The organism is Corynebacterium sp. CCUG 61414 (assembly GCF_024453945.1).
In the GTDB taxonomy this organism is placed as follows: domain Bacteria; phylum Actinomycetota; class Actinomycetes; order Mycobacteriales; family Mycobacteriaceae; genus Corynebacterium; species Corynebacterium pseudogenitalium.
On the sequence record NZ_JAGPYU010000017.1, the window covers coordinates 1 to 45,438 of the forward strand.

The window sequence follows — 45,438 nt, forward strand, 5'->3', positions numbered from 1 at the left end:
CGAGCACTGTCCCGCCGTAGGCCCAGGCAGGACCTGGAATCCATATCCAAAAAAGCACACATTTTGTCGCTTAACCCTCAGAGGCCCGCTGATGACCAGATGTAGCGGTATTCCCCGTGTGCGGAGCCAGGTGTTCCCGTCGACCGGAAGAGGTCGACGGGAACGAACGCCTCAAAATCTGCCCGGAAACCTTTACTCCAAACCATATATTGCACTAAGGTAAGGCAAGCCTAATATTTACACGAGGAGGGTGAACCTTATGAAGAAGTCCCAACGCAGGATCTACGCCACGCTACCAGCGCTGCCAGTGTTGCCCGCGGTTGTGCTCGCGGCAAGTCTCGCCGTCGCGCCGCTGGCCGTCCCTGCCCAAGCACAGGAGGCTGACACTACGGCCGCCGCGTCCGTCGCCGCAGCTCAGCCCGCTGGGTCAACACCGCTTGCTGACGCCCAACCCCAAACCCTGGAGTGGGAACTGAGCAAACGCGCCCTGCTGTGGGACGCCGCAGTGGAAGGGGAGGGAGTCTCCGTCGTCCCGGTGGACGAGTCCGAGCCGAACAATGGGAGCCTGAAGCTGACGAAGGCGACCGGCTGGGTCGACGAGGACACCAAAGCGCTGTCGGTGCAGTGGACCGGCCAGGTGACCTACACGATTAACGGGGCGCAAACGATCTCCTTCAAGGACTTCGCGCTCGAGGTCGATGCGGAGGGCGCCGGTAAGATTACGGCGGTCGTGAGTTCGGCGGACCCGAACCAGGCAGCAAATAATAAGGAAGCGAAGCGGGTCACCGTCGCGACGTTCAAGGGTGCCAACGTTGCCGTCGATGGCAAGACAGTGATGGTGGGGGCGACGCCGGAGTACGAAGGGGTCGTCTATAAGCGGGATGAGGACATTTCCTACCCGGATGCATGGCCGACTGAGCTGGTGAACAACGTGACGGACTCGGTGCGGTCGTGGTTCTACAACTCCGGGAGCAGGTGGGAGGACCAGAAGAAGCCGGCGCCGTTTGCTGTGACGCTGGAGCTCGGCGAGAAGCCCGAGAAGCCTGCCGAGCCGGAACCGGCACCAGCGCCAGGGCAGCAGCCAGAAGGCGGCATCCGCGATGCCTCGATTAACCGTGACGGCCACCTGATCCTGACCTTCACCAACGGCACGACCAAGGACCTCGGCAAAGTGGTGGGGAAGGACGGCAAGGACGGCCGCAACGGTGTTGATGGTAAGGACGGTCACGATGGTCGTGACGGCCGCGACGCGCCTGCCGGTCGAGACGGTAAGGATGGACGCGACGGTACCGCAGGAAAAGACGGCGCCCCAGGCAAGGAAGGCGCCGCAGGCGCGGACGGCAACAACGGCAAGGACGGCCGCGGTATCGCGTCGGTGAAGGTGGATAAGGACGGCAAGCTCGTCGTGACGCTGACGGATGGGACGGTGCTGCCGCCGGTCGAGATGCCGTCGGTGCAGCAGCAGGGTATGGCCCCGGAGTCGATTGTGGCGATTGTGCTGGGGGTTATCGCCACGCTGTTGGGTGGGTTTGCCGCGTTGCATACGCTCGCGGCGAGCATCCTGCCGAAGATCTAACGCTGCAGGCGCTTCAGTAGCGCCGCGATCACGGGGGACTGGGTAGCCAGGCCAGCAACGACGGCGAGTAGGGCTGCCCCGCCCGCGATCAGCACCGCGCCCCAGGCCGGGAACTTGGTAGGGGCAGCAGGGGTAGTGGGCTCAGCAGGCACGGTAGGCGCTGCAGGCGCAGTGGTCGTCGAAGTCGGGGTGGTCGGGGTGGTCGTCGGCGCCTCCTTGGCCTCTGCAACTTCGACCTGCACGGGGTTGGTCGGCATGGTGAAGCGCAGCGCCTGCGTCGCGGGGTCGACTGTGTAGTCCTTCACCCCGGTCACTGACCATTTCGCTTTCGCGGTCAGGGGATTCGCTAGGGTGATCTCGGTGCCGGGTGCCACGTACTCGCCGTACTCGTGCGCGATGCCGGCCGCGTACAGTCGCTGGCTGATTGGTTTATCGACGTCCCCTACGACAAAGCGCGTCGACGTCCCGAAGTCCGTGGTGACGAACTTGCCGTTGACCCATCGGCTGGCGTTGACGGAGGCTTGGTAGACGCCGGGGTCGGCATCGTCGAACTTGGCGGTGCGGGCGTTGGGGTCGGAAAGGTCGAGGCTGCGGAGGGTTTTTGTGCTGGTGCAGTGTTCGACGCATTCGATTTGGGCGCGCCACGCGGTGCCGGGGACGGACTCGGGGTAGTCCCACGCGACGGTGACGTTGCGCTGCTGGTCGATCTCGCCGCGGACGTTGGATGGCGTCGCTACGTGGTCCGTTGTTACCGACGGCACCTTGAAGGTGACGCCGCGGTCGAAGTAGCGCTCGCTGAGCGCCAGGGCGTGCGCCGCCATGATCCCGACCGTGTATGTTTGCCCCGGTTGCAGCGTGTTTGCCTCCACGAGTAGATCGAGGTCCAGCTTTCCGCCGTTGTCTTCCAGTACGGCGGCGGGGATCCAGCGTGCGACGAGCGCGTCGCCGTCGCCGGTCATGGTGGAGCAGTGGTTGAGGCGCCACACCCGCGTCGGCGTGAGCACCACGTAGACGCCGTTGGACGCCCCGGGCGTCGACGCCGGGTTGATTCCCGAACCCTTCAATTTGAACGTGATGTCCTTGGTTGGGTCGATGGTGTCGGGGCCGGTGACGTCGAATTGCACGCCGAGGTTCGGGTGCCGCGTGTCGAGTTCGCCGGTGCAGCCGGGGGCGGTGGCGGCGTCGATAGTTGGGAAAGCGTGCGCGGCCGCAATGTTAGTGCTGAACAGCGCGAATAGAGCAGTGCCCGTTGCGACGCGACGCCGTGTGGATACGTTCAAGATGAGACTCCCCTCATTAGATAACTTAGGTTAGCCTTATCTTAAATGTCTATCGCTATTGTGTGCAACGGCTGGCACGCTTTTTGATACTGCGAGACTGTGTCTGGCCAAGTCGTCCCGGGGGACACAACCCGAATTACGGAGGACATGATAACGAAAGCTCCGAAACTGTGTTCACGTTGTCCTTCTGGAAGCGAGGAGAACTTGCGATTTGTTGCGAAACGGTTGTAGCTGGTTTGATCTTGCAGCTTGGCGAAGTATATCCCCCGATTGCAATAAGAAATCCAGCCCACACTCTGAGCTTGGCTCGGAGGCGGGCTGAACGATTGACATGAATCCTAGCGTTCGTGAGGTTAGTTCCACAAGCCTGAAAACTCGTTTGTATCAATTTGCTAGCTGTAGCTACCCAGAGATGTTTGTCGGGCTCCTCCGCTAAGGTAAAAACTACGTAACTAGCGGGAGGTGAGTGATGGCTGTTCGAGTCGACATTGCAGAGCCGACGCTGCGCTGGGCGCTGCAGCGTACCGGCAGCACGGTGGAAGAACTTGCCCAAAGAAGTGATTTTCGGTTGGTCCGGCAATGGCTGGAAGGCAAGGTGTCGCCGACGCTGCGTCAGGCTGAGCACTTGGCATCGCTCGCATGTATCCCGTTTGGTTACTTGCTTCTCGACGGCCCCACGGACGATCAGCCGGATTTCCCAGATTTTCGCACCGTGGATAGTAAGAAAGTAACTGAGTTCAGCCCAGCGTTGAAGGAGACGATTTATACCTGTGAGCGCCGCTTGAGCTGGTATGCAGAATTTGCGCGCGCGGAAGGAATTGATCCTCCAAATTTCGGCGGTGCCTGGACACTGCGTGATAGCCCGGACGATGCGGTGTGTGCATTGTTACCCCAGCTTGCCGATGCCGGATGGAGGCCAGGTAAAGCGCCCACTGGTCGGGAGAATGTGCTGGAATTAGCGGATGCAATTGAGCACTGCGGTGTCTTAGTGATGCGGAACTCCGTACTTGGAAATAACAACCACCGCAAACTCGACATCGACGAGTTTCGTGCTTTCACACTGTTCGATGGCCCCTACCCCTTGATCTTTGTTAACGGCAGTGATTACAAAGTTGGGCAGTACTTCAGCCTTGCTCACGAGCTGGGCCACGTACTGCTCGCTGCAGAAGGTCTCACAGGTGCCATGAATGATCATCACGATGTGGAGCGATGGTGTAACAGGTTTGCAGCTGCCCTGCTTCTGCCACAGCATGCGTTGTTGCAGGAATGGGACAGAAATCCCGATCTGAAACGCACCACTGAATGGGCATACGATGCGTACCGGGTAAGCGCGGATACGGCACTGTGGTCCCTTGTGGGGCAGCGCCGCCTTGGCAAACCACAAGTGCAGGAATTCCTTCGGCAACGTCCCTCGAACCCTACGCCTCCGATTGTTAGTGGAGGCGGTGACTTCTTCGTCACGTTGAAGTCGCGGCTGGGTGGCCGATTTTTGGACACCGTCACCGGGGCATATGTAGACGGTGCAATTTCTGAAGAGGAGGCTTCGCGTCAACTGGGGATTGCCAAGACCGAGACGTTGAAGAATACGGTTACTCGTGCGCAGGGGGTCGCATAGATGTACCTCATCGATACGAATATCGTGATTGGTGCGTTCAACCATCGGCCACGGGACATTTTTGAAACGTACTGGCGGCAGTTCGATTCGTTTTTCTCCAATGGTCAGTTTTATTTTCACCAGACTGTAGAAGATGAGTTGCTGAAACGAGATGACGAAAAGTCACAGTGGCTGAGAAGCTTCGTCCCTACGTCGCAGGTTCTCACTGTGACGCAAGAAGAGGTTGACTCCTATCGTGCGGTAACACGATGGGTGCGTGATCGTAAGGATGCTCCCTATGAAGAAAGTGCAATTCGAGAATTTTTGCGCGTTGCAGATTCTTGGATAGTGGCGAGTGCGCATGCCCGAGACTTCATCGTGATCACCAATGAGACCCCGAGTCCGCGAAAACGAACGCGGGTCAAGCTGCCTGACGTTGCCAATGGCTTGGGAGTGCAGTGCATGACAGAGTTTGATTTCTTAAGGCAACAAAGCATTATTTTTTAAAACGGCCAATCCGACCCCACGCCACGCTCTATAACCCTTCGACCGTCCCGAGGAACCCCGCGATGATGTCCCGGTACGTGCCGTGCACACACTAGGAGCGGCCATATCTGGAACTGGGGTTAAAGAGGACGGCGAGATCAAGTGGTTTGAGGGCCAGTCATCAGATGGACTAATCAATGTTGACGAACGGTTGAAGAAGTTGAAGGCGGGTTCGCTGACGATGATGCGCACGGACGATTTGACACCTACGGATGAAGTTTTGGCGGTGATTAGCGTTGATTGACGTTGCAGCACGGGCGGTGGAGCGCGCTAGGGAGGCGCTGCCCGAGCGCCTGTGGTCTAACCGGGTGGTTGTTTACGGTGACGAGGCGATGGTAATGCCGGAGGAAACAGTGCCCATGGTGGTTGGTGACGCTCCCGCCTGGGTAACCCCTACAGAGGTTGTGGCTTTGTCCTCCAACGCTGATACGTGGCCGGAGTGGTACTGGCAGGTGTGTGAGGACGATTCCGCCTGGGTGATTATCACGCAACACTGACCGCCACCCTGACTCCGCGATACTCCTCCCCGTTACCACCAAGGCGTGGAACACCACCCAAGCCCCCAAGGAGGAGACAAACCACATGTCGGATGAAAACACCACCCCCGCAGAACTCGCACAGCAGGCCGCTGACAAGGCGCAGCAAGCCCAGCACGACACCGAGCAGGGCAACTACACCCAAGCCGGTGAACACCTAGGCGAGGCGCAGGCCAACGAGGCGGACGAAGCCGTAGACCTTGACGCGCTACGTAAGCAGCTCGCCCGATACGAAGCGGAAAACCGCAAGTTGAAGAACGAGAACGGCGACCGCCGAGTGAAGGCGAAGCAGGCGGAAGAACAGGCAGCGACGTTGAAGAAACTCGCGCAGGTACTCGGTTTTGAACCGTCCGACGAAGACCCGGAGGAACAAATCAAGCAGGCCAAGGCCGCCGCGCAGGAACGAGAAGCCGAGCGTGACAAGCTCCAGGCCGAACTCGACCGAATGCGCGAGGACAACACCCTACGCAAGCTGGCGAAGGAAAACGGGGCAGACCGCGACATGCTTGTGCCGTATCTCCGTGGTGTAGGTGATCTCCCGCAGTGGGGCAGCGACGAGTGGGACAGTAAGGCTGGCGAACTCGTCACCAACACGCTCAACTCATTTCCACAGTTCAAGGCGGGTGGGGTAGCACCCCGCACCAGCGGAACCCCCGCCCCACGAACAACAACGATGGCCGAATCCTCACCGCCGATGACCTCGACCGCCTGTACGCACAGGGCAAGTTTGAGGAAATCAACAATGCAGTGGAGGAAGGCCGTATCAGCCGCTAAAAGTTTCCACTAGGAGGAACACACTATGGCAACTCCACAGTCCCACAAGAACTGGGATCCGGTAATCGGCCCGATTGTCGCGTCTGAGCTCATGCAGCCGCTCCGTCAGACCTGGGCATTCGCGCAGGAAGGCGTGACGAACCGCGACTTTGAGGGCGAAATCCGCGGTAAGGGTGACGAGGTTGTTGTCACCAACCTTAGCCGTCCCACCATCCGTAAGTACGACGAGTCCGAAGACACGGTTGTTGAAGACCTTGAGTTCGGCGACCGCAAGTTCAAGATCGACTAGGGCGATTACTTTAACTTCAAGATTCCGCTGGTATCTTCCGTCCAGTCTGCTCTGGACGTGAAGCCGGAGGCAGTCAGCGAGGCAGAGGAAGGCATGTCCGAGCAGGTCGATACCTACATCGGCAAACTCATGAAGGACGGCGTTCGTAAGCAGAACCAGGTGGGCAAGCTTCCGTTGGATATTGATTCCAAGGATTCTTTCTCCGTGCTAGTGAAGTTGCGTAAGAAGTTGAACGCTACCCACGTTCCGAAGACTGACCGTTTCGTGATGGTTGGCCCCGAGATGGAAGCGGCGCTGCTGCACGACGAGCGCCTGGACAAGGCAGTGAACAACAGCAATCTCTTGAACGGTGAGATTGGTCGCCTGCTCGGGTTTCGCATCATTTCCGCGCCGACGGTGCCGACGGTGGCGGGCCGTGAGGTGGTCATTGCGGGCCACCCGATGGCTACCCCGTTCGGCTACCAGATCACGGAGGTGGAGGAATCGTCCATGCTGCCGTTCCGTTTCACCCGTGCGATTACGGGCCTCCAGGTGTACGGCGGTTCCGTGATCCGCCCGGAGGCGCTGGCGACGGCTGAACAGGATGTGGTGGAGCCGACCACGGCGGGTGCTACCGAGTAGACGCTAGCCCGTAGCAGACAGCGAAGGGGGTCAGGGTGTGTGCCTTGGCCCCCTTTACCCATACCTGGATGAAGGGCACACCATGAATAATCCGTATCAGGAAGAACTACTTAACCGTCTCCGTGACCATGAGAACGCGGGGGTGAACGTGAACTGACCCGGCTTATCAACTGGGGTACATCCGCTGTGTTGAAGTACACAGCTGTGCGGGCGCTCACTAAGACGATGATTGAGAAGTGGGTCAGAGTTAAGGCAGCAGGGTGTGTTCGATGCCGTCTAGGATCACATCGATGACGAGGTCGTAGTATTCCTCGGACATCGCTTCTTCTTCATCAGGGTGTGAGAGAGGCTCCAGGTAAGAGTTGACAATACTGGTCAGTCCAACAGATTGAGCCATCATAGGCTCAAGCCTGACAAGCATTTCGTGCAGGTTGTGGCGAGGCTGGATTTGATTGGATGCGCGCAGGTTTCTCGCTCCGATCGTGTGGATGATCGAGTTCGCGATAATTGTGTAGGCCACAGGCGAATTGTCACCAAACCCAGCTTCTTGTAGTTTGGCCCAGGCTCCATCGATCATCGGCAAAAACTGTTCGGTGAACTTGCCCCGCGCGAACCTGTCGGTAATCCCCGGATATGCTAACAATGCGGGGCGTAGATTGTGAGCCATAGCTCGAAACCAGGCTTTCCATTCAAGGTCCGGGTCGGGAACTTCAATCCCGACACATACCCGGTCTACAACAGCATCACAAATGGCTTCCTTGTTTGGAAAATAATGATAAATCACTGAGGGAACCACGCCCAGTTCACGGGCAATGTCCCGTACTGACCATCCCTCAACGCCACTGATCGCGCTTAACTGTACAGCTTGTTTGACAATCAGCTCGCGTGATAGCCCAGCCCTTCGCCCCGTTGGCACAGTGTTCATAAGGTGACCCTAACTTATTCCTTGACCCTTACTAGAACACCATTCTACAATATCCCTAAGTGAAACAGTGTTCTAGTAATGGAGTGTAGTGATGCCCGACCCTCGTAGTAATAAGCCGACACAGAGCTCTATTGATCCAGGAGCGCAAGCGAACCTGGTAGTGGGAATCGTTTTTCTCGCCTTTATGGGGCAAATGATTCTCAATCCGATCATCGCGCCACTGTCACGACAGATGGGATTGCGGGAATGGCATATTGGCGCCACTATCTCTTTGGCAGCGATTGTACTAGCGAGCTTGAGTGCTTATTGGGGGCGAGCTTCCCAACGTGTCGGCGCTAAACGTGTACTCGCTGCCGGGCTTGTGATCGCGATCATCGCTTTGAGCGCCTTCGGTATTGTCTCCTACCTGGGGATGAACCAGGTAGTTGGCGGTGTCGGACTAGTTTTTGGTGTTGTGATCACTCGTGGTTTGCTCTATGGTGGAGGGATTTCAGCGATCGCCCCGACCGCGCAAGCCCACCTGGTCACGCATGCTGCCAGCGAGAACGGGAGGGTAAAAGCACTGGGCATGATTGGAGCGGCTCAAGGGATGGCCTCCATTGTTGGAGGTGTTACTGGAGGTGTGTTAGCCGCTGCTGGTGGCCTGCTCTTGCCCTTGGTGGTCATGCCCGTTGTGATGGTGATTGGTCTGGTTGTTCTCTTGGTGAGTTTCGCACCTCAAAGCCGAGGGCAACTTTTTGCAAAGCCTCAACGGATTCGCTTCACTGATCCGCGTGTAGCTCCCTGGCTAGCAACTGGTCTGGTGATGTTTCTTGTGTTTTCTTCTGTTGCTACGATTTTTGGATTCACTGTCCAAGACCGCTTCGCCCTGTCGGCAACTGCGACCGCAGGTATTTCCGCGATTTACCTGACCATCATGGGCGTGACCATGATCATTGCCCAAGCGGTGATTGCTCCAAAGACAGGGTGGGGAGCAGCGAAGCTTTTACGTACTGGTCTGGCCATTACACTAGTTGCAACTGTGCTCATTTGGCCTACCTCCTCGCACGCTTTACTGGTTGTCGGGTGTATCGTGCTGGGGGTAGGTATGGGACTGGCGATGCCCGGGTACAACACTGGCCCAACCTTGAAGATGAGTGCAGATGAGCAAGGCGCAGTGGCTGGCATCATCAACGCTAATAATGGGTTGGCGTACGCGATTGCCCCGCTGGCTTCGACCGCCCTTTACGGGTGGAACCCGCTGGCACCCTTCGCCGTCTGTATCGCCTTGATTGCAGTGGTCGTCATCTACGCCCACACCGCACCCGCACTACGCCAATAACTATGAGCGTGCCTGAAGTAGCCGTTCCATCACGTTATCCGCAGGAGTCGGCCCCGAGTAGTCCACCAGCGAGTTGGCTTTGACGACGCTCTATGTCAAGTGGTTGTGAGCCAGATTCATGGTTAACAATGCATCATCAATGCACACGGCATCGGTGCCGTTTTACTTGTCGTGCGGATAATCGTGACTTTTGCAGGCAACCCAGTCGGTGTTTTTGGTCGCGCGGTAATGAACCGCAAGGATTAGACGCGCCAGAGAGGCAACTCACGCCAGTTGTCAGGTGCGCCTGTGCGAGAAATCGGCACGATGGGATTGTGCGGGTAAGTGTCGAACAGCTTCGGCATCCGGTCGGCTGGGGACAAGCCGAGTTGGCGGTGCAAGTATTGGATAAGGGAGAGCTGCCCGAACACGCGATTCATTCCTTCAGCTACCGGAGCCAGCCTGACGTCATTGTTCAGTTTCGGTTTGATGTCGTAAACGCGGTTGAGCATCCTCGCATGATGAGCTGCGTAGTTGCGCAGAATATTCAAGGATTTCAGCCACGATTCAAGCTGAGGACCGGTTAGGCCGCAGGGTTGGGCAATCCGTTTGCGCACGATATTGGGCGACATGCCGTACAGGTATGACAGCATTCCCCAATCCATGATTTCGACGGCCGCCCAGATGGGTAGAGTCCCGCCATATTTGGATTTGTGGTGGGTGACGAAGTCCTCCTTCGACGCTTTCAATGCCGACTGGTACTTTCTCACCCATACCTCATGCACGCTACGCCCGTCTTTGTTTCGCTGCCGTGCCCGGGCGTTCAAACGTTGAGGATCCAAATAGATCAGCGGGTCAAGGCGGCCCAGTTCGTGACCGAGCTTGGTTCGAATAGCCAACTCCACGCGATCAAGCTCGATGAACACGCTGTGGCGCAATTGTTCGTCAAACCCATAGAGGGCTACCACCAGGTCAAACGATGCTCCGTCAACGAATTCATCTCGGGCGGTGCCGTCGCCTTGGGAGAAACGGCGCATCAGTAGTTCAATCGCGCCAGCAGCATCTCGGCATGCTCGGGATAAAAAACGAAGACCGGCCCTGGACTCCCACCGAGGCGGGCAGCGGAACCGGTCATGTTGCTTGCAAAGCTACCTAGTTGACGACGGCGAAGCAAGAACACGGGGCACGGAGCCATCGGTACGTTCACACACCAGTGGGCTCTCTGATCCGTCCGGATTCGTCGGTCCTCGGGGGCGTATGTGCGAGAGCCTTCCTCACGCTGTGTCCGGTTTCCCCAATCACCCAGGTGACAGAGTCTGAGGCGTATGCGGGGTCGAAGCGCTGCCTGGCGGCCAGGTTCGAGTCCTTTGACCAACAGGCGTTCGATGCTGGCAGGTTCATCTACGGCACCACCAACCTCGAGACCACCATCCACGACGGCACGAAGCTGCTGGACGCCTGGCTGGACGAGGCCGACGGGATTGATATGGTCGCTGCGTTGCCATCCTCTCCGGGTTCGCCGGGCGTGTCCTGAAGAATCGTGTGTCGATTTGGAAAAGCCCAGGTCGTGTAGGTCGTGTGAGGGAATGTGGTGTCTTGTGTGAACGGCGAGTGACAATGGGCGCAATCCTGCCGGTCGACCTTGGTAAAAGCCCAGTTCGCGAAAAGGGGGTTGCGTCTTTTGTCACTAGCGCGGCGAACGAGGACACTAAATTCCTAGATTTTCGCACGCCGGTTTGGAAAAGCCCGGGTCACGCAAACTGCGTGAGGAAATTTGGTGCGTAGACCCCGCAAAACCACAAAGAACCAGCCCTACGCGTACGGGACGACCATCCCGCCGAACGCCAGCGCAACGGCCGTGAGCACGGCCCAGGCCAGCATCGCCTTGCCGTTGAGCCCGAGGACCGGGATGAGCGCGGTGCCGGTCGCGCCGCTGCGGACCTTCATGATGGCGGCGATCGCCAGGGGGAGCGCTACCAGCCCGACCAGGGCCGGCGCGTACACCAGGGCTAGCAGCACGCTGACTACGAACGGGACGCAGGTCAGGACGGTGAACAGGGTGCGGGCGCGACTGTCGCCGAGGCGGACCGCGATGGTCTGCTTGCCGGAGGCGGAGTCGGTGGGGATGTCGCGGATGTTGTTGACTAGGTTCACGGATGCGGAGATCGCGCCGATCGCCACTGCGACGAGCAGGCCCTCCCAGGACAGGAAGCCGGTCTGGACGAACTCGGTGCCCATCACGGCGACGAGGCCGAAGAAGATGAAGACGCTGACCTCGCCAAGTCCGATGTATCCGTAGGGGTTGTTGCCGCCGGTGTAGAACCAGGCGGCGGCGATGCAGGCGGCGCCGACCAGGATCAGCCACCACGCCCCGGCCAGCACGGACAGGATGATGCCGAACAGCCCTGCAACACCGAACGCGATGAAGGCGGCGAGTTTTACGTCTTTGGGTTCGGCGAGTCCGCTGGCGGTGATGCGTGTGGGGCCGGAGCGGTCGTCGTCGGTGCCGCGGATGCCGTCGGAGTAGTCGTTGGCAAAGTTGACGCCGATGATGAGGGCCCACGCCACGAGCAGCGCCAACAGCGCCCGGCCGAGGTTGGCGTGCGCGGTAAAGGCCGCGACGCCGGTGCCGGCGATGACGGGCGCGAAGGCGTTTGGCCAGGTGTGGGGGCGGGAGGCTTCCCACCACGCGTGCAGGTTGGGTTGTGCGTTCATGCTTTCCATCATGCCCCGTGTCGGGCCTGTCGGCTAAAGTGGTGCGCCATGTGGGTTGATTACGCGGCGCGGCAGGCGGTGGCGCAGATAGGCGCGGCGCTGCGTCTGCCGTCGTTGCGGATGGCGGTACGCTCCGGGCGCCTGGAGTTCCCGGCCGCGGGCCACACCGTGATCAGCCTGACCTCGCACGGCACCCGCTTATCGACGGTCCACCACACCCTCGCATCGCTGTTGGTGGGGACTCGCCGCGTGCCCACCATCCTGTGGCTGGACGCGGAGGACTTCGATGCGCCCTGGCCCGAGCCGCTGCGGGAGCTCGTGGAGCGCGGCCTGCAGGTGCGGCGTTCCGACGGCCACTACGGCCCGCACACCAAGTACTACGGCACGTTCCGGCAGCTCGCGGGCACGGGGACGAGCGTGATCACGGTGGATGATGACGTGTTGTACCCGAGGTGGTTCGTCGAGAAGCTGGTGGTGGATCCGCTGGCAGTCACGGCGTATCGCGCCCACGAGATCGCCCTGCGAGGCGGACAGTTCGCGCCGTATACGCAGTGGCGCAGCGTGCGCACCACCGCGCCGAGCCCACGGCACTTCGCCACCGGCGTATCCGGCGTGGCGTACCCACCCGCGATGGTGGACTTCGTCGCCGCCCAGGGCGACGCATTCCAACGTGCCGCCCCCAGCGCCGACGACGTGTGGCTCAACATGTGCGCCGTGCGCTCCGGGCACTTCGTGCGCCAAGTCTTTGACAAACCGAAGGAGTTTCCGCTGGTGCCGGGTTCGCAGTCGGTGGCACTCGTGCGCACAAACCTGCGCGGGGGCAACGACGCCCAGCTTGCCGCAAGCTACAGCGCCGAGGAGATCCGTGCCGTGGTCGGGGCGCGCTAGAACAGGTCGCGCACCGCGGCCCGGTCCACCTTGCCCGGCCCCAACAGCGGCAGCGCCGCCACGCGCTTGAGCTCTTTCGGTACCTGCCACCGCGGCAGGTCCTGTAGGGCATCCATCACGTCCGGCACCTGCGCCTCACCCGCATACGCGGCGCAAATGCGCTGGCCGAAGCGCTCGTCCGGCACGCCCACCACGCACGCGTCCGCCACGCCGGGCACGCGCAGCAGGAAGCGCTCCAGCACCTCCGGCTGCAGCTTCAACCCACCCGAATCAATCACATTATCGACGCGCCCTTCGACCGTCAGGTGGCCGTCAATAAGCTGGCCTGCATCTGAGGTGCGGAACCACCCTGGCTCGGCGAAGTCGGGGTGCTCCGGCTGGTTGCGGTAGCCGCGCGCCACCATGGGCCCGCCCAGCCAGATGCGGCCGTCGCGGATGCGGACGTTGGCGCCGGCGATGGGCACCCCGTCGTAGACGCAGCCGCCCGAGGTCTCCGAGGAACCGTAGGTGGTGACAACGTTGATGCGCAGCTTCACCGCCGAATCCAGCAGCGCGGGGTTGGTGGCCGCCCCGCCGACGAGCACCGCGTCGAAGCTGCGCAGCGCGTCGATGCCGGTGAGCGTGGACATCGCCTTGTCCAGCTGCAGCGGGGTCAGCGCTGTGTAGCAGCGGTCCCCAGTCGCCGCGATCTCCGCGGTGCGCGCCGCGAACTCATCCACGAGGAACCCGTGGGTCAGGTCCACAAAGGCGGGCTCGACACCCGCGACCATGCTGCGCACCAACACCTGGATACCCGCGATGAACGCGGCAGGCATCGCTAACAGCCACTGCCCCGGCCCGCCGAGCGCCTGGTGGGTGGCGTCCGCGCTGGCAATCAGGTTCGTCGGGGTCAACAGCGCACCCTTCGGGGTGCCTGTGGACCCGGAGGTCGCCACCACGAGGGCTACGTCGTCCGCGATCGGCTCGCCCACACCCTGCGTGTTACGCAGCAGGTTCGCGCGCGCCGGGTCGTTCGTCGGCACGGGCAGCAGGGCGCGCTGGCCGGTCAGGGCCTCCTCGAGGGCGGGCAGGATCGCGAGCGGGTCGGCGGGGTCAACGGGCAGGAGTTCCAGGAGCTTCGTCACGAAGCGTTAGTCTAGCGCTCCGCCCGCGAGGCTAATTTCCGGTATACCTGAAACTATCTCCAAAACCGGAAAGAGTTTCAGGTATACCGGAAACCGCGCAGCTACCTTCCCAGCTCGTGGCTGAGCGCCTCGAGCTCCCCGCCACCAGCCATCTGGTGGGTCAGCTCCTCCAGGGTCACGTTCTCCCGGGGCTCGTCGAGTTCCTGGCGGCCCAGCTTCAGGATGGTGAAGTGGTCACCGACCAGGAACGCGTGGTGCGGGTTGTGGGTGACCAGGACGACGGCGATGCCGCGGTCGCGGGCAGCTGCGACGAAGCGCAGGACCACGCCGGACTGCTTCACGCCAAGCGCCGCGGTCGGCTCGTCCAGGATGAGCACGCGGGCGCCGAAGTACACCGCGCGTGCGATGGCCACGACCTGGCGCTGGCCGCCGGAAAGGTTCCCGGCGTCCACCTCGACGTCGGGGATGTCGATGCCCATCTCGAGGAGCTGCTTGGCACAGATCTGCTTCATCTCGGCGTCGCGGAGGACGCCGAAGCGGCCGGTGAGCTCCTGGCCGAGGAAGAAGTTGCGCCACACGCTGAGCTCATCCACGATCGCCAGCGTCTGGTGCACCGTTGCGATGCCGGTATCGATCGAATCTCGGGGGGAGGTGAAGGTGGTTGGCTGGCCGTCGATAAGCACTTCGCCCGAGGTCGGCTGGTGCAGGCCAGCGAGAATCTTGATCAACGTGGACTTGCCGGCGCCGTTGTCGCCGAGCACGCAAGTGACCTCCCCTTCACGCACTGCGAGGTTCACCCCGCGCAGCGCATCGAAGCTGCCGTAGGACTTGGTGATGTTCTTCAGTTCAATGACAGCCACTTAGCGCCCCTTGGTGTACTTAGCGAAGGACATATTCGTAAACACGGCGACCAGCAGTGTTGCGCCGAGGAAGAACTTGAACCAGTCAGGGTTCCAGCCGGCGTAGACGATGCCCTGGTTCGTCAGGCCGAAAATCAGCGCGCCGATCGCGGTACCCACCGCGGTGCCGCGCCCGCCCGTCATAGCGCAGCCGCCGATGACGGCAGCGATGATGTAGAGAAACTCGTTGCCCACGCCCTGGCCTGCCTGGATGGAGTCGAAGGCGAACAGGGTGTGCATGCCCACGAACCAGGCCGCGAAGCCCACGCCCATGAACAGCAGAATCTTCACCCGACGCACCGGCACGCCCACGGCACGCGCGGCGTTTTGGTCCCCGCCGACCGCCGTGATCCAGTTGCCGAACTTCGTGCGGAACAGCACAAACGAGGCAATCGCGACGAGCAGCAACCACCACAGCACCGTCACATTCAAGGTGACGCCGCCAATGTCGAAGGTGCCCGCGAACACCACGTGCGCCGACGGGAAACCCTCCATGTCGGAGATGATCGGTGTCGCCACCTGGCCGGTCACCAGCTTGGTCACCGCCAGGTTGAGGCCCTGCAGCATCAAAAACGCCGCCAGCGTAATCAGGAAGCTATCGATGCCGGTGCGGGTGACCAGGTAGCCGTTCAGCGCGCCGATCGCCAGCGAGATCCCGAGCGCCATGAACGCGCCAACCCACGAGTTGAGGTGCAGGTTGTAGTTCAGCATCGTTGCGGCCAGCGCGGCGGTGGTCACGGCGACGCCGGACGAGAGGTCGAACTCGCCGCCGATCATCAGCAGCCCCACCGCGAGCGCCACGATGCCCAGCGTTGAGGACGCGTACAGGGTGGTCGCGAACGCCTCAAAGGACCGGAACGCGGGGGCGACGGTCAGGAAGAACGCAAAGATCGCGATGAAGCCCAGCATTGAAGCGAACTCGGGGCGCCGGATGAGCTTGGAAAAGCCAGTGTGTGTTCGTAGCCGGTCATCGCTTGTCGACGCCCCTTCGCTCACCACCGCGCTCATCGCATGCCTGCCTTCGCTGCCTCGGCGACCTTGTCCACGTTGTCCTTATCTACGAAGCTCGGGCCGGTGTAGACCGGGCGGCCCCCGCCGAGGGTGCCGCCGTTGCGCTTCGCGATCCACAGTGAGTCGACGGCCAGGTAGCCCTGCAGGTACGGCTGCTGGTCGACGGCGAAGGCGACGCGGCCGTCGGCAATGGCGTCGACAAGCTCGGCGTTGGTGTCAAAGGTGACGACCTGCGCCTTGGACCCGGACTGCTTCACGGACTCCGTCGCGCGCATCGCCACCGGCGCCTGGAGGGCGAAGACGGTGTCGAAGCTTGTGTCCTGCGACAGCTTCGAGGTGATGGTGGACTGCACGGACGTCAGATCCTGGCCGTTGACGTAGAGCAGCTCGACGTTGCCGTCGAGGCCCTTGCGTACGCCGTCGCAACGCGCTTCCTGGGAGGAGTTGCCCTGCTCGTGGATGACGCACAGGACGTTCGACTTGCCTTGCTCCTTGAGGCGCTCGCCGGCGGCGTTGCCCGCCACCGACTCGTCCTGGCCGAAGAAGCCGGTCATGCCGTAGTCCTGGTACTTGCCCATGCCGGCGTTCAGACCGACGACGGGGATGCCACGGTCGACAGCGTTGCGCGCCGCAGGACCGATTGCTTCGGCGTTCGGCATGGTCACGGCGATGCCGTCGACGCCAGCGTCCACCGCGGAGCGCACCAGGTTCGCCTGGTTCGGCGCCTGCGGGTCGGAGGAATAGCGCAGCTCGATGTTGTCCTTCTTCGCCGCGTCCTCGGCGCCCTTGCGCACGAGGTCCCAGTAGGTGTCGCCCGGAGCACCGTGGGTGACCATGGCCACCACGTACCTCGGCGTATCGACGCCACCAGCGGTCCCTTCAGCGTTCTCGGATCGGGGTGCGCCGCCTGTTGAGGAGCACCCAGCAAGCAACGCCGCAGCCATCAGCGCTGCGGCCAAAAATGTAGTCCGTGTCTTAGCCATTGTATGAGTGTGATCCAACGCACCATGTTTGTCAAGGCTAGAACACCCCCGCGATCAACAACATCGCAGGCAGCGATAGGAACGTGGTGAGGAAGACGGTGTCCCGGCAGATCACCTCACCCGAGCGGTACGTCGCCGCGTAGTTGTACACGTTCTGCGCCGTCGGCAACGCGCACAGGATGAGGGCCGCGTACATATCGGAGCCGGTCAGGCCCAGTATTGATGCCACGCCCCATGCCACGGCTGGCATGCCGATCAGCTTGAGGGCGGTAGCGGTGGTCGTCGCCAAGCGCTGGCTCTGCAGTACCTTCTCCCCGGTGAGCGAGGCTCCGAAGCTCATAAGGATCATCGGGATGGACGCGCCGCCCAGAATCTGCAGCGGCGCGAGCACCGGCTCCGGCACCGTCCACGACGACGCCGACACCGCAAACCCCGCAAACGCCGCAACCACCACCGGCGCCTTCAACCCCGCAATCACTGACTTCAGCACCCCCGACGCCCCACGGTCCAGGCCGGCGATCACGATGGGGGAGAGCACCGCCATCTGCAACACCAGCGCCGGAATCACGTACGTCGGATCCCCCAGCACGTACGTGGCAATGGGCAACCCGATATTGACCGAGTTGTAATAACTCGACGACGCCGCCCCCGCCATGGTCTCCGCAGCATCCTGCTTGAACCACACCGCACTGATCGCCCAATAGATCAGCATCGTGGTCACTGTCGCGATTGCGATCACCAGGATCACCGGGGAGAAGAACGCATCCGTGTCCGAAACCGCCACCGATGAAAAAATCAACGACGGTGTTGCCACATGGAACGCGATGCGGTTGAGCTGCAGCCGCTGCTCGCCCGGGCCGATCACCTTCTTCTGGGCAAGCCACCAGCCCGCCGCGATCACGGTGAAGATGATGGCGAAACCAGTCAGAACGTCAAGCATGTCGAATGAGTGTAGTGGCTACGCGCCCGTGAAACTGGCGCCTAGTCCATCTGCAGGACGGTGCGCAGTTCCGCGAAGGGAGCCGGGCAGATTTCGTGCGTGACGGTTCGGCCTGTTCGGGACTTTTTGAGTAGTCCGGCTTCGGCAAGCTTCTTGAGGTGGTGGGAGACCGTCGGTTGGCTGAGCCCGGAATACTCGGTAAGCGCGGTCACGCTCATCGGCTCGCACCCTTCTGCGGCGAGGCGGGAGAGGAGGCGCAGTCGGGAGGGATCTGCCAGCACTTTGAACAGGGCCGCGTAGCGCTCGGCGTCTTCTGGGGGTAGCGGGCCGGAGCCGAGTGAGCAGCAGTCTGGGGCGGGGGATTGTTCGTGCATGACTTCTACCTTCTCATATTGACAGCGGTCTATGCGGCCCTCTATTTTCACATATTGATAATTATCGATATGTGAGGTGATTAGATGACCAACCCAGAGCCGACCCCCGTTCGAATGTCGTTCCTCGACAGATTCCTACCAGTGTGGATCATCTTGGCGATGGCATTCGGTCTGCTGCTGGGCCGCGCCGTTCCAGGACTCCGCAGCACGCTTGAGCGTTTTGAAGTCGGCGGTATTTCGCTGCCGATCGCGCTGGGCCTTTTGGTGATGATGTACCCGCCGCTGGCCAAAGTCCGCTACGACAAGATCCGCGAGATCGCCACCGACAAACGGCTCATGACCGTCTCCATCATCTTGAACTGGATCGTCGGCCCCGCGTTCATGTTCGCCCTGGCCTGGCTGTTTCTGCCGGACCAGCCAGAGCTACGCACAGGCCTCATCATCGTCGGACTGGCGCGCTGCATCGCCATGGTGCTGGTGTGGTCCGACCTGTCCTGCGCCGACCGGGAAGCCACGGCCGTCCTGGTCGCCATCAACTCAGTATTCCAGGTGCTCATGTTCGGCGTGCTCGGATGGTTCTACCTGCAGATCCTGCCGAGCTGGCTGGGCCTGGAGACCATCTCTGTGGAGTTCTCCTTCTTCTCCATCGTCACCGCAGTACTGGTGTTTCTCGGTATCCCGCTACTTGCCGGAGTGCTCTCCCGCATCATCGGTGAGCGAGTGAAGGGCCGTGCGTGGTACGAAGAGACCTTCCTGCCCGCGGTTTCTCCGCTTGCGCTCGTGGGGTTGCTGTACACGATCGTGCTGCTGTTCTCCCTGCAAGGCGAGCAGATTACATCCCAACCGTGGACCGTTGCCCGAGTCGCCCTGCCACTGCTGGGGTACTTCGTGGGCATGTTCCTGATCGCCCTGGTGGTGTCGAAGGCGTCGGGGATGGGCTACGCCCAATCCGCCTCCGTGTCCTTTACCGCCGCGGGCAACAACTTCGAGTTGGCCATCGCGGTGGCGATCGGCACGTTTGGCGCCACCTCGGCTCAAGCGCTGGCAGGTACGATCGGCCCGCTCATCGAAATCCCCGTCCTCGTCGGACTTGTCTACCTCATGCGCGGCATCGGGCAGAGACTCTTCCCAGGCGATCCCACCCTGCCAGCTGCAAGGAGCCGTTCATGAACCCCAGTGTCTTGTTCGTCTGCGTCAGCAACGGCGGTAAATCACAAATGGCGGCGGCGCTTGCGCGACACTACGCAGGCGACCAGGTCAGCGTCTTCTCCGCTGGCACGAAACCGGGCACGAAGCTGAACCAAGAATCCGTCGCCGCAATTGCAGAACTCGGTGCCGACATGTCGCGCGGCACACCAAAACCCATCGACCCAGAACTGCTGCGCACAGTCGACCGAGTAGTAATAATTGGCGACGCCGCCCAGCTCAACATGCCAGCCGACGCCGCCGGCACCCTGGAACGCTGGCACACCGACGAGCCATCCACCCGTGGCATCGAAGGTATGGAACGGATGCGCCTCGTACGCGACGATATCGACGCCCGCGTGCGCGCCCTCCTGCGCGAGCTGCATCGCACGCTTTGAATCCCACGCTTTGAGCGGTTTGGGGCGCTACGCGCGGGCCCGGCGGGCGAGTGTATTACCTAGCGACTGGATGGCCTGCACCACGATGATCAGGATGATCACGGTGGTGAGCATTGCCACAGAGTCGAACTGCTGGTAGCCGTAGGCAATCGCGAGGTCGCCCACGCCGCCACCGCCAATCGTTCCGGCCATCGCGGTCGCGGAGATGAGACCCACGGTTGCCGTGGTGATTGCGAGGATGATGGAGGATTTCGCCTCCGGGAGGAGGAAGTGCCGGATGGTCTGCCACATGTTCGCACCCATCGATTCGGCAGCCTCGGTGATACCGGGGTTGACCTCGAGCAGGGACTGCTCGATGAGCCTCGCGATGAACGGGGCGATGTACAGGGTGAGTGGCACCAGCGCGGCCGTCGTGCCTATTGAGGTACCCACAATAGAGCGGGTGAACGGCGAAATCGCGACGAGCAAGATGATGAACGGCAGGGAACGGATGATGTTGACCACCACGTTGAGCACCCCGTACACCAGCCGGTTCGGGCGCAGACCGCCCGGGCGGGTGATTACCAGCGCCAGCGCCAGCGGAATGCCAACCAGAGCGCCAATGAACAGCGCGACCCCCACCATGTACACGGTCTCCCCGAAGGAATCGAGGTACATCGACGGAGTCACGCGCGAGCCCGTGAGGTCGCGCCACCAGGAGTTCAGCGGTTCCATTTACGCCTCCACCTCATTCACAGTCACACCTTCCAGGCTCGACAGCCACGCCACCGCGCCGTCCGCCTCGCCGCCATGCAGGCCGACGATGGTGGTGCCCACGGTGGTCTTCGCAAGCTCAGTACTTGACGACGCCAGCAGCCGCGCATCCACACCAAACTTGCCAACGAGCTGCGTGAACACCTCTTGAGCAGCCCCTCCCGTGTGGACGAGCTGCACCGCGCGGTCAAACCTTCCTTCGCGGATGGTCTCGCGCACGTGCTCAGGGACCTCGCGCTGGATGACCGTCTCCACGAACCGCTGCGTCAACGGGTGCTGCGGGTCGGCGAACACCTCGGCGACGGGGCCCGATTCCACAAGGTGGCCTTCGGATAGCACCGCAACTTCATCCGCGAGGCGTGCCACTACGTCCATCTGGTGTGTGATCAGCAAAATGGTCACGCCGAGCTCCGCATTGATCTTTCGGAGTAGCTCCAGGATTTGTGTTGTGGTGAGCGGATCCAGGGCGGACGTGGGCTCGTCGCAAAGCAAAATACTCGGATTGGTCACAAGCGCACGAGCGATGCCGACGCGCTGCCGCTGACCGCCCGAAAGCTGGCGTGGCTTGTGACTTGCGCGGTCGGCCAGCCCCACCATTTCGAGGGCCTCCGCGACACGGCGCTGGATCTCCGCCTTCGGCGTCTTCGATAGCAACAGGGGCGTGGCTACATTCTCCGCAACCGTCTTGGTCTCCAGAAGGTTGTAGTTCTGGAACACCATCGACACCTTGCGCCGCAGGTCACGCAGCTGCTTCGCGTTCAGCTTCGCGGGCTCCTCGCCGAGTACCGACACCGAGCCCGACGTCGGCACCTCCAGCCCATTGACGGTACGAATCAGCGTGGACTTGCCAGCACCAGACGTCCCCACCACGCCGGAAATCCCGCCCGCGGGTACCGCGAACGAGATGTCCTCGAGTGCAGTAAAGCTTGTGTCCCCGGTGTCGAACACCTTGGTCACACCGTCGAATATGACGGCGTTGCCGCTGCCGGTTGCGATGGTCATGCGAGCCTTTCTAGCGCTTTGTCTACTTCAGAGAATCCGGAAGGAACCAGTAGTTGTTCTCGTTGTGCTCGTCGAAGTACTGCTTGAACTCCTCCGAGCGGTACGCGTCCGCGACCGCCTTCGCCCACGGCTGATCCTTCTTGTCCTCGGTGGTCACCGCTACAAGAATCAGCTCCGGACGCAACGTCTCCTGGAACACCTGCAACTTCGGGTCCAACCCGGCGGAATACGACATGGAGCCAGGAATCACCGCCCAGTCAAAGTCCGGCAGCGTGCGCGACAGGTTGCCCGAATCAATGGAGATAATCTCCAGGTTGTGGGGGTTGTCCTTAATATCCGACTCCGCGACCAGCGTCGCATCCGGGTCCTGCAATGTGATCCAGCCAGCATCCACTAGCAGGTGCAGCGCGCGGGACTTGTTCGACCCATCCAGCGGGATGCCAACCTTGTGGCCGTCGGCAACCTCGGTGAGCTGCGTGTACTTATCGGAGTACAAGCCGGCCGGTACCGTCGGCACCTCAGTAATGGAGGCGAGGTTGCCGCCCTTCTCCTCATTAAAGACGTTCAGCCAGGCAGTGTGCTGGTCAACGTTCAAGTCCGCGGACCCCTCGTTGAGCGCAGTATCTGCCTGGGTCAGGTCAGTAAACGACTGGTACTCCACCTCGTAGCCCTGTCCCTCCAAGATGGGGCCGACCGCATCCGTGAACAGCTCCGAATACGGGCCAGGCGAAGTAGCGACGCGGATGGTGTCCAGGTCCCCGTCCGGGGCTGCGGTGGTGTCGGTGGAATCGCCGGAGCAGGCAGTCAGACCCAGGGCGAGGGCGGCTGCCGCGGTGATAGCAGTGAGTTTCTTCAGCACAATGTTTCCTTTCAAGTTGTTTTAAGCTGTACCGAAGAATAAACCACTCGGTTTGTTATTGCAAGACTGGTCGGTCTAGTTGTTGTGGCACGAAGTGGTCGGGGCGGTCTGGTTTGGGCTTGTGCTATGTTGGGGCGGGGTGGTTGGGTGGCGGGGTGGCTGGCGGCTGCGGGTTGGCCAAGCGCCTAAAAGTGAGTAAAAGGATTGTAGTATTCCGCTTTTCGCAAAGAATTTCGAGGATTACTACAATCCACCTACTACAGTTTGGAGTTTTTTTGGGGGGCTCGCGCTGCTGTTTTTGGGTGCGCGGCATGGTGGCGAGTGTGTTCCTAGCGCTGCGGTAAACGTGCAGCTCGCGGGTGGCGTACCCGTTTCTGCAACGATTTCGCACCCGCTTTTGCAACGGTTTTATACCCGCTTTTGCAATTTGCGGACTGTGAGTGGCGGCGCGGACGCGCTTCTTTGTGGAAGCGGCTGGTCTCGACCGTAAGGAAGGGGGTGAGATGAATGCCTCAAGCTGATTCCGGTAACCAGCCGGACAAGCGAAAGGCCCGGAAAGCGATGAAGGAGATCACAATCCGAGCCTTAGGCGGGCTGCTAGCCAGACTGCTTGCGGATCTGATCCGCAAGTTAACCGACTGGCCAGATAGCTAGTCTCGCCGAACCCTTGCGTTGGTTAACCGGCCTCGCAGGGGTTCAACCGTTTTTGCCGACATGAGTGGAGGTCATGTCGTGGCTAAGTCTAACTGAATATCAGACACGCACAAGGCCTGGCGCTCTATCCCCGCAACTTGCTGATTAGCGCCATCACACCCGAGACCCCCGCCGTCAGCATTCCAACCAATGTTGCCAGAGCGAGCATCCCGGCGATGAAGGACTCGGCCTCCGGGTCGAACGTTTCCATGCACAGCCCGAAGAGCATAAACGACACCACGGTGATGATCACCGACCGCTTGAATACCTTCCCGGACTTGGAGCGTCGTTTCGGGGCGGTAGCAGGCGTGACTAGTGCGGGATCGTATGGCGTCGATTGGGCGGGGACCGGTGCGTGCAGCGGGGCATACGCTGCGGCAAGTAGCTCCTCAGGTGTCAGTTCATTGGTGGCAGGCCGCGGCTTGGTGGCTGCAGGGCGTGGCTCCGGGGCAGGCTGCGCAGGCAGCGCAGCGAGTTCCGGAGCGACCTCCTCAACAAGCGCCGCCTCCACCTCAGCCGGCTCCTCGACGCCGTCGACGGCGAGGTCCACCACCATCTCCACGAGCTGGCTGCACCGCTTCGGGCCGACGCCGTGCAGGTCAAGCAGGTCGTCGGCGCTGGCGGTGAGCATCTCCGGGTGCTCAAGGCTCCACATGGCGAGGTAACGGTCGATGCCGCGCCCGGTCGCCTCGGGGACGTGGTGGGGTTTGAGGTTGTCGGCGATCTCGTGCAGCGGGCGGTCCGGGTGCTGCTCGATCCATGCGGCGGCGATGCGCGCACTCGACGAGCCAACAGCGTGCGACTGCTCGGGGGTCAGCCAAGAGAACTGCTCCGGGGCTGAAACAGGCGCAGCGGCATTAGAGGCAACAACCGGTGCGTCCTCGGTCGAGTCCTCCATGGCCTTCAGCAGCTGGGCGAAGTGGGTCTCGCCGATGATCGGCACGTTGTTCTCGCGCGCTTGCTTCGCTTTCCCGCTCATCGAGTCCGGGTTCGCCGCGACAAGGACGGCGCACGTGCGGGTCACGCCACCGACGTCGAGGCCGGCGGCGGCGCGGTCGGTCCATACAACGCGTGGGATGTCGAGGGCCCCGGTGAACGCGACGCGGTCGCCAGGACGCAGGGCGAAGGTGCTGGGGGTGGGGCCGGAGGTGGGCTCGTCGAGAAGCGAGCGCACGAGCTGCGCATCGACGTTGAGCGCCTCGGCGATGTCGAGCAGCGTGGCGCGCTCCTCGTCGGTGATGACGCCATCGGCCCAGGCTTCGACGGCGAGCTGGCGCGTGAACTCCTCGTTGATGGCGTCGACGTCGTCGGCGCTGAGGCCCGCGGCGATGGCGGTGGATTCGAGGCGGCGCATTTCGGTGCGGGAGATGGCGCGGTCCACAAGTGCGCAGGTCAGCTCGGCGCGGTAGTCGGCTTCGTTCTTGGTGGTGGCCGTCGGCAAGGTGCGCGAAAGCTGTCCCGCCCAGGAGGGCTCGCCGCCGCGGGGGAGGCACGGTGCCTCGGCTGCGGGGGAGGTGAACGTCGCCGACGGATACTTCTCGACGTCCACTCCGTTGCCCACGCACAAGTAACGGAGGAGCTCGGCGGTCGCCTCGGCGTCCGCGAGCGCCGAGTGTGCAAACCGGTTCCGAATCCTCGCGATATCCAGCGCTTCACTTAACTTGCCCACGCCCATGTACTGCTTCGTCAACCGCATCGTGTCCAGCCACTCGCACAAGCCGTCCTCCGCGCCGGCGCGCGCGAACTCGTTGGTCAGGAAGCGGTGCTCAAACGACGCATTGTGCGCCACCAGCGTGCGGCCATTGAGCAGCGAGCCCAGGTACGGAGCGACGTCGCAAAATAATGGTGCATCCACCACATCGGTCGCCGTGATCTTATGGATGTAACTATTCGGAATGTCGCGCTCCGGCTGGATCAGGGTCTCCCACGTGCGCTCTACCGTGAAATCGGGGCGCAGCAGCACCACGCCGATCTCCACAATGCGGTCCTGGTTGCTCAGCCCTGTCGTCTCCAAATCGACGACCGCAAACCCATTCCGGCCCATTCCTGCTCCTTTGTCCATCCGTGTTGGGGGCGTCATTCAATATAAGGCACGCCTCCGACACCGCGGGGCGGAGTCGGTCGGATGTTCGATGGAACCGGCGGGGGAGTTGTGGCGTCTAACTACAAGTAAGAGCAATGGTCTGTCAATTGGTGCTTGACAAAAATATGCAATGGGGGATTGAAATGTGAAGAGGTATGCGGTAATAAAGAAGTTGCGTAATGAAGCGCGGCGTCAGGGGCTTGAATTTGAAGCGATCGCGCTTACTAAACACGATGCATATCGAGTCGGAAATACGACGAGAACGCTTGGTAGGCATCGGGAAATCGATGATTTGGCGGCACGTAAGTTTTTTGACCAGTTTCAGGCAGAGTTAGGAAAAGGGTGGTGGAGATGAGGTCGTTTACTGTCACTGCGGAGCGCGGTGCGAGCGGAGCATGGGTCTTAGAGTGTGAAGAGCTCGGAGTTGTTTCTCAGACTCGTCGTCTCGATAGGGCAAAAGGCGAGGTGATTGAGGCTCTTGCGTTCCAGTCGGGACTCGCTCCATCCGATTTTGAAGTTGAGGTGGTCCCGATTCTGCCGGGCGAGGTTGAGGCGCTTCGGAAGCGCGCAGAAGAGCTTGGTAGCAAGGCGCGAGAAGCAACCGAAAGAGCTGCGGCTGCCAAGACTGAACTCGCCCAGAAGATGAAGGCGGAAGGCTTCACTCTTCGCGAGATGGGAGAGGTGCTTGGGGTCTCCCACCAGCGAGCGGCAGACTTAGTCGGTTAAGAGAGCAGAAGTGTGCCCTAGATACGAGCTACGCGCGTAACGCCCGCCACCGTCTGTGCCGATTACATGGGCATGAAGAAGATCATCGCATCGGCCGTCGCTGCGGCGACCGCCTTCACCGCCCTCGCCACGACCCCGGCCCACGCCGCCCACCTCGCCCGCACTGACAGCGGCCAGTGCCGCGTCGTCCTCAACGACGCCGAGCGCGGCCCTGCCTGGCAGGCCGAACGCATCGCAAAAACGCTCACGCACGGCATGTACGCCACCGCCGTCGCCGAAGCATTCGAGGCAACCTTCGAGGGGCTCAAACCACTTGGCGACGCCCACCTCGACCAACCAGCCATCATCTCCTACCAGCAACTCCGCCTGGAAGGGCAGGAGCCCGGCGAGCGTCCCGACTACGACGCCGCCCGCGCCGCCGCTAAGGAAAAACTGGCCAAGCTAGGCCTGGTTTCCACCGACGCCGACTTCTACCTGGACATGAAGCAGGGCGCCCAGATTCCGCTTTCACCAGCGGGCAAGGCGCTGCAGGGCTCGGCGCGCTGGTACATCGGTATCGACGGATCCGTGCCGGAGGTGACCAGCCTCGGGGCGAACTACGTGTTTGGCCGCACCGGCGACAACACTGCTCGGTTCCTGAATCACGTCCCCGACTGGAAGCGCACGGCGTTCGCGTCGAACATGTCCGGCACCTACTTTGCCAAGGCTGCCGACTCGCTCGAGTCCCGGTACTACTACCTGCTTAAGCAGGCGCAACAGTGCAGCGACAACCCACCGCTTATCTTCAGCACCCAAAACGCGGACCTGCCAGCACCGCCGGTACTGAAGAACACCCTGCCGGGCCAACCAGCGGATCCCTCCGCGCCGGAAACGCCAACCCCGGAGCAGCCCACGCCGAAGCCGGAGCAGCCGCAGAACTTTGACGCCAAGCTCGGCCAGATCATCGGCATCATCGCTGCGGTACTGGCAGCGCTGGGCGGGTTGTTCGCGCTGCTCAAGAACGCCGGCATCAATGTGCCGGAGCTTCCGAAGATTCCCGGGCTGAACAAGTAGATCTCCTCCCCTGGGAGGAGGCGCGTGTTCGGTGTTGCCGATAGGCTTACGGCCATGCGCTACAAACCGGGTGACCTTGTGCTCGCGGTCGCTGTTGCCATCTTGGCGGCGGTGTACACCGCGAGTGCGTTTACCCAACCCACGCATGCGGCCAGTTGGGGCCAGGCCGTGCTGTCGTGGGGCTTCGTCGCGGTGTGCGTGGTGCTCACGAGCAAACCCAAGTTCTCCTCGATTGCGCTTATCGCGCTGAATGTTGCCTGGTCTGTGATGTGGCTGGCCGCGCCGGTCAACCTTGGCTTTTCGCCGTGGGTGTTGGCGGTCCCGGTGGCGACCTTTATTGCCGGGCTGTTTACAGGGAAGCGCTTCGCGCTAGTTGTTCTCGCTGCCGCGTGCGGGTGGGCACTGCTGTCGCCGTTCATGTGGACGTGGGACGACAACTTTGTGTTGTTCTACCGGCACGGGGTCGATCTCGGGATCACGCTTGCGCTGCACTGGGGTGCGAGTGCGGTGGGGTATCTCCTTGGGGCGAATGTGGCAGCTGAGGATGAGGTGCGTCGTCGAGAAGCACACGCGAAAGAGCAACGTCTCGCAGCGGCGCGCGAGGAGGAACGCCGCGCCATTGCCCGCGATATTCACGACCTTCTCGGCCACTCGCTGACCCTGATCAAAGCGCAGGCCAATGCAGGGTTGGCGGCCGGACAGGAGCGGGAGGCGCTGCAGCAGATCAACGAGGCCGCCGGGCAGTCGTTGTCGGAGATTCGCCTGCTTGTGCGCGGCCTGCGTGAGAGCGATCATGCGTTTTCGCCGGCGGCGGGGATCCCTGACCTGCCGTCGTTGGTGCAGCGCTACCGCGACGCCGGTCTGGAAGTGTCGCTGGAAGCACCAGCAGTGGATGTCTCCCCGGTGACCTCGCTTGCTATTTATCGCATCGTGGCGGAGGCGCTGGCGAACGCGGCACGCCACCAAGTCGATCCCGCTGTGATGGTTCGGATCGCACCGGGCGAGACCGTAGTGGTAGAAGTCGTTTCTACCGGCCAGATTCGACCCCAACCAGGCACTGGTGTTGGGCTGGAGGGGCTGCGCGAACGCGCGGCAAGCGCCGGTGGCACGCTGAAGACATGGCAGTCAGGGGAGACATTTACCGTGTGGGCGGAGTTGGCAGCATGATCCGCCTGCTCCTTGCCGACGACCAACCGCTCCTCCTCAGCGCCCTCCGCACCATCTTGGACGCCCAGGACGACATCACCGTCGTCGCCACCGCCGCCGACGGCGCCGAGGCCGTGGAGCAAACCCGCGCCCACCGCATCGACGTGGCGGTGCTGGACATCCGCATGCCAGTACTCGACGGCATCACCGCCGCCCGCACCATCATGGAAATGGGCCCACGCGTGATCATGCTGACCACCTTCGACGACGACACCTTGATCCATGCGGCTATCGACGCCGGCGTGCACGGCTTTCTTCTCAAAGACGCCGAACCCGACGTCCTGGCCAACGCCGTGCGCGCTGTCGCCCGCGGCGAATCGGTTCTGGCCCCCGGGGTCACAGGCCGCGTGATGGAATGGGTCCGCGACGGTGCGGGCACCCAAGAATCCGCCGCCGCGCTGGAGGCGCTGACGCAACGCGAACGCGACGTGCTCGCAGAAATTGGCCGCGGCGCCACGAACGCTGAAATCGCCGCCACACTGTTTATTGCAGAGACCACGGTGAAAACGCACGTCTCTAATCTGCTTGCCAAACTTGGCGCGCGCGACAGGGTGGCGCTTGCCTTGATCTCCCAGCGCGCCGGGATCTCCTCCTAGAGGAGGAGGCGGTGTGGTCCCGCCGGCCGATGTGGTGGCCTTGCTCAGCGACGACCATGAATGCCATGACTGATACGCAACTTGCTTGTCGCGGCGTGGCCGTGTCCTTCGGGGACCACCACGTACTTCGCGACGTGTCGTTGACCACCACTCCGGGCCGAGTCCACGCACTGTTGGGCCCTAACGGCGCGGGTAAATCGACGCTGATGTCGGTGCTGCTCGGCCTGATCGAACCCGATGTCGGCGAGGTAACACTGATGGGGCAGCCGTTTGACCGCTCGGCACTGCGCCATGTCGGCGCCTCCATCAACGACCCCGCCTTTTACAACCACCTCAGCGCCCGCAACAACCTCCGCGTCCACACCACGCTGCTGGGCCTTCCCGACAGCGAAGCCGACCGGGTCCTCGAACTGGTTGGCCTCCAAACCGCGGGCAAGAAGAAAGCCGGCAGTTTCTCCACCGGCATGAAAGGCCGCCTCGCTCTCGCTCAGGCGCTGCTCGGCGAGCCAGAGGTGCTTATTCTCGACGAACCACAAAACGGCCTCGACCCCGAAGGCATCGCCCACCTACGCGACTACCTTCGCGAATACGCGCGAGCTGGGCGCACCGTCCTGGTCAGTTCCCACCAACTCGGCGAAGTACTCCACATGGCCGACGACGCCACCGTGATCGCAGGCGGCGGCGTCCGCTTCGCAGGCGAGCTCGCGGAACTGGGCCCCAACCTAGAAGAGTCATTCTTCCGGCTCACGTCAGGTGATGACCGATGACCCTCCTACACGCCGAATGGATCCGTGCGCGCGGCTCCATGCTGTGGTGGCTCGCCGGAGCAGGCCTGCTGGTTGGCGTGCTGCTGACGTTGTTCGCCCTGGCCGGAAACGTCGAAACCGCGTCGAACCTGCTCTACCCGCAAGGACTGTTGGTCACCGGCATGGCTGCTCCCGCCGCCGCGCTGTTCGCCGGTTTGGCCGAAACCCGCGAACGTGACGCCCGTGGCGGCGGCACATTGTGGCGGCCGGTCCCACCTATGCGCACTCGCGCTGCCCGTATCGTCGTGGTGTGGCTGGCGCTGGCCGCGTTCGTCGCCTTCGACTTTGTCGTGCCGTTTGCCGCCGGCCTCGTATTCAACCTGGACAACACGGCCTCGATCGCACTCGTAGGTCTTTTTGCGTGGCTGGGCATGCTCGGACCGGCAGGTCTCGCCGCCGCCTCCACGCGACGCATCGGGATCCTGCAAACCATCATCCTCGGCTTCGCATTCACCATCGGCCTCGGCTACTTCGCCGAGCGCGACTGGTGGAGGATGAACCCCGGCGCCTGGCCAGCCCGGCTGGCGCTGCCGACCATGGGCCTGCACTTCAACCTGCTACCCCTCGACGCCACCGACCCGATGGCGGGGGAATCTCCCATTCCAGCCCTCATCCTCACCCTGGTGTTGGCGGCAGTTGGCTTTGTAGTGGCCGCCCTCGTACCACCGCGCACCCGACCCATCTTCCGACGCAGCAGGATTCACCGCGTCACCGCACCGATGGCCGCAGGCCCGGCGACGCCGCGCCCCGAAACCACCGGATACGTGGCTGCGGTGAAGGGGGTTGCGATGGCGGCGAGGGTGTCGTCGATAAGCGTGTTGCTCCTGCTCACCGCTCTGGTACTGCTGTTCTCTCTGGCATACCCGGTGGACGTGCGCGAGGCGCTGTTCACCTACGCCATCCTGCCGGTCGGCGCCGGGGTGCTTCCGACGCTGGTGTGGCCGAAACTGCGGCCCGCCTGGGCGCTCATGCAGGTCGAACACCCACGCGTCCGCGCCGCATTGGCCACGTGGTGCGTTGGAGTCGTCGCCCTCGTGTGCGCGTTCGGAGCGGCCGTGGTTGGCGACGCACGCTTCGGACTCCTCGCGTTTCTCGCAGGCAGCGTATTGACGCTCACCGCACTTGCCATCACCGTCCGCTTCGGCGTGGCGTGGACGCTGGCCACGACGATCCTGGTCACAATCGTCTCCGCCACGATCGGCGGGGATGTCCTCGCGCAATCTGCGTTATGGATCCTCGCCGTCCCCGCATGGCCAGCTACGGCCACCGGTGCACGAGTGTGGGTTGCGGCTGCGGTGGGGCTGGTGCTGCTGGCAGTCGTTGTCGCGGCGCTGATGCGGGTACTGCGCGGCATGCGCCCAGTGCGACGCTAACCCGCCGGGGTGAGGCGTCCGTCCGCCGTGTAGCGACCATCGGGGGAGTTGTAGAAGGCGTGGGCGTGGTTGTCGTCGATAAGCAAATGCCACGTGCCACCGTCATCGCAGGTGCCCTCGGTGATCGTCTCGCGGGACCCATCCTCGGTCTTGGTCAGGTGGCCTGCGCAGCCGAGGTCCGGGTACGTCACCGCGATACCGTCCGCGGTTGGCTCGAACCGGACACGGAACTGCTGACCCTGTAGGTGCTCGACCTCGGATACCTGCCCCATCGTTCCCTCCAACGGACCCGTGAGTTCTGGCGGCTTGATCGTGTCCAGCGCCGCCGGATCCGTCGACGGGTGCCAAGTGATCCGTGTGACATCGCTGAGCGGATTGCCGACGACCGTCTCCTCCGGACCCCACACCTTCTCCAAACGCTGACCCCGCAGCTCGAAGTGCGTCACGTGCAAGAGAGGGCCTTCGGCTTCGTACTGGTCCAAGCCCGGCTGCGTGCCGTTGGTGAACACAGTCGGGTACGGGTCGTCCGCGTCGATGAGGTAGTCCTTCGTCCAGCTCAGCGTGCCGTCCTGGGCCCGCAACACGCGAATTGGAGAAGGGCCGTCAGCACCAGCGCGCAGCAGCAGTTCCGGCTCAAGATCGCCGTTGATATCTAAGACGTCGTAGGCGAACGTGCCGTCCAAGCCGTCGAGATCTGCGAAGAACCGCGCCGGGTCCGCGATGGCGTCGGCGTACAGATCACGGGTGGAGGGCACCGGTGCTTCAGTCGCGGGCGTGCCCAGTGTTGTTTCCGGCACGGGCGCTTCCGGCACAGGCGCCGTGCCGCAGGAAGCCAGCAGGAGAGTGGCGGTGATGAGAGGCAGATAGCGCTTCATGGCACCACGCTACAGAAAACTAGAAACCCGAAGAAAGTTCCCAACCTATTCGTGATCGCCGGAACCATTTTCGTGGACAGCCGTTGTGACCTAGGGAAATGTAACCGTTGGTCGACCGGAACCGGCCCCAAACGCAAAATAGTTCCCCGGCGGCGGGAACTATTTCAAAGGGGCACGAAGGGGAGAAAACCGCTAGGTCACATACCTACCTAGTAGTAGAACGGGAAGTCGTCCCAACGGGGCTCGCGTTTTTCCAGGAAGGAGTCGCGGCCTTCGACGGCCTCGTCGGTCATGTAGGCGAGGCGGGTTGCTTCACCGGCAAAGACTTGTTGGCCCATGAGGCCGTCGTCGACAAGGTTGAAGGCGAATTTGAGCATGCGCTGTGCGGTGGGGGACTTGCCGTTGATTTCGCGGGCGACCTGGATGGCCTCCTCTTCCAAGGAAGCGTGCGGGGCGACGATGTTGACGGCGCCCATGCGCTGCATCTCCTCGGCAGAGTAGGTGCGGCCGAGGAAGAAGATCTCGCGGGCGAACTTTTGACCCACCATCTTGGCCAGGTAGGCGGAGCCGTAGCCGGCGTCGAAGGAGCCGACGTCGGCGTCGGTTTGTTTGAACCTGGCCTCCTCCTTCGAGGCGATGGTCAGGTCGCACACGACGTGGAGTGAGTGGCCGCCGCCGGCTGCCCAGCCGCTCACCACCGCGATGACCACCTTGGGCATGGTGCGGATGAGGCGCTGGACCTCAAGGATGTGCAGGCGTCCGCCCTCGGCCTTGACGCGCGCTTCATCGACGGTGTCGGCGGTGTCGCCGCCCGCGTACTGGTAGCCGGAGCGGCCACGGATGCGCTGGTCGCCGCCGGAGCAGAACGCCCAGCCGCCGTCCTTCTCGGAAGGCCCGTTGCCGGTCAGCAACACCACGCCCACAGAAGGGTCGCGCCTGGCGTGGTCGAGTGCCCGGTAGAGTTCGTCGACGGTGTGGGGGCGGAACGCGTTGCGTACTTCGGGGCGGTCGAAGGCGATGCGGACGATGCCGTCGGCGCGTGTGGTTCCTACGTGTCGGTGGTAGGTGATGTCGGTGAAGTCAAAACCTTCGACCTCGCGCCATTGGGTTGGGTCGAATGGTTGCGCAGTGGAATAGCTCATGGCTTTGTAGTCTACGGTGCCGACGGCAGCTCGGGGCACCCCCACAGGGAGGCAACCACTGTATAAGGCATTGCTTACCTAATGGGCTCGGAGTTAAATCAAACGTATGAGTCTGATAACGAAAACTGCCGAGGGCACCCTTGCCCGCATCCCCGTCGGCGACAGCGCCGTTATCGCGGCGCTTGACACTACCCCTACCGTCGCGCGTCGCCTGCAGGAGCTTGGTCTTCGCCCAGGCCAGCGCGTCAGCATTATGCAGTCCACGGCTGGTGGTGGCCGCGTGATCAAGGTAGCGACCTCCCGCTACGCCCTCAGCGCTGACGCGCTGCGTGGCATCAAGGTGAGCGTGGCATAGCCATGGCCGATTTCACCCAGGTTCCGTCGTGTTGCGGGCCGCACGCAGATACCGCCGTCAAGGGCGAGCCCACCATCGCGCTGATCGGAGCTCCGAACGCCGGCAAGTCCACCTTGTTTAATGCGCTGACTGGCGCGAACGTGAAGATGGGCAACTGGCCTGGCACCTCCGTGGAGATTTCTCGCGGCGTGTGGGCGGGTTCCTATAACGTGATTGATTTTCCTGGCGCCTACTCGCTGGATCCGCAGAGCCCTGACGAGGAGCTCACTCGCGAGCTGCTGCTGGAGCGTTGCCCGGCGGAGCGTCCGGATGCGGTGGTGGTCGTCGTTGATGCGGCGAACCTTGCGCGTGGTTTGTATATGGTGGCGCAGCTCGCGGAGACGCCGTACCGCATCGTGGTTGCGTTGACCAAGATGGATGTGGCCCGCGCGGAGGGCATTGCGGTGGATGCGGCGGCGCTGCAGAACGCGCTTGGGTTGCCCGTGGTCGCGGTCGATCCGCGTAAGAGGGATGTGCGCGGTCTGCGCGAAGTTATCGACGCCCAGCTCGCCGAACCAGCGGTCACCCTGCGCCCAGTGGCTACCACTGACGACTTCGAGCTTGCCGACGCCCGCTTCGCCTGGGTCGACGCCGCCGTCGAACGCGCTGCGACCGACACCGGTCACCAGCAGACTTTCACCGAGCGCCTGGATCGCTTCGCGTTGCACCCGGTGATCGGCCCGCTGATGTTCCTGGTGGCGATGTGGATGGTCTTCGAGATCACCACCACGGTGGCCAAGCCGTTGCAGGATGGCCTGGAGGGCTTCTTCGGCGGCCCGGTTTCTGATGCGGCGCTTGCGGTGCTGCCGGAGATCGGCTGGTTGCGCGGCCTGGTTGTTGACGGCTTGATTAACGGCGTCGGCATGGTGCTCACGTTCGCGCCGCTGATGGCGCTGATGTTCCTGTGCCTCGCCGTGCTTGAGGACTCTGGCTATATGGCGCGCGCGGCCGTCGTCGCGGACCGTGTGATGCGCGCGATGGGCTTGCCGGGTAAGGCGTTCATCCCGCTCATTGTTGGTTTCGGCTGTAACGTGCCGGCGATTTCGGCGACGCGCGTGATGGGGGATCCGCGCCACCGCCTGATGACGGCCCTCTTGGTGCCGTTCGCGTCCTGCAGTGCGCGCCTGACGGTGTACGTCATGCTGGCTGCGACGTTCTTCCCGGATCACGCGGGCACCGTCGTCTTCGCGATGTACGTCATTTCTATCCTGCTTGTCGTGCTGACGGGCTTCGCGTTGCGCAAGGTGTTGTGGTCCACGATGGGCACCGAGCCATTGGTCATTGACCTGCCGGTGTACCAGCTGCCGGGCGCGCGCCTGGCGCTGTCGGTGATGTGGGCGCGCTTGCGTGGCTTCCTTGAGACTGCCGGCAAGATCATCGTCGCGACTGTCGTCGTGGTGTGGGCGCTGCAGTCCACCCCGGTGACCTCCGAAGCGCAGTTCGGCGAAGTGGCCCCGCAGGAGTCGGTGTACGGCACTGTCTCTGACGCGATCGCGCCCGTCTTCGCGCCCGCCGGTTTCGACTCCTGGTCCCTGGCTGGCCCGCTGATTACCGGCTTCGTGGCCAAGGAGGCCGTCATCTCGAGCTGGGCGCAGACCTATGCGCTGGAGGAGCCCGAGGAAGGCGACGGCAACTCGCCGCTGAGCCAGGCAATCCGCGAGGACTTTAACCAGGCCTCGGGCGGGCACGCAACGGCCGCGGTGTGGGCGTACATGCTCTTCCTGCTGGCCTACACGCCGTGCGTGGCCACGCTTGCGGCGCAGCGTCGGGAGATCGGCCTGAAGTGGACGCTGTTCGGCGTCGCACTGCAGATGGTGATGGCGTGGGGCCTGGCCGTCGGCGCGTTCCAGCTGTTGAAGGTGTTCTTCTGATGAGCGGCGGACCGATGTCGGCGGTGCTCGGCGCACTGCGCGAGGGCTGCGTGAGCCGCGAGGAAATCGCGCGCCGCACCAACCTGTCACCCATGACTATCGACGCCGTCATGGCCCACCTCGAGGCCACCGGCGAAGTGCAGCGCCGCGCCCTCAACGATTCATGCGCGGGCGGCTGCGGCGGCTGCCCGTCTCGCGGGGCGTGCACGTCGGGCCCTGTCGCGTTGGTGCTCGGTCGGCGCTAGCCTGGCCATATGCCTTCTTTATTGCCTTCCGTTGACGAGATCCTTGAGCGCTCCAACGTTGTAGCCCTGCCCATGGCAGTGAAGTTCCGTGGGATCACCACCCGCGAGGCCCTGCTTATCGACGGCCCCTCCGGCTGGGGCGAGTTTTCTCCCTTTGTGGAGTACGGCCCTGAGGAGTCCGCGCAGTGGCTGCGCTCCGGTTTGGAGGCCGCGTTCGATGGTCTGCCGGAGGCTTCCGGCCCGGTGCCGGTGAACGGCACGGTGCCCGCGGTGGACGCCGCCCAGGTGGAGGAGGTGTTGGAGCGTTTCCCGGGGATCGGGACGTTCAAGATTAAGGTGGCCGAGGCTGGCCAGACGCTCGCCGACGATGTTGCGCGCGTCGAGCGGGTGCGCGAGCTGCGTCCCGACGCGACCCTGCGCGTGGACGCGAACCGGGGGTGGAGCGTCGAGGAGGCGGTGCGCGCCGCCGACGCGTTGGGGGAGCTGGAGTACATCGAGCAGCCCTGCGGGAGCGCGGAGGAGCTCGCGGAGGTGCGTGCGCGGGTGCGTACGCCGATCGCGGCGGACGAATCGATACGCCGGGCCGCTGACCCGCTGCGTGTCGCCGAGCTGGGTGCGGCGGATGTTGCCGTGTTGAAGGTTGCGCCGCTCGGGGGAGTGCGCCGCCTGCTGGCGCTGAAGCGGGACCTGGGGATGGATGTGACGGTGGCCAGCGCCCTGGACACCGCGGTGGGGATGTACGCGGGGCTGGTAGCGGCGCGGTGCGCGGATTCGCGTGCAGCGGGATTGGCTACGCAGCGGCTGTTCGTAGAGGACGTCGCGAAGCCGCGGCCGCTTGTAGACGGCTGCCTCGAAGCCACCCCTGTTACCCCCGATCCGGCGCGTCTGCACGAGTTGCGGGCTCCCGCGGAACGTCGCGACTGGTGGTTTCAGCGCGTTCGGGACTGCATGGACACCATGCGGGGGTAAAAACGTGCCCGGGCGGGGGTGGAAATGTTTGATTAATCTGTGCATTCTTGCGACATTTGATGTGTGAGGGCGTAACGTCTCCCACGCGAGGGTGTGAAAGATCACCTTTTTAGCTGTTGTGTGAATCCTGTTCGAAAGGATCGAAAATGTCGACTCCCGTGATGCACGAATCGTCCGCGCTCTCCGACGGCGAGCTTGCCAAGTCGCCCGAACCGGGTGAGTGGCGCCGCCAACTCATCGGCCTGATCGCAGGTGTGCTGCTTGCGCTGCTGGTGTACTACATCTTCCCGGGCAGCGCTGCCGAAACAGTGCAACAGTCCTCGGGCGCCGACCCTGAAACGACCTACGATGCCGACGTAATGCGCGTCGTCGCCGCGACCACGGTGCTCATGGCGGCGTGGTGGATGACGGAGGCGATCCCGCTGGCGGCAACCGCCTTGCTACCGATAGCGATCTTCCCGGTGATGGGCGTGGCAAAGTTCAGCGCGGTCTCCGGGCCGTACGCGTCGTCCACGATTTTCCTCTTCATGGGTGGCTTCCTGATGGCCCTCGGGTTGCAGCGTTGGAATCTGCACCGCAGGCTCGCGCTGGTGGTCGTGCGCATTGTGGGTACCAGCCCGAAGCGCATCATCTTGGGCTTCATGCTGGCCACTGGCTTCATGTCCATGTGGGTGTCCAACACCGCAACCGCGGTGGTCATGCTCCCGATTGGTGTTTCTGTGCTGACCCTGACCGCTGACTCCGTGGGTGGCATGCAGAACCAGAAGAAGTTCGCTACCTCGCTCATGCTGGCAATCGCGTACTCCGCCTCCACCGGTTCGCTCGGCACCCTGATTGGTACACCACCGAACGCGCTGCTGGCCGGCTACATGAAGGAAGCACACGACATCACGATCGGCTTCGGCCAGTGGATGCTCGTCGGTATGCCGATGGCGATCCTGCTGACCGTGATCGCCTGGTTTGTCCTGATTAACGTGTTCAAGCCTGAGATCGACCGGATCCCTGGTGGCAAGGAGCTTATCGATGCCGAGTACCGCAAGCTGGGCGCATGGACCTTCCCGCAGGTGGCCGTCGGCATCATCTTCCTGATCGCGGCACTCGCCTGGATCTTCATTCCGCTTGGCATCAAGCAGTTCGGTTGGGAGTTCCCGTACAACGACGCCATCGTCGGCATCATTGCCGGCCTGCTGATGTTCATCGTGCCGGGCACGAAGCAGGGCAAGCGCCTGATGGACTGGGAGACCGCGAACGAGATGCCGTGGGACGTCCTGCTGCTGTTCGGTGGTGGCCTGTCCCTGTCCGCGATGTTCACCTCCACCGGCCTGTCCCTCTGGATCGGTGAAGCCGCAAAGGGCCTCGCCGTGCTGCCGACGATCCTGCTCATCATGGCTGTCGCTGCACTGGTGCTGGGCCTGACCGAGCTGACCTCGAACACGGCGACCGCCGCCACCTTCCTCCCGATCATGGGCGGTGTCGCGGTTGGTATCGGCCTGACCGAGGCGACCGAGATGAATATCCTGCTGCTGGCCATCCCGGTGGCGCTGTCCGCAACCTGTGCGTTCATGCTCCCGGTGGCAACGCCGCCGAACGCGATCGCGTACTCCTCCGGCTACGTCACTATGGGCGAGATGCTCAAGGGTGGCCTGTGGCTGAACATCATCTCCCTCGGCCTGATCACCGTGGTGACCTACTTCCTGGCGGTGCCGGTGTTTGGTTTGGTGCTCTAGCGGTACGCTAGCAGCATGGATAACCAGCAACGTCCAAAGCAATACTTCCCGGACCCGGAGCACCAAACGCAGTACTACGAGCCGGAAGCCTATTACGAACCCCAGTCCTATTACGAGCCGGAGCCGCAGCGCTCCAACGGGCTCGCAATCGGGCTGGGGATTGCCCTTGCTATCGCACTGTGCGCCGGCACGGTGCTGTTCTTCCTGTGGCGCAGCGCCGCAGCCGAGGCGGACAAGCCGCCGGTGACCTCCACGGTGACCGAGACTGCCGTGTCCACGGAGACGGTCACGGAGACCACGACGAAGCGGCCGAAGTTGCTGCCGGACCGGGGGCGCGGGGAGAGCGGGGAGACCGTGGCACCGACCGAGCCAGCCGTCGAGGTGCCGACCGAGCTTCGCGGCCTTTTCGACGACATCGTCTCCGGTGCAGAGAGCGCCCTGCAAGGCCAGTAAGGTAGGTGGCCATGAACTCGATGGATATTGCCCGCCAGGTCGCCGAGTCGCTCTCGCAGCACGTTACCGACGTGGTGATGTGCCCAGGTTCGCGCAACTCGCCGTTGGCGTACGCGCTGCTCGCACGCAGGGACATCACCGTCCACATGCGTATCGACGAACGCTCCGCCTCCTTCACCGCCCTCGGCCTGGCGCGCGTGCAGCGCCGCCACGTCGGCGTAGTGATGACGTCCGGCACCGCGGTTGCCAACACGCTTCCCGCCATGGTGGAGGCGCACATGGCGCACGTGCCGCTGGCCGTGATCAGCGCCGACCGCCCCGAGTGGATGGTCGGCACTGGGGCCTCCCAGACGATTTGGCAGCAGGGCATCTTCGGCCACTACGCCAAGACCCAGCAGGTCACCAGTGCGGAGGAGGCCCGCGCGCTGGACTTCGGCGCAGCCCAGGTGCACGTCAACGTGGCCCTGGACACCCCGCTGGTGCCCGACGCCCTGCCGGAGCCGGTGGGGAAGTCGCGCCGGGTTGGTCCGGGTCGCCTGGCCACGAAGCCCGCGTGGAGTGACCACGGCGCCGTCGACGTCGACTTGACGAAGGACACGCTGGTCATCGCAGGCGACGAGGCCTGGGACGTTCCCGGACTGGAGCACGTGCCCACCATCGCCGAGCCCACCGCGCCAACGCCGTTCCACCAGGTGCACCCGCTGGCCGCGCGATTCTTCGCGCAGAGCGAGGTCTCGATTAGCCACGACGGCGGCGATTTCGCAGCGTCGACGAAGCCGGAGCAGGTCATCGTGGTGGGACACCCAACCCTGCACCGCGACGTGATGGCGTTGCTCGCCGACCCGGACATCACCGTGATCGGCATTTCGCGCACGGAGACGTTCACGGGCAACCCGCAGCTGCGCGGTTCGCGAGTCAACGCGACCGGCCAGCCGCGCCAGCAGTGGATCACCATCTGCGAGGCCGCGGGCGGCGTCGGCGCGAACACGGTGCGCGACGCCCTCGCCGACGCCGACTACGGGTTTACCGGCATGCACGTCGCCGCCGCCGTGTGCGACACCCTCGGGGTCGGGGACACGCTGGTGTTGGGGGCCTCCAACACGGTCCGGGACGCCTCCTTCGTCGGCATGCCGTTCGACGGCGTGCCGACCTTCTCCCCGCGCGGCGCCGCGGGCATCGACGGCACGGTCTCCCAGGCAATCGGCATTGCCCTTGCCACGCAGCGTCTGCACCCGGACGAGATCCGCGCCCCGCGCACCGTCGCGCTCATGGGGGACCTCACCTTCCTCCACGACGCCGGCGGGCTGCTCATCGGCCCCGACGAACCCCACCCCGGCAACCTCACCATCGTGGTGGCCAACGACGACGGCGGCGGCATCTTCGAGACGCTCGAGGTCGGGGCGCAGTCCGTCCGGGACGGCTTTGAGAGGGCGTTCGGTACGAGGCACGGGGTGGACGTCGAAAAGCTGGCGGAGGCCTACGGAGCCGACTACCGCCGTGCCGAAACCCTCGCCGAGCTGCACGAGGTGCTCCTCGAGCTGGAGGCGCAGCCCAACCCGATCACCGTTGTGGAAGCGCGCACCACACGGGCCACCCGGCGAGCGCTCGCGCAGCGGCTGCAGAAGTGATCCGCTGGAAGCGACGCGCCCAGCAGCTCGTGCTGGCGCTGTATACGTGCGCGATGCTCGGCAGCCTCGCGATGGTCGCAGGGCCGGCCATCAACGACTGGCGCATCGCCCGCGACCCCGGCCGCGGCCTCGCCACTGTGACTGGCGTGAGCAAGATCCGCACCGCCGTGGAGTACCAGGATGACCGCGGGCGCACCCACTCGCCGGCGACCGGTCTGCTGTACCCAACCGGGCTCAGCGAAGGCCAACAGGTGTGGGTGACGTACTCGCGCACCGACCCCGACCTGGTCAAAGTTGAGGGCCGCGGTTGGATGCTGTCGCTGATCCCTGCGCTGTCCGTCGCCGTGGTGGCAACGCTTGTGGCTGCCGCGGCCTGGAAGGGCGTGGGGCGCTTCGTGCGCGAGGACAGCGAGGGGGCGGCGTAGCGGATGCGCGTGGCCATCGTTGCAGAGTCCTTCCTGCCGAACGTCAACGGGGTGACCAATTCCGTGCTGCGCGTGCTCGACCACCTTCGCGAGTACGGCCACGACGCCCTCGTGATCGCCCCCGGGGCGCGTGAACACCAGGAGGAAATCCCCGACTACCGGGGCTTCCGCGTGGTGCGCGTGCCCACCGTGCGCGTGCCGATGGTCAACTCGCTGCCCATCGGGGTCCCCACCAGTGCCGTGCGTGCCGCGCTCACTTCCTTTCAGCCGGATGTGGTGCACCTGGCCAGCCCGTTCGTGCTCGGGGCGGCCGGCGCGTTCGCCGCGCGCCAGCTGAAGGTACCCGCGGTAGCGCTCTACCAAACCGATGTGGCCGGGTTCGCCACGAAGTACCACCTCCCGGCGCTGGCGAAGCTTTCGTGGGACTGGACGCGGCGCCTCCACAACGCCTGCCAGCTCACGCTCGCGCCGTCGTCGGCAGCGGTGGAGCAGCTGCGCAGGCACGGCATCGAGCGCGTCCACACGTGGGGCCGAGGTGTCGACGCCACCCTCTACCACCCCCGCCGCCGCAGCGAGGAGCTGCGCCGCACTTGGGACCCGAGCGGGCGCAAACGCATCGTCGGGTTCGTCGGCCGCCTCGCCGCCGAGAAGAGCGTGCACCGCCTCGCACCACTCTGTGGCCGCGAGGACCTGCAAGTGGTGATCGTCGGCGGCGGCCCCGAGGCCGACGAGCTGCGCGCCGTATTGCCGGGCACGGTGTTCTGCGGCCCGCTCACCGGCGAGGAGCTCGCCCGCGCCTACGCCAGCTTCGACGTCTTCGTACACCCCGGCGAGTTTGAAACCTTCTGCCAAACCATCCAAGAAGCTCAGGCCAGCGGCGTGCCCACCATCGCGCCGCGCGCCGGCGGGCCCATCGACCTCATCGCCGAGGGCACCAACGGCCTCCTTCTCGACGTCCCCACGTTCACCACCGAACTCCCGCACGCCGTCGCGTGGTGTCTCGACGAGACCAGGTGGCAGGACCTTCGGGTCGCGGCCCGCGAGTCCACTTACGGCAAAACGTGGGAGGCGCTGTGCCAGCAACTCGTCGAGTATTACGAACAGGCACAGCGCGCGCTACAGTAGAGCGTTATGGCCAAGGCAGATCTGGAGAAGAAGCCCTTCGACGTAGCGGGCATGTTTGACGGCGTCGGCGAGAAGTACGACATCACCAACACCGTGTTGTCCTTCGGGCTGGACAAGTACTGGCGCAGGCGCGCCCGCGAGCGCCTCAACCTGAAGCCGGGGGAGAAGGTGCTCGACCTCGCCGCAGGCACCGCCGTGTCCACCGTGGAGTTGGCGAAGTCCGGCGCGTGGGTCGTCGCCTGCGACTTCTCCCAGGGAATGCTGGCCGCCGGCCGCGACCGCGACGTGCCCAAGGTCGTCGGCGACGCGATGCACCTGCCGTTCGCCGACAACACCTTCGACGCCGTGACCATCTCCTACGGCCTGCGCAACGTCTACGACTTCGAGGCGGGCCTGCGCGAAATGGCGCGCGTGACCAAGCCCGGCGGGCGCCTTCTGGTCAACGAATTTTCGACGCCCATCGTCCCCGGCTTCCGCACCCTGTACAAGCAGTACCTGCCGGTGGCGCTGCCGCTGCTGGCGAAGGTGTTCTCCTCCAACGCGGAGGCCTACGAGTACCTCGCCGAGTCCATCCGGGCGTGGCCGCACCAAGAAGAGCTGGCCGCCGCCATCAACCACAACGGGTGGGCAGGCGCCGGCTGGCAGGACCTCTCGCTCGGCATTGTGGCGCTGCACAGCGCCGTGAAACCTACAACGTAGCGTCCCATAGCGGCGCGTTCACCGGCACCGCGCGTCCGGCCGCGCGCCACGCACGCGAAATCAGGTCTGTGTCTTCTTCGGTGACCAGGTTGCCCATCAGGCGTGCCGCCGCCGGCATCAGGTGGCGTCCTGCCACCCCGCGCAGCGCCAGCGGGCCCGCCACCGGCAAGAACTGTGGGTAGGTAAGCAGGCGGGCCGCGGTGCGCGCCAACGCGAACGCCGGGCCGTAGGCCTCCCGCAGGATGAGCGGCCACGCCAGCGTGCAGTCCTTGCCCTCCTGCAGCAGTTCCACCGCCATGACGGCAGTCTCCATGCCGTAGTCGATGCCCTCGCCGTTGAGCGGGTTCACGCACGCCGCCGCATCCCCGATGAGCACCCAGTTCGGACCCGCCACGTTCGAGACTGCCCCGCCCATCGGGAGCAGGGCGCTGGTGACCTGCTGCGGCTCGCCCAAGGCCCAGGTGTCACGCTGCTGGTCCGCGTACTGGTGGAGCAGCTTCTTCGTGTTCACGCGCGCCGGGCGGGCATCCGTGGACAGGGCGCCGCAGCCGAGGTTCACCGTGCCGTCGCCGAGCGGAAAGATCCAGCCGTAGCCGGGCTGGATGGTGCCGGTGTCGTCGCGAAGCTCCACGTGCGAGTGCATCCACGGCTCCCCGGACAGGGGGGAGGTGCAGTAGGAACGCGCCGCGATACCGAAGACCTCGCCCTTGTGCCACGTACGGCCCAACAGCTTGCCGAACGTCGAACGAACCCCATCCGCCACGATCACCCAGCGGGTGCGCACCTCGCCGCGCGCGGTGTGCACGGACTCGATCAGGCCGTCCGCTCCGAACGCCACGTCCGTTGCTGGGCAGTCCTGCCACACAGTGGCACCCGCGGCCTCGGCCTCCGCGACCAGCGCGGCATCGAAGGTTGCGCGCGGGCTCGCGGAGCCCTCCGTGCCGTAGACGCCGTCCGGCCACGGAGCCGTCACGTCACCCCCGTACCCGTGCAGTCGAAGGCCCTTGTTGCGGTAGGCGGGCAGCACGTGGTCCAGGCCCAGGCGGCGCAGCGTATGTACCGCGCGTGGGGTCAGGCCGTCGCCGCAGGTTTTGTCGCGGCCAGGCGAAGCGGCGTCGAGAAGCAGAGTAGAAAACCCAGCTCTCTGGGCGGCAATGGCCGCCGTGGCCCCCGACGGGCCCGCGCCCACAACTACGCAATCAACAAACTCAGTCACGAGTCCACATTGTGCCAGATAGCGCAGACACACCCCATTACTGCAAAAAATGGAGGGTGTGGACTACGGTTAGTGATGTTAACCGCGCGCAGCACATGCCCCGGGCATGGCGCAATGAGTACTTTAACCTGCAAGGACATCATCGATGACCAACGGCATAACACCGTCACCACGCCATGGATTTCGCATGGACCTAGGCGACGACGCCCTCACCGAGCGTGTTACGAAGGGCATGGGCGACGTTGAAACGCTGCTCAGGGAACGCCTCCAACAAGGTGAAGCGTTCATTACCGACAAAGTGATGCACCTAGCAGTCGCTGGCGGCAAACGCTTCCGTCCCCTCGTGGCGCTGCTCTGCAGCGAGTTCGGCCCCAACCCGGGCGCCACCAACGTCATCAAAGGAGCCACCACCACCGAGATGGTGCACCTGGCCACCCTCTACCACGACGACGTCATGGACGAAGCCGAGAAGCGCCGCGGCGTCGACTCCGCCAACATGCGGTGGAACAACACCGTCGCCATCCTTGCCGGCGATATCCTGTTCGCACACGCCTCCCGCCTCATGAGCGAAATCGATACCGACACCGTCGCCCACTTCGCCGACACCTTCCAGGGCCTGGTCACCGGCCAAATGCGCGAGACCGTCGGCGCCCAGGGGGAGGACCCAGTCGATCACTACCTCAAAGTTATCGACGGCAAAACCGCCGTCCTCATCGCGTCCGCGGCTTACCTCGGCTCGCTGCACTCCGGGGCGTCGCGCGACATCGTCGAGAGCTGCTCCCGAATGGGCAGCGCCATCGGCATGATCTTCCAGATCGTCGACGACATCATCGACATCTACTCCGACAGCGCCCAGTCCGGGAAAACCCCAGGCACCGACCTTCGCGAAGGCGTGTTTACCCTGCCCGTGCTGTACGCGCTCGAAGAGGACTCTCCCGCGGCAGAGGAGCTTCGTAGCCTCCTCACCGGCCCACTCGAAAACGACGCCGACGTCGAACGGGCCATCACTCTGCTCGGCCAGACACAAGGGCGCCAACGCTCCCTCGCCACCGTGCGCGAGTACCTCGACATCGTCGAGCGCGAACTCGACTTCCTTCCCGACGGCCCCGCAAACCAAGCACTGCGGCAGGTCTCCGTGTACGCTATCGAACGCGTCGGATAGCGGTGGGATATGCCCTCTGTGCACGCGATTTGCCTTATCGCGGGTGCGTTGATGTAAAGTAGTCCACGCACTTACGGTGCATGCCAGGTTGTCCGAGTGGCCAAAGGAAGCGGACTGTAAATCCGCCGGCGTACGCCTTCAGAAGTTCGAATCTTCTACCTGGCACCGCAAGCCCGTCTCTCACAGAACGTGAGGGGCGGGCATTTTTCATGTTGTGGTCCTGCGTTATAACGTGTACGAAGAAGGCGTCGAAAAGCTATTGCGGGTTAAGCGACAAAATGTGTGCTTTTCTCGGCGTGTCGACTTAAGTGACAAATTGTGTGGGTTAAGCGACAAAATGTGTGTCTGCTATCGGCGTGTCGCGGGGTTAGATGTGGCCTTTTTGGATGCCGATTGAGT

General features: G+C 63.4%; 44 protein-coding genes, 1 tRNA gene and 2 pseudogenes. 30 read left to right on the plus strand and 17 right to left on the minus strand.

The genetic code is table 11. The annotated features are described in order from the left end of the window. The first annotated feature begins 259 nt into the window (after positions 1–259). Complete coding sequence (locus tag KBX14_RS09880; protein ID WP_071572843.1) at positions 260–1,576, plus strand: HtaA domain-containing protein; 1,317 nt, start codon at positions 260–262, stop codon at positions 1,574–1,576. On the opposite strand, the gene KBX14_RS09885 is transcribed toward KBX14_RS09880, so the two are convergent. Continuing rightward, entirely contained in the window at positions 1,573–2,856 is a 1,284-nt protein-coding gene (locus KBX14_RS09885) for a hypothetical protein (protein ID WP_256006082.1), read from the minus strand. The two genes, KBX14_RS09880 and KBX14_RS09885, sit on opposite strands and share 4 nt — an antisense overlap. Before the next feature lie 469 nt (positions 2,857–3,325). Between KBX14_RS09885 and KBX14_RS09890 the strand changes: the two genes are divergently transcribed. The 6 genes from KBX14_RS09890 (at position 3,326) to KBX14_RS09915 (ending at position 7,216) form a co-directional block, all read left to right on the plus strand. Continuing rightward, the gene (locus KBX14_RS09890) at positions 3,326–4,471 is read left to right on the plus strand and encodes an ImmA/IrrE family metallo-endopeptidase (RefSeq protein ID WP_256042448.1); all 1,146 of its coding nucleotides are present in this window, start codon (positions 3,326–3,328) and stop codon (positions 4,469–4,471) included. Further along, positions 4,472–4,957: a DUF4411 family protein gene (locus tag KBX14_RS09895; protein WP_070975723.1), complete on the plus strand. Its 486-nt coding sequence runs from the start codon at positions 4,472–4,474 to the stop codon at positions 4,955–4,957. Between the two features lie 275 nt (positions 4,958–5,232). Further along, a complete protein-coding gene (locus tag KBX14_RS09900) occupies positions 5,233–5,493 on the plus strand; it encodes a hypothetical protein (protein WP_143000822.1) in 261 nt (86 codons plus the stop codon). 85 nt (positions 5,494–5,578) lie between these two features. Further along, positions 5,579–6,319: a hypothetical protein gene (locus KBX14_RS09905; RefSeq protein ID WP_070975727.1), complete on the plus strand. Its 741-nt coding sequence runs from the start codon at positions 5,579–5,581 to the stop codon at positions 6,317–6,319. Between the two features lie 12 nt (positions 6,320–6,331). After that, positions 6,332–6,595 (plus strand): hypothetical protein, encoded by a 264-nt coding sequence (locus tag KBX14_RS09910; RefSeq protein WP_070975729.1) that lies wholly within the window; start codon positions 6,332–6,334, stop codon positions 6,593–6,595. Between the two features lie 57 nt (positions 6,596–6,652). Further along, positions 6,653–7,216: a hypothetical protein gene (locus KBX14_RS09915; RefSeq protein WP_143000823.1), complete on the plus strand. Its 564-nt coding sequence runs from the start codon at positions 6,653–6,655 to the stop codon at positions 7,214–7,216. A 247-nt stretch (positions 7,217–7,463) separates the two neighbouring features. On the opposite strand, the gene KBX14_RS09920 is transcribed toward KBX14_RS09915, so the two are convergent. Next, on the minus strand, positions 7,464–8,141 hold the full coding sequence (locus KBX14_RS09920) for a TetR/AcrR family transcriptional regulator (RefSeq protein ID WP_070614954.1): 678 nt from the start codon (positions 8,139–8,141) through the stop codon (positions 7,464–7,466). Positions 8,142–8,232: 91 nt separating this feature from the next. Here KBX14_RS09920 and KBX14_RS09925 point away from each other — a divergent pair, with 91 nt between their 5' ends. Then, positions 8,233–9,462, plus strand: a complete 1,230-nt coding sequence (locus KBX14_RS09925) for an MFS transporter (RefSeq protein WP_070495012.1) — start codon at positions 8,233–8,235, stop codon at positions 9,460–9,462. A 242-nt stretch (positions 9,463–9,704) separates the two neighbouring features. Here the strand turns inward: KBX14_RS09925 and KBX14_RS09930 are convergent. Further along, positions 9,705–10,576, minus strand: a pseudogene (locus tag KBX14_RS09930) (Abi family protein). Between the two features lie 171 nt (positions 10,577–10,747). Here KBX14_RS09930 and KBX14_RS09935 point away from each other — a divergent pair. Next, a complete protein-coding gene (locus KBX14_RS09935) occupies positions 10,748–10,975 on the plus strand; it encodes a hypothetical protein (protein ID WP_256042449.1) in 228 nt (75 codons plus the stop codon). A 278-nt stretch (positions 10,976–11,253) separates the two neighbouring features. Here the strand turns inward: KBX14_RS09935 and KBX14_RS09940 are convergent, their stop codons facing one another. After that, on the minus strand, positions 11,254–12,156 hold the full coding sequence (locus tag KBX14_RS09940) for a 1,4-dihydroxy-2-naphthoate polyprenyltransferase (protein ID WP_256042450.1): 903 nt from the start codon (positions 12,154–12,156) through the stop codon (positions 11,254–11,256). Positions 12,157–12,204: 48 nt separating this feature from the next. Here KBX14_RS09940 and KBX14_RS09945 point away from each other — a divergent pair, with 48 nt between their 5' ends. Continuing rightward, complete coding sequence (locus KBX14_RS09945) at positions 12,205–13,044, plus strand: glycosyltransferase (RefSeq protein ID WP_256042451.1); 840 nt, start codon at positions 12,205–12,207, stop codon at positions 13,042–13,044. Here KBX14_RS09945 and menE read toward each other — a convergent pair. From menE to KBX14_RS09975, 6 genes are all read right to left on the minus strand, one after another. Continuing rightward, positions 13,041–14,168 (minus strand): o-succinylbenzoate--CoA ligase, encoded by a 1,128-nt coding sequence (gene menE, locus KBX14_RS09950; protein ID WP_256042452.1) that lies wholly within the window; start codon positions 14,166–14,168, stop codon positions 13,041–13,043. The two genes, KBX14_RS09945 and menE, sit on opposite strands and share 4 nt — an antisense overlap. A 101-nt stretch (positions 14,169–14,269) precedes the next feature. Beyond that, positions 14,270–15,028, minus strand: a complete 759-nt coding sequence (locus KBX14_RS09955) for an ATP-binding cassette domain-containing protein (RefSeq protein ID WP_256006103.1) — start codon at positions 15,026–15,028, stop codon at positions 14,270–14,272. Then, entirely contained in the window at positions 15,029–16,075 is a 1,047-nt protein-coding gene (locus KBX14_RS09960) for an ABC transporter permease (RefSeq protein ID WP_256001141.1), read from the minus strand. Beyond that, positions 16,072–17,061, minus strand: coding sequence for a substrate-binding domain-containing protein (locus tag KBX14_RS09965; RefSeq protein WP_256042453.1), 990 nt, complete (start codon positions 17,059–17,061; stop codon positions 16,072–16,074). Before KBX14_RS09965 ends, KBX14_RS09960 begins: the two co-directional genes overlap by 4 nt. Positions 17,062–17,098: 37 nt before the next feature. Beyond that, positions 17,099–18,001 (minus strand): AEC family transporter, encoded by a 903-nt coding sequence (locus KBX14_RS09970; protein WP_256042454.1) that lies wholly within the window; start codon positions 17,999–18,001, stop codon positions 17,099–17,101. A gap of 41 nt (positions 18,002–18,042) precedes the next feature. After that, positions 18,043–18,375, minus strand: coding sequence for a helix-turn-helix transcriptional regulator (locus tag KBX14_RS09975; RefSeq protein WP_256042455.1), 333 nt, complete (start codon positions 18,373–18,375; stop codon positions 18,043–18,045). Positions 18,376–18,459: 84 nt separating this feature from the next. On the opposite strand from KBX14_RS09975, the gene arsB reads away from it, so the two are divergent. After that, positions 18,460–19,545 carry an ACR3 family arsenite efflux transporter gene (gene arsB / locus KBX14_RS09980; protein WP_256042456.1) on the plus strand — a complete coding sequence of 362 codons (1,086 nt, stop codon included), beginning with the start codon at positions 18,460–18,462 and terminating at the stop codon, positions 19,543–19,545. Next, positions 19,542–19,958, plus strand: coding sequence for a low molecular weight phosphatase family protein (locus KBX14_RS09985; RefSeq protein WP_070477457.1), 417 nt, complete (start codon positions 19,542–19,544; stop codon positions 19,956–19,958). The genes arsB and KBX14_RS09985 overlap by 4 nt, the downstream gene beginning before the upstream one ends. Before the next feature lie 27 nt (positions 19,959–19,985). Here KBX14_RS09985 and KBX14_RS09990 read toward each other — a convergent pair whose 3' ends face one another. From KBX14_RS09990 to KBX14_RS10005, 4 genes are all read right to left on the minus strand, one after another. Then, entirely contained in the window at positions 19,986–20,672 is a 687-nt protein-coding gene (locus KBX14_RS09990; RefSeq protein ID WP_070975750.1) for a methionine ABC transporter permease, read from the minus strand. Then, positions 20,673–21,713: a methionine ABC transporter ATP-binding protein gene (locus tag KBX14_RS09995; RefSeq protein ID WP_256042457.1), complete on the minus strand. Its 1,041-nt coding sequence runs from the start codon at positions 21,711–21,713 to the stop codon at positions 20,673–20,675. A 22-nt stretch (positions 21,714–21,735) separates the two neighbouring features. Beyond that, positions 21,736–22,572, minus strand: a complete 837-nt coding sequence (locus KBX14_RS10000; protein WP_070975754.1) for a MetQ/NlpA family ABC transporter substrate-binding protein — start codon at positions 22,570–22,572, stop codon at positions 21,736–21,738. Positions 22,573–23,350: 778 nt separating this feature from the next. Continuing rightward, positions 23,351–25,309 (minus strand): exonuclease domain-containing protein, encoded by a 1,959-nt coding sequence (locus tag KBX14_RS10005; protein WP_256042458.1) that lies wholly within the window; start codon positions 25,307–25,309, stop codon positions 23,351–23,353. A gap of 390 nt (positions 25,310–25,699) precedes the next feature. Between KBX14_RS10005 and KBX14_RS10010 the strand changes: the two genes are divergently transcribed. The 6 genes from KBX14_RS10010 to KBX14_RS10035 all read left to right on the plus strand — a co-directional run bounded on the left by KBX14_RS10010 (position 25,700) and on the right by KBX14_RS10035 (position 31,108). Further along, complete coding sequence (locus KBX14_RS10010; RefSeq protein WP_071572876.1) at positions 25,700–26,074, plus strand: hypothetical protein; 375 nt, start codon at positions 25,700–25,702, stop codon at positions 26,072–26,074. A 72-nt stretch (positions 26,075–26,146) separates the two neighbouring features. Further along, positions 26,147–27,127, plus strand: coding sequence for a hypothetical protein (locus tag KBX14_RS10015; protein ID WP_256042459.1), 981 nt, complete (start codon positions 26,147–26,149; stop codon positions 27,125–27,127). A gap of 54 nt (positions 27,128–27,181) precedes the next feature. Further along, complete coding sequence (locus tag KBX14_RS10020; protein ID WP_143110524.1) at positions 27,182–28,294, plus strand: sensor histidine kinase; 1,113 nt, start codon at positions 27,182–27,184, stop codon at positions 28,292–28,294. After that, complete coding sequence (locus tag KBX14_RS10025) at positions 28,291–28,929, plus strand: response regulator transcription factor (RefSeq protein ID WP_252931024.1); 639 nt, start codon at positions 28,291–28,293, stop codon at positions 28,927–28,929. Before KBX14_RS10020 ends, KBX14_RS10025 begins: the two co-directional genes overlap by 4 nt. Before the next feature lie 65 nt (positions 28,930–28,994). Continuing rightward, on the plus strand, positions 28,995–29,696 hold the full coding sequence (locus tag KBX14_RS10030; RefSeq protein WP_252931002.1) for an ATP-binding cassette domain-containing protein: 702 nt from the start codon (positions 28,995–28,997) through the stop codon (positions 29,694–29,696). After that, positions 29,693–31,108 (plus strand): hypothetical protein, encoded by a 1,416-nt coding sequence (locus KBX14_RS10035; protein WP_256042460.1) that lies wholly within the window; start codon positions 29,693–29,695, stop codon positions 31,106–31,108. Before KBX14_RS10030 ends, KBX14_RS10035 begins: the two co-directional genes overlap by 4 nt. On the opposite strand, the gene KBX14_RS10040 is transcribed toward KBX14_RS10035, so the two are convergent. Both KBX14_RS10040 and KBX14_RS10045 read right to left on the minus strand, forming a co-directional pair. Then, a complete protein-coding gene (locus tag KBX14_RS10040; protein ID WP_256042461.1) occupies positions 31,105–31,983 on the minus strand; it encodes a hypothetical protein in 879 nt (292 codons plus the stop codon). The two genes, KBX14_RS10035 and KBX14_RS10040, sit on opposite strands and share 4 nt — an antisense overlap. A 209-nt stretch (positions 31,984–32,192) precedes the next feature. After that, the gene (locus KBX14_RS10045; protein ID WP_256006121.1) at positions 32,193–33,125 is read right to left on the minus strand and encodes a 1,4-dihydroxy-2-naphthoyl-CoA synthase; all 933 of its coding nucleotides are present in this window, start codon (positions 33,123–33,125) and stop codon (positions 32,193–32,195) included. Between the two features lie 106 nt (positions 33,126–33,231). On the opposite strand from KBX14_RS10045, the gene KBX14_RS10050 reads away from it, so the two are divergent. The 10 genes and pseudogenes from KBX14_RS10050 to KBX14_RS10095 all read left to right on the plus strand — a co-directional run bounded on the left by KBX14_RS10050 (position 33,232) and on the right by KBX14_RS10095 (position 42,661). Further along, positions 33,232–33,480: a FeoA family protein gene (locus KBX14_RS10050; protein WP_083290805.1), complete on the plus strand. Its 249-nt coding sequence runs from the start codon at positions 33,232–33,234 to the stop codon at positions 33,478–33,480. A gap of 2 nt (positions 33,481–33,482) precedes the next feature. Next, on the plus strand, positions 33,483–35,390 hold the full coding sequence (feoB, locus tag KBX14_RS10055; RefSeq protein WP_256042462.1) for a ferrous iron transport protein B: 1,908 nt from the start codon (positions 33,483–33,485) through the stop codon (positions 35,388–35,390). After that, complete coding sequence (locus KBX14_RS10060; protein ID WP_143110523.1) at positions 35,303–35,635, plus strand: FeoC-like transcriptional regulator; 333 nt, start codon at positions 35,303–35,305, stop codon at positions 35,633–35,635. Before feoB ends, KBX14_RS10060 begins: the two co-directional genes overlap by 88 nt. Positions 35,636–35,644: 9 nt before the next feature. Beyond that, positions 35,645–36,604: an o-succinylbenzoate synthase gene (locus KBX14_RS10065; protein ID WP_256042463.1), complete on the plus strand. Its 960-nt coding sequence runs from the start codon at positions 35,645–35,647 to the stop codon at positions 36,602–36,604. Positions 36,605–36,750: 146 nt separating this feature from the next. Then, positions 36,751–38,331 carry a DASS family sodium-coupled anion symporter gene (locus tag KBX14_RS10070; RefSeq protein WP_070477487.1) on the plus strand — a complete coding sequence of 527 codons (1,581 nt, stop codon included), beginning with the start codon at positions 36,751–36,753 and terminating at the stop codon, positions 38,329–38,331. A gap of 15 nt (positions 38,332–38,346) precedes the next feature. Further along, positions 38,347–38,784: a hypothetical protein gene (locus KBX14_RS10075; protein WP_070477489.1), complete on the plus strand. Its 438-nt coding sequence runs from the start codon at positions 38,347–38,349 to the stop codon at positions 38,782–38,784. A gap of 11 nt (positions 38,785–38,795) precedes the next feature. After that, positions 38,796–40,412, plus strand: a complete 1,617-nt coding sequence (gene menD, locus KBX14_RS10080) for a 2-succinyl-5-enolpyruvyl-6-hydroxy-3-cyclohexene-1-carboxylic-acid synthase (protein ID WP_256042464.1) — start codon at positions 38,796–38,798, stop codon at positions 40,410–40,412. Beyond that, a complete protein-coding gene (locus tag KBX14_RS10085; protein ID WP_370687097.1) occupies positions 40,412–40,837 on the plus strand; it encodes a DUF3592 domain-containing protein in 426 nt (141 codons plus the stop codon). The genes menD and KBX14_RS10085 overlap by 1 nt, the downstream gene beginning before the upstream one ends. A gap of 3 nt (positions 40,838–40,840) precedes the next feature. Further along, positions 40,841–41,941: pseudogene (locus tag KBX14_RS10090) on the plus strand (glycosyltransferase family 4 protein); the annotation flags it as partial. Positions 41,942–41,968: 27 nt separating this feature from the next. Next, complete coding sequence (locus KBX14_RS10095; protein WP_070363148.1) at positions 41,969–42,661, plus strand: demethylmenaquinone methyltransferase; 693 nt, start codon at positions 41,969–41,971, stop codon at positions 42,659–42,661. Here KBX14_RS10095 and KBX14_RS10100 read toward each other — a convergent pair. Further along, entirely contained in the window at positions 42,651–43,877 is a 1,227-nt protein-coding gene (locus KBX14_RS10100) for a geranylgeranyl reductase family protein (protein WP_256042466.1), read from the minus strand. The two genes, KBX14_RS10095 and KBX14_RS10100, sit on opposite strands and share 11 nt — an antisense overlap. Positions 43,878–44,022: 145 nt before the next feature. On the opposite strand from KBX14_RS10100, the gene KBX14_RS10105 reads away from it, so the two are divergent. Then, the gene (locus tag KBX14_RS10105; RefSeq protein WP_256042467.1) at positions 44,023–45,039 is read left to right on the plus strand and encodes a polyprenyl synthetase family protein; all 1,017 of its coding nucleotides are present in this window, start codon (positions 44,023–44,025) and stop codon (positions 45,037–45,039) included. An 82-nt stretch (positions 45,040–45,121) separates the two neighbouring features. Beyond that, positions 45,122–45,204, plus strand: a tRNA-Tyr gene (locus KBX14_RS10110). The last annotated feature ends 234 nt before the right edge of the window (positions 45,205–45,438 follow it).

Coding starts and splice junctions, on each gene's coding strand:
- KBX14_RS09880 (WP_071572843.1), top strand. CDS start 260: ATGAAGAAGTCCCAACGCAGGATCTACGCCACGCTACCAGCGCTGCCA.
- KBX14_RS09890 (WP_256042448.1), top strand. CDS start 3,326: ATGGCTGTTCGAGTCGACATTGCAGAGCCGACGCTGCGCTGGGCGCTG.
- KBX14_RS09895 (WP_070975723.1), top strand. CDS start 4,472: ATGTACCTCATCGATACGAATATCGTGATTGGTGCGTTCAACCATCGG.
- KBX14_RS09905 (WP_070975727.1), top strand. CDS start 5,579: ATGTCGGATGAAAACACCACCCCCGCAGAACTCGCACAGCAGGCCGCT.
- KBX14_RS09910 (WP_070975729.1), top strand. CDS start 6,332: ATGGCAACTCCACAGTCCCACAAGAACTGGGATCCGGTAATCGGCCCG.
- KBX14_RS09920 (WP_070614954.1), bottom strand. CDS start 8,141: ATGAACACTGTGCCAACGGGGCGAAGGGCTGGGCTATCACGCGAGCTG.
- KBX14_RS09925 (WP_070495012.1), top strand. CDS start 8,233: ATGCCCGACCCTCGTAGTAATAAGCCGACACAGAGCTCTATTGATCCA.
- KBX14_RS09940 (WP_256042450.1), bottom strand. CDS start 12,156: ATGAACGCACAACCCAACCTGCACGCGTGGTGGGAAGCCTCCCGCCCC.
- KBX14_RS09945 (WP_256042451.1), top strand. CDS start 12,205: ATGTGGGTTGATTACGCGGCGCGGCAGGCGGTGGCGCAGATAGGCGCG.
- KBX14_RS09960 (WP_256001141.1), bottom strand. CDS start 16,075: ATGAGCGCGGTGGTGAGCGAAGGGGCGTCGACAAGCGATGACCGGCTA.
- KBX14_RS09965 (WP_256042453.1), bottom strand. CDS start 17,061: ATGGCTAAGACACGGACTACATTTTTGGCCGCAGCGCTGATGGCTGCG.
- KBX14_RS09970 (WP_256042454.1), bottom strand. CDS start 18,001: ATGCTTGACGTTCTGACTGGTTTCGCCATCATCTTCACCGTGATCGCG.
- KBX14_RS09975 (WP_256042455.1), bottom strand. CDS start 18,375: ATGCACGAACAATCCCCCGCCCCAGACTGCTGCTCACTCGGCTCCGGC.
- arsB (WP_256042456.1), top strand. CDS start 18,460: ATGACCAACCCAGAGCCGACCCCCGTTCGAATGTCGTTCCTCGACAGA.
- KBX14_RS09985 (WP_070477457.1), top strand. CDS start 19,542: ATGAACCCCAGTGTCTTGTTCGTCTGCGTCAGCAACGGCGGTAAATCA.
- KBX14_RS09990 (WP_070975750.1), bottom strand. CDS start 20,672: ATGGAACCGCTGAACTCCTGGTGGCGCGACCTCACGGGCTCGCGCGTG.
- KBX14_RS09995 (WP_256042457.1), bottom strand. CDS start 21,713: ATGACCATCGCAACCGGCAGCGGCAACGCCGTCATATTCGACGGTGTG.
- KBX14_RS10005 (WP_256042458.1), bottom strand. CDS start 25,309: ATGGGCCGGAATGGGTTTGCGGTCGTCGATTTGGAGACGACAGGGCTG.
- KBX14_RS10010 (WP_071572876.1), top strand. CDS start 25,700: ATGAGGTCGTTTACTGTCACTGCGGAGCGCGGTGCGAGCGGAGCATGG.
- KBX14_RS10015 (WP_256042459.1), top strand. CDS start 26,147: ATGAAGAAGATCATCGCATCGGCCGTCGCTGCGGCGACCGCCTTCACC.
- KBX14_RS10020 (WP_143110524.1), top strand. CDS start 27,182: ATGCGCTACAAACCGGGTGACCTTGTGCTCGCGGTCGCTGTTGCCATC.
- KBX14_RS10025 (WP_252931024.1), top strand. CDS start 28,291: ATGATCCGCCTGCTCCTTGCCGACGACCAACCGCTCCTCCTCAGCGCC.
- KBX14_RS10030 (WP_252931002.1), top strand. CDS start 28,995: ATGACTGATACGCAACTTGCTTGTCGCGGCGTGGCCGTGTCCTTCGGG.
- KBX14_RS10035 (WP_256042460.1), top strand. CDS start 29,693: ATGACCCTCCTACACGCCGAATGGATCCGTGCGCGCGGCTCCATGCTG.
- KBX14_RS10040 (WP_256042461.1), bottom strand. CDS start 31,983: ATGAAGCGCTATCTGCCTCTCATCACCGCCACTCTCCTGCTGGCTTCC.
- KBX14_RS10045 (WP_256006121.1), bottom strand. CDS start 33,125: ATGAGCTATTCCACTGCGCAACCATTCGACCCAACCCAATGGCGCGAG.
- KBX14_RS10050 (WP_083290805.1), top strand. CDS start 33,232: ATGAGTCTGATAACGAAAACTGCCGAGGGCACCCTTGCCCGCATCCCC.
- feoB (WP_256042462.1), top strand. CDS start 33,483: ATGGCCGATTTCACCCAGGTTCCGTCGTGTTGCGGGCCGCACGCAGAT.
- KBX14_RS10065 (WP_256042463.1), top strand. CDS start 35,645: ATGCCTTCTTTATTGCCTTCCGTTGACGAGATCCTTGAGCGCTCCAAC.
- KBX14_RS10070 (WP_070477487.1), top strand. CDS start 36,751: ATGTCGACTCCCGTGATGCACGAATCGTCCGCGCTCTCCGACGGCGAG.
- KBX14_RS10075 (WP_070477489.1), top strand. CDS start 38,347: ATGGATAACCAGCAACGTCCAAAGCAATACTTCCCGGACCCGGAGCAC.
- menD (WP_256042464.1), top strand. CDS start 38,796: ATGAACTCGATGGATATTGCCCGCCAGGTCGCCGAGTCGCTCTCGCAG.
- KBX14_RS10095 (WP_070363148.1), top strand. CDS start 41,969: ATGGCCAAGGCAGATCTGGAGAAGAAGCCCTTCGACGTAGCGGGCATG.
- KBX14_RS10105 (WP_256042467.1), top strand. CDS start 44,023: ATGACCAACGGCATAACACCGTCACCACGCCATGGATTTCGCATGGAC.